The organism is Pseudomonas sp. 18175 (assembly GCF_050432925.1).
Classification (GTDB): Bacteria; Pseudomonadota; Gammaproteobacteria; order Pseudomonadales; family Pseudomonadaceae; genus Aquipseudomonas.
Genome location: NZ_JBKFTO010000003.1, coordinates 1 through 56,227, shown reverse-complemented (window position 1 = coordinate 56,227; position 56,227 = coordinate 1). Strand labels below are relative to the sequence as shown.

Here is a 56,227-nt window from a genome sequence, read left to right as displayed (position 1 = left end):
GGTGCCGTTGAAATAGGTGTCGGAGTCGGCGCGGTCGTAACGGTAGTTCAGGCCGCTGACCAGGCGCAGGCTGTCGGAGAGGCTGAGGGTGTCCTGGATCTCTACGTCGTAGCGGCTTTCGCGGGTGCTCTGGTCGATGTCACCGCACACGCTCTGGTTGGCACCGTTGCGCCATTGGTCCAGCACCTGGTTGGCCAGGGCTTGTTCGGCAGCGCTGCCAGGGGGCGCGGAGCCTTGGCTATATTTGTCCATGTGCCGGGCCAGCAGTTCAGCGTAGTTGGGGTTGAGTTGCCACAACTGGGTCAACTCCGGGCTGAACGAGACTTTAGCGTCGCAGGCCTGCCAGATTTGCCGGCGGTCCCATTGCTGGGCCGAACCCTGGATATACAAGCTGTGGTCGGGGTTGAAGTCGAAATTCCAGCGCAGGGAGGCGGCGTAGTCCTTGGCGGTGACGTCAGAATTGTTGCCACCTTCGGTAATCCCGGCGAATACCGGCGTGTAGGTATACGGGCGCTGGTTGGTACCTTCCTTCGCGTCCAGTTGCCAGTCGATGCTCTGCTGTGCGTCCAGGGTCTGGCTCACCGCCAGGCTGAAACGGTTGAGACGACGGCTGTCACGGCGGTCGGCACCGGCGGCATCGCTGTCGAAGCCATCGTCCTGTTGCCCGGAGAGCGACAGGCGCAGATCGCCGGTTTCCCAGCCCACGCCCTGGCTGGCGTAGAAGTCATTGATACCGCGCTCGCCACGCACCACCTTGACCCGTGTGCCCTGGCTGTTGGCCGGCGAGCGCGTAAGGATATTGACCACCGCCATCAACGCATTGGCGCCGTAGCTGACGGTGTTGGGGCCGCGGAATACTTCGATGCGCTCGATATCTTCCATGGCCACTGGAATGTCGCTCCAGTCCACGGTGGCCAGGCCTGCGCGATACACCGAACGCCCATCGATCAACACCTGCATGCGGCGTGCGTCGCTGGCGCTGGTGCCGTGGTAGTTCACCGCCGCCTGGTTGCCGGTGGTGTAGCCGACCATCATCCCCGGCACCAAGCGCAGTAGTTCGCTGATATCCCGTGCGCCGCTGGCCTTGATCAGTTCGCTGTCGATCACGGTCATGCTGCCAGGCACGGCAGCGGCTGATTGCTTGAGGCGCGTGGCGGTCAATACCTGGGGCAGTGGCTGGTTGTCGAGGAATAAATCATCGGCCAGCGCGGGCGCGCTGCACATCAACATCAACCACAGGGATGAACGGGGAGGAGGGCCCAAATACACGGCACGGCCTTGATAATTGCGGATAGCCGCCCATGTTAACTGAGGTGGGGCCTTTTGCCAGTCGTGGGACTTGCAATTACTTCACACAAGCGTGGCAATTTCCGACAAGCGTGTGAATTGATACGGGGGCTGGCCGCAAGCGGGTCGCTCCGTATAATGCCGCCATCGCCACTGGTATGGATTAACGGATTGCATATGACTGAACAGCGCCCTATTGCGGTCCTGGGAGGCGGAAGTTTTGGTACCGCCGTGGCAAACCTTTTGGCCGAGAACGGCCATAGCGTGCGCCAGTGGATGCGTGATCCCGAGCAAGCCGAAGCCATCCGGGTCCACCGGGAAAACCCGCGTTACCTTAAAGGCATTAAGATTCATCCGGCGGTCGAGCCCGTCACGGACCTGCTGGCGACCCTTACCGCTTGCGATCTGTGCTTTGTCGCGCTGCCGTCCAGCGCGTTGCGCTCGGTGCTGGCGCCCCATGCCGACCTGTTGGCCGGCAAGCTGCTGGTCAGCCTGACCAAGGGCATCGAGGCGCAGACCTTCAAATTGATGAGCGAAATCCTCCAGGAGATCGCCCCGCAGGCACGTATTGGCGTGTTGTCCGGGCCGAACCTCGCGCGGGAAGTCGCCGAGCACGCGTTGACCGCCACCGTGGTGGCCAGTGAAGACGAAGCGTTGTGCGAGCGCGTGCAGGCGGTGCTGCATGGCCGCACCTTCCGTGTCTATGCCAGCAGCGACCGCTTCGGCGTCGAATTGGGCGGAGCGTTGAAAAACGTCTACGCCATCATTGCCGGCATGGCGGTGGCACTGGGCATGGGTGAAAACACCAAGAGCATGCTGATTACCCGCGCCTTGGCCGAGATGACCCGCTTTGCGGTGAACCAGGGCGCCAATCCGATGACTTTCCTGGGGTTGGCGGGCGTGGGCGACCTGATCGTGACCTGCTCGTCGCCAAAAAGCCGCAACTATCAGGTGGGTTTTGCCTTGGGCCAGGGCTTGAGCCTGGAAGACGCGGTCACGCGCCTGGGCGAAGTGGCCGAAGGGGTCAATACCCTCAAGGTGCTCAAGGCCAAGGCCCAGGAAACCGGCGTGTACATGCCGCTGGTCGCCGGGTTGCACGCGATCCTGTTTGAAGGGCGCACCTTGAACCAGGTGATCGAGCTGCTGATGCGTGCCGAGCCGAAAACCGATGTCGACTTTATTTCCACCAGCGGTTTCAACTGAGGAACGCGCCATGAATGATCCGAAAGCAGCTCCCAAGTACGAATCCATTGTGTTGCGCATCCTGTGGATGCTGGTATTTGCCCTGGTGTGGCAGGTGGCGCAGTTCCTGCTCGGCGCCTTGGTGATCGTGCAACTGATCTACCGCCTGATCTACAGTGCGCCGAACCTGGGCCTGATGAACTTCGGCGACAGCCTCAGCCAGTTCCTCGCGCAGATCGGCCGCTTCGGCAGTTTCCACACCGAGCAAAAACCCTGGCCGTTCGCCGATTGGCCAACTCCGCGTGCACCCGAGGGCGAAGCCGCCCACAGCGTGCCACCGGCGCCGCATCCGGCGCGTGATGAAGAGCCGAAGCTGTGAAGCTGTGGATCCTGCGCCACGGCGAGGCCGAAGGGCATGCCCGCACCGATGCCGAGCGTAATCTCACCGAGCACGGCCGTGGCGAAGTGTTGCGCAGCGCTGCGCACCTGATCGGCCAGCCCATTAGTGCGATCATCGCCAGCCCCTATGTGCGGGCGCAGCAGACCGCGCATCTGGTGCGCGACGCGTTGGGCTTTGAGCCAGAAATCCGCACCGTGCCGTGGCTGACCCCCGAGTGCAACCCGCAACAGGTGCTGGAAAAGCTCGACACCGATGACAACGTGCTGCTGGTCAGCCATCAGCCGTTGGTGGGCAGCCTGATCAGCTTTTTGCAACATGGTCATCAACGCCAGCCGCAACCGATGCACACCGCCAGTCTGGCGGAGTTGGAGGGGGACTTCCCACTGGCGGGGCTCATGAGCCTGGTCGGCGTGAAAAATCCGTAGGCTTTATCGCCGCTTTGTGTGTGCTATATAGTCAACCAAGCAAGTGCTTGGTTGGCTATCGTCGGACCACAAAGGAGCGCGTCCCATGCCCGTCGCTTTTCGTTTGCCGTTGCAGGTGTTCTTCGAACGTGAAGCGCGACATCCGCGCCAAACCTTTCTGGTCCAGCCCGTCGGTGGTGGCGAGGTGCAACCGCTCACGTGGGGCGAAGTGGGCCACCAGGCTCGTTGTGCTGCGCACTGGCTGCGCGCTCGCGAGTTGCCCCACGGCTCGCACATTGCCCTGATTTCTAAAAATTGCGCGCACTGGATCATCGCCGACCTGGCGATCTGGATGGCCGGGCATGTCTCGGTGCCGCTGTACCCCAACCTCACCGCCGATTCCGTGGGTCATGTGCTCAGCCATTCCGAGGCCGCGTTGGTGTTTATCGGCAAGCTCGACGACTGGCCCGCCATGGCGCCCGGCGTGCCAGCGGGTGTGCCGACCATCAGCCTGCCGCTGTGCCCGGTGGGCCAGTTCGATTTCAACTGGGCCGACCTGCAGGCCTGTTCGCCGATCCAGGACGAGCCCACCCCCGCGGCCTCGGACCTCGCCACCCTCATCTACACCTCCGGCACCACCGGCCTGCCCAAGGGCGTGATGCACAGCTTCGGCGCCCTGGGTTTTGCCGCCACCCGTGGCACCGAATTGTTTGGCCTGGGGGAGGGCGACCGGCTGCTGTCGTACCTGCCGCTGTGCCATGTGGCCGAACGGATGTTTGTGGAGATGGCGTCGATCTATACCGGTCAAACCGTATTTTTCGCCGAAAGCCTGGATACGTTTCTGACGGATTTGCGTAGGGCACGGCCGACCGCGTTGTTTGGCGTGCCGCGGATCTGGACCAAATTCCAGATGGGGGTCTACGCCAAGATTGCGCAAAAACGCTTGGACACCTTGTTACGCCTGCCCTTTATCGGCAAGCGGGTGGGCCACAAGGTGCTCGAAGGGCTGGGCCTGGACGCGTTGCGTATTGCGCTGTCTGGTGCGGCGCCTGTACCCGAGGCGTTGTTGCGCTGGTATCAACGCCTGGGGCTGGATGTGCTTGAGGTGTATGGCATGACCGAGAGCTGCGGGTATTCCCATGTGTGTCGGCCTGGGCAGCAGACCCTCGGTTGGATCGGCTTGCCGTGCCCCGGCGTTGAAGTGCGCATCGACCCTTGGGGCGAAGTGCAGGTACGCAGCGGCGCAACCATGCTCGGTTACTTCAAGGACCCGCAGAAAACCGCCGAGACCATCACCGCAGACGGCTTCCTGCGTACTGGTGATAAGGGCGAACAGGACGCCGACGGCCGCCTTCGTCTCACCGGGCGGCTCAAGGAAATCTTCAAAACCAGCAAAGGCAAATATGTGGCCCCCGCGCCGATTGAAAACCGCCTGGCCGAACATGCGCGCATCGAACAGGTGTGCGTGGTGGGCGATGGCCTCAGCGCGCCCATCGGCTTGTGCGTGTTATCGGCGGCGGGTGAGGACCCAGGGTTGCGCGCCAGCCTGGAACGCTGGCTGGAGCAGGTCAACCAGGCGCTGGACAAGCATGAGCGCCTGCGCCAATTGGTGGTGGTCAAGGACAACTGGGCGGTGGAAAACGGCTTTCTGACGCCGACCTTGAAGATCAAGCGCAACGTGATCGAATCGACTTACGGTGCATATTTTCAGACTTGGAGCGAGCGTTGCGAAACGGTTCTGTGGCAGGATTAGGCTCATCATAAAACCAATAAGGACACCCCCATGGGCCTGTGGCGCACAGAACCGAATATCGAACAACTCAATGCCATCCAGAAAAACACCATCGGTGAACTACTGGACATCCGCTTCGAAAGCTTCGACGACGAGTCCCTGACCGCCAGCATGGTGGTCGACCATCGCACCCACCAGCCTTTCGGCCTGTTGCACGGCGGCGCATCGGTGGTGCTGGCGGAAAGTATCGGTTCCATGGCGGCCTACTTGTGCATCGACCCGAGCAAGTTCTATTGCGTGGGCCTGGAGGTCAACGCCAATCACCTGCGCGGTGTACGCAGCGGTCGTGTGACGGCGGTGGCGCGGGCGATCCATATCGGGCGTACCACCCAAGTGTGGGACATTCGCTTGACCAGCGATGACGGCAAGGCCAGTTGCGTGTCGCGCCTGACCATGGCGGTGGTGCCCCTGGGCGAGAACCCGCCGGTTCGATAGGCGTGGCGTGAGTGTCATCATTCCTGGCAGTTACAGTCATTGCTGTGCCGGCCAGGCGTGGTGACAATCGATGTCTGTTTTTGTAGATGGTAACGGTATGTCGCAGCACGTGTTTTTTGCCCACGCCAATGGGTTCCCTTCGGCCACCTACGGCAAGTTGTTTGCTGCCCTGGCCCCGGAATACGCAGTGGCACATTTGCCGCAGCACGGTCACGACCCCAGGTTTCCGGTGGATGATAACTGGCAGAACCTGGTGGACGAGTTGATCCACCATCTGGAGCAGCAACCGGAACCGGTGTGGGGCGTGGGGCATTCCTTGGGCGGCGTGCTGCACCTGCACGCGGCCATGCGCTGCCCGCAGTTGTATCGCGGTGTGGTGATGCTCGATTCGCCGGTGCTGACCCGCGCCGATCGCTGGGTAATCCGTGCGGCCAAGCGCTTCGGCTTCATCGACCGCTTGACGCCGGCCGGCCGCACCTTGGGCCGTCGTGAAGAGTTCAGCGACCTGGCTGCCGCGCGCAGTTACTTCGCCGGCAAGACCCTGTTTCGCGGCTTTGACCCTGAATGCTTCGACGCGTACCTGCAGCATGGTTTGCAGCAAGTGGGCGACCGCTTGCGCCTGCGTTTTGACCCGGCCACCGAAATCAGCATCTACCGTGGCGTGCCCCACACCAGCCCCGGCCAGGTGCGCCAGTTGAAAGTGCCGCTGGCGGTGGTGCGCGGCCGCCAGAGCCGGGTGGTGATGCGTCACCATGCCAGTGGTGTGGACCGCCTGCCCATGGGCGAGATGCACACCATGCCCGGCGGCCATATGTTCCCCCTTGAACGCCCCCAGGACACCGCGACCTTGATCAAGAATCTGTTCTCCCGCTGGGAAGCCCGCGAGCGCAGTTGCGCATGAACGCGCCGGTCGAGGAAGTGCGCCTGAGCCTGCCGCACATTGAATTGGCAGCCCATCTGTTCGGCCCCGAAAACGGTTTGCCCGTGATCGCCCTGCATGGTTGGCTGGACAACGCCAACAGCTTTGCGCGGCTGGCGCCCAAGCTTGAGGGACTGCGCATCGTCGCCCTAGACATGGCGGGGCATGGGCATTCGGCCCATCGTCCCATTGGCGCCGGTTATGCCTTGTGGGATTACGTTCATGATGTGCTGCAAGTCGCCGAGCAACTGGGCTGGAAACGTTTTGCATTACTTGGCCATTCCCTCGGCGCCATCGTCTCCCTGGTGCTCGCCGGTGCCTTGCCGCAACGGGTGACGCACCTGGGTTTGATCGACGGAGTGATCCCGCCCACCGCCAGCGGCGAGAACGCGGCCGAGCGATTGGGCATGGCCTTGCAGGCGCAATTGAACCTGCAGGACAAGCGCAAGCCGGTCTACAACACGTTGGACCGCGCAATTGAGGCGCGCATGAAGGGCCTGGTAGCCGTCAGCCGTGAAGCCGCCGAATTGCTGGCCCAGCGCGGTTTGATGCCGGTGCCGGGCGGTTACACCTGGCGCACAGACAGTCGGCTGACCCTGGCTTCGCCGATGCGTCTGACCGACGAACAAGCCATGGCCTTCGTGCGGCGTGTGGGCTGCCCTACGCAGTTGGTGGTGGCTGCCGACGGCATGCTGGCGAAACATCCCGAATTGCTTTCCCAGCTACCCTTTACGGTGACCACGCTGCCAGGCGGCCATCATTTGCACCTGAATGACGAGCCCGGTGCCGCTCTTGTTGCAGACTGTTTCAATCGGTTCTTCTCTACGCCTTGACTTGGCGGGGTCAACTGCCGAGGCTGGGCGGATTGAAAGGGAGTCAACCATGAACAAACTCAACATCGCTGCGACCTCCATTGGCCAGGGCTCGTTGATCTTATGAGCGTGCGTAACGGATGTATCCGTGTCCTGGGCCTCAGCCTGCTGAGCCCATTGGTGTTCGCCGCCGACGTACCGGGTAGCCAGGACCTGCCCGCCGTGGCCCGCCAGGTCGACGCGCAAATCGTCGACTACCGCCCCGCCGAAGAAAAAGAACGTATCTACCCCATGGGCGCCATCCGCAAGATCAGCGGCCAGTTGCGCTCCGAAGGCCAGGCCACCGCAAGGGGCCAAACCACTGCCATCACCTATGAACTACCTCCCGAGCACAGCTCCAGCACCGCATTCACCGCGACGCGCGAAGCGTTGCAGGCCAAAGGCGCGCAACTGCTGTTCTGGTGCCAGGCCCGTGATTGCGGGGAAAGCAGTCTGTGGGCCAATGAGGTGTTCGGCAACGCCAAGCTCGTAGGTGCCGATGGCCAGCAGGAATACCTGCTTTTGCGCCAGGCCACGCCGCAGGACAACTCCCTGGTGGCGCTTTACGGCATCACCCGTGGCAACCGCCGCGCCTATCTGCATGTGGAGCAACTGGACGCCAGCGCGCCACTGGGCGACTTGTTGCCCACATCGGCGACCTTGCTGCGCGAGCTCAAAAGTACCGGTGAGTTGGATTTCCCGGCCCTGGGCGGCGAGCCTGATGCGACGTGGTTGACCCTGATCTCTCGTGGCTTGAACCTCGACGCCACCTTGCGCGTGAGCTTGACCGGGCCTACTGCCGAAGCCTGGCGCCAAGGCCTGATCGACAGTGGTGTGCGCGCTGCGCGCATGGAAACCGGCACAGGCGATGCCAAAGGCCTGCACCTGCATCTGATACGCTAAGCGTCACCGGGCGAACGGACCCGCGCCGTTCGCCTAAGCTGTCTTCCTAAGTCTTCTTCTCGAGAACCCCCATGCTCAATAACGATCGCCTGCTGGTGCAAATCCTGCTGCTGGTGCTGTTTGGTGCCAGCTTCTGGGTGATGGCGCCGTTCTGGTCGGCGCTGTTCTGGGGGGCGGTGCTGGCGTTTGCCAGTTGGCCACTGATGCGCCTGCTCACCCGCGGGCTGGGCGGCCGAGAGTCCCTGGCGGCTGGCATCCTGACCCTGGGCTGGATGTTGCTGGTGGCGGTGCCACTGGTGTGGTTGGGCTTCAACCTGGCGGACCATGTGCGCGACGCCGTTGCGTTGATCAAGGATATCCAGGTCGATGGCTTACCCGAGGCACCCAGTTGGCTCGGCTCGATTCCGTTTGTCGGCGAGCGCCTGGTAGCGATGTGGAACAGCATCGACCAGCAGGGCGCGGCGTTGATGGTCACGCTCAAACCCTACCTGGGCCAGGTGGGCAATTGGCTGTTGGCGCGCAGTGCGCAGATCGGCGGCGGTATCCTCGAACTGACCCTGAGCCTAGTGTTCGTGTTCTTCTTCTACCGCGACGGTCCGCGCCTGGCGATGTTTGTGCATCGTTTGCTGGAGCGCTTGATCGGCGAACGTGCTGGCTATTACATCGAACTGGTGGCTGGCACCGTGCAACGGGTGGTCAACGGCGTGATCGGCACCGCCGCCGCCCAGGCCCTGCTGGCGCTGATTGGCTTCCTGATCGCCGGCGTGCCGGGCGCGCTGGTGCTGGGGATTGTGACCTTCCTGCTCAGCCTGATCCCCATGGGCCCGCCATTGGTGTGGATTCCGGCCACGGCCTGGCTGGCCTGGAAGGGCGACTACACCTACGCGGTGTTCCTGGGTGTCTGGGGCACATTCATCATCAGCGGCGTGGACAACGTGCTCAAGCCGTACCTGATCAGCCGTGGCGGCAACCTGCCGCTGGTGATCGTGCTGCTGGGGGTGTTTGGCGGGTTGATCGCGTTTGGGTTCATCGGTCTGTTTATCGGCCCGACCTTGCTGGCGGTGGCGTATAGCCTGTTGATGGATTGGAGTGCGACCCAGGCCCAGGGGCGTCGGGAAAACAACTGAAAGGTCTCGGTCAATGTGGGAGCGGGCTTGCTCGCGAAGGCGGAGTGTCAGTCAACTGATTGGGTGACTGATCCACCGCCTTCGCGAGCAAGCCCGCTCCCACATTTTTTAGGCCCTTGGTAGCCACATCACCGCGGTCAACCCACCACCTGGCGTCTCTTCCAGATTCAGGCGACCACCCAGGCGCTCCACCGCCTCCTTGGAAATCGTCATCCCCAGCCCAACCCCCCCGGAATTGCGGTTGCGCGAGCCTTCCAGCCGATAGAACGGCTCAAATACTGCCTCGCGCATATCCGCAGCAATGCCCGGGCCGTGGTCGATCACCCGAATCACCAGCGCCTCACGGCTGTCGTCCAATTCCACACGGGCCGTGCCGGCATAGCGCAGTGCATTGTCGATGAGGTTATTCAGGCACGAACGCAACGCCATCGGCTGCACCTGCAACGGCACGCAAGTGCCCGCAAATTGCACGTCGGAACCCTGGTCCTGGGCATTTTCGCTCATGGACTCCACCAACGCCTGCACGTCCAGCCAATGCCGGGTTTCGCTGGTGCGCTGTTCGTGCAAATAGCTGAGGGTGGCATCAAGCATGCCGATCATGTCGTTCAGGTCCTGGCGCATCTGGCCTTGCAACTTGGCGTCTTCGATCTGTTCCAGGCGCAGCTTGAGGCGTGACAGTGGGGTGCGCAGGTCGTGGGAGACCGCGCCCAGCATGAGTGCCCGTTGGCTGACCTGCTCACGGATACGCCGCTGCATCAGGTTGAAGGTGTACGCCGCCTGGCGCGCTTCGCGGGGGCCGGATTCATCCAGGGGCGGGCTGTCGAGGTCCAGGCTCAGGCGTTCGGCGGCGTCGCTCAGGCGCTGGATCGGCCGGCTCAACAGCTTGGCGCCGTACCAGGCGGCGATGATCAGCGAGATGAACTGGAACGTCAGCGGCACCACCGGGCCACCAAACCAGGGCCGGCGGTGCTCCTTGTCCATGAGCTTCATGCTGCCGTCAGGCTGCTCGACAAAGGTTTCCTGGGGCGGTGGCGGCGGCGGGCCGTAATAGCGGAACCAGGCGATTGCCAGTACGTGGGCGAGGATGATCGCCACCAGCAACACGCCAAACAGCCGACCAAACAGCGTGTTGAAGGGGGCGCGCATCAGCCGATGTCTCGGGCGTCGAACAGGTAGCCTTCGCCACGCACGGTCTTGATCAACTGCGGTGCCTTGGGGTCATCCCCCAGTTTTTGCCGCAGGCGCGACACCAGCAAGTCGATGCTGCGATCGAATGCCTCGATGGAGCGACCACGGGCAGCGTCCAGCAATTGTTCGCGGCTCAGCACCCGGCGCGGGCGTTCGATAAACACCCACAACAGGCGGAATTCCGCGTTGGACAACGGCACCACCAGGCCATCATCGGCCACCAGTTGGCGCAATACGCTGTTGAGGCGCCAGTTGTCGAAGCGGATATTGGCGCGTTGTTCGGTGCGGTCATCGCGCACGCGACGCAGGATAGTCTGGATTCGCGCCACCAGTTCGCGGGGTTCGAACGGCTTGGACATGTAGTCGTCGGCGCCCAATTCCAGGCCGATAATGCGGTCGGTGGGTTCGCAGCGGGCGGTGAGCATCAGGATCGGGATGTCCGATTCCGAGCGCAGCCAGCGGCACAGCGACAGGCCGTCTTCGCCCGGCAGCATCAGGTCGAGCACCACCACATCAAAGGTTTCTGCTTGCATGGCCAGGCGCATGGCAGCGCCGTCGGTCACACCGGTGGCGAGGATATTAAAGCGTGCCAGGTAGTCGATCAGCAGTTCGCGAATCGGCACATCGTCATCGACGATCAGTGCGCGGGTGTTCCAGCGCTTGTCATCGGCGATCACCGCGCCTTTTTGCTCGTCGTTCTGCGGGACGGAAGGGGTATGCATAGTGCGATCATCTGCCTGGTTGTTACGGTCAGCATAGGCGCCCAGCCCCATGGCTGGTAGTGCTGGTCGGTGGGTCGTGCGAGCGAGGCTAGCGGTGGGGCGTGTTGGGGGCATGTCGTGAATGTATCAGCTTTGAAATAATTGACCCAAATGCCCGTCCGAGGGCGCTTGGTCAGTATTTACCGATCATCGGATCCCGCAACGGCGCAGCTTGCGCTACAATCCGCGCCGATTTCGACTTGCCTGAGAGCCCATTCCAATGTCCGTCTGCCAGACTCCTATCATCGTCGCCCTGGATTACCCCACTCGTGACGCCGCACTGAAGCTGGCTGACCAGTTGGACCCCAAGCTTTGCCGGGTCAAGGTCGGCAAGGAACTGTTCACCAGCTGCGCCGCAGAAATCGTCGGCACCCTGCGTGACAAAGGCTTCGAAGTGTTCCTCGACCTGAAATTCCACGATATCCCCAATACCACGGCCATGGCCGTGAAAGCTGCCGCCGAAATGGGCGTGTGGATGGTCAACGTGCACTGCTCCGGCGGCCTGCGCATGATGACCGCTTGCCGTGAGGTGCTGGAACAGCGCAGCGGTCCCAAGCCTTTGTTGATCGGCGTGACCGTGCTGACCAGCATGGAGCGCGAAGACCTGGCCGGCATTGGCCTGGACATCGAGCCCCAGGAGCAAGTGCTGCGTCTGGCGGCCCTGGCGCAGAAAGCCGGGCTGGATGGTCTGGTGTGCTCGGCCTTGGAAGCCCAGGCGTTGAAGACCGCCCATCCGTCGTTGCAACTGGTGACGCCGGGGATTCGTCCTGCTGGCAGCGCCCAGGATGACCAGCGCCGTATCCTGACCCCGCGTCAGGCATTGGATGCGGGCTCCGATTACCTGGTGATTGGTCGTCCGATCAGCCAGGCTGCAGATCCGGCCAAGGCGTTGGCGGCGGTTGTAGCGGAAATAGCCTGACTGTCACCAATCTAAAATGTGGGAGCGGGCTTGCTCGCGAATGCGGTGTGTCAGTTATGAATGTATCAACTGACACTCCGCATTCGCGAGCAAGCCCGCTCCCACATTTAGATCTCCAACATTCAGAGCTATGGCGTTTCAGCTGACTTTGAGCACCAATTTCCCAAAATTCTCGCCGTTGAAGAGCTTCATCAACGTTTCCGGGAACGTCTCCAGGCCCTCCACAATGTCCTCCTTGCTCTTGAGCTTGCCTTGGGCCATCCAGCCGCCCATCTCCTGCCCGGCAGCGGCAAAGTTCGCCGCATGGTCCATCACCACAAAGCCTTCCATGCGCGCGCGATTGACCAGTAACGACAGGTAATTGGCCGGGCCTTTCACCGCTTCCTTATTGTTGTACTGGCTGATTGCGCCGCAAATCACCACCCGTGCCTTTAGCGCCAGGCGGCTGAGCACCGCGTCGAGAATATCGCCGCCCACGTTATCGAAATACACATCCACACCCTTGGGGCATTCGCGCTTGAGGGCCGCAGGCACATCTTCGTTTTTGTAGTCGATGGCCGCGTCAAAGCCCAATTCGTCCACCAGGAACTTGCACTTGTCGGCGCCGCCGGCGATGCCTACCACTCGGCATCCTTTGATCTTGGCGATTTGCCCGGCAATGCTGCCCACCGCACCGGCCGCGCCGGAGATCACCACGGTGTCTCCGGCTTTGGGCGCACCGGTGTCCAGCAGGGCGAAATAGGCCGTCATGCCGGTCATGCCCAAGGCAGACAGGTAGCGTGGCAACGGTGCCAGTGTTGGGTCGACCTTGTAGAAGCCCCGTGGCTCACCCAGGAAATAATCCTGCACACCCAGGGCGCCATTTACGTAGTCCCCGACCGCAAATTTGGGGTGGTTCGACGCAATCACTTTGCCTACGCCCAGCGCACGCATTACTTCACCAATACCCACCGGCGGGATGTAGGACTTGCCCTCATTCATCCAGCCGCGCATGGCCGGGTCCAGGGACAGGTATTCGTTGCGCACCAGCACCTGCCCGTCCTGAGGTGTGCCCACCGGCACTTCCTGGTAGGTGAAGGTTTCCCGCGTGGCCGCGCCGACCGGGCGTTTGGCGAGCAGGAATTGGCGGTTGGTCTGGGCGGTCATGGCAGCAACTCTTCTGGAAATGAGCCTAGAGTGATAGCCCCTCACAGCCTTTGAGGCAAGACCGGCGGCACGTGCGAATGCAGGTTGATAGGCGCTGCTAATAGTGCTGACGCGACCCTCCCGCTGTTGGCTAGACTCGATCAACGCCCACATTTCCTACAGGACATCTCTGCATGAGCATGACGTTTTCCGGCCAGGTTGCCCTGGTAACCGGCGCCGCCGCCGGTATTGGCCGCGCCACCGCGCTGGCGTTCGCCGCCGAAGGCTTGAAGGTCGTGGTTGCCGACCTGGATGTGGCGGGCGGTGAGGGCACTGTGGCGCTGATCCAACAGGCCGGTGGTCAAGCGCTGTTTGTGCGCTGCAACGTCACCCAGGACGCGGATGTGCAGCAGTTGATGGCGCAGACCCTCAACGCTTATGGCCGCCTGGACTACGCCTTCAACAACGCCGGGATCGAGATCGAGAAGGGCAAGCTGGCAGACGGCAGCGAAGACGAGTTCGACGCCATTATGGGTGTCAACGTCAAGGGCGTCTGGTTGTGCATGAAGCACCAGTTGCCACTACTGCTGGCCCAAGGTGGCGGGGCGATCGTCAACACGGCCTCGGTGGCGGGGTTGGGGGCGGCGCCCAAGATGAGTATTTACGCGGCGTCCAAACACGCGGTGATTGGCCTGACCAAGTCGGCAGCCATCGAGTACGCCAAAAAGAAAATCCGCGTCAACGCCGTGTGCCCGGCGGTCATCGATACCGATATGTTCCGGCGCGCCTATGAAGCCGACCCACGCAAGGCCGACTTCGCGGCCGCCATGCACCCGGTGGGGCGCATCGGCAAAGTCGAAGAGATCGCCAGCGCAGTGCTGTACCTGTGCAGTGATGGGGCGGCATTCACCACCGGCCAGGCCTTGGCGGTGGACGGTGGGGCCACGGCGATCTAAGACCTCGCGCCTACGCCTATTCGAAAAGGATTTTGTGGCTGTGGGGCTTTTCCTCGGCTGGCACAGTGCCTTGTCAGAATGTGTATCACTAGGTAAATAACTCAATAAAATCAATACTTTAATAAGTTTTAGCCGACGGCTATCCCAAGCTTCTGTGCTTAACTTCGCTGGGTTGAATAACAGACAGTTGAAGTGAGTGGCTCATGGATTTAGGGATCGATCGACAAGCCCTTGTACCGGTGGTGCAGCAAATCGTCAGCGCGGTGGCGCAGTGGATTCGCAAGAGCGGAGCGGGCCCTGGCACGCGCCTGCCGTCTATCCGGCAATTGGCCCTGGATAACCTGCTCAGCCAGTCCAGTGTGATCGAAGCCTATGAGCGGATGGTCGCCCAGGGTCTGCTGGCATCGAGGCAGGGCTCGGGGTTTGTGGTGGCGCAGCCGCCTGTCTCTCACGAAAGCCAATGGTATGAAGGTGCGGAGCGGGCCTGGGGGGCCTTCGTCGACAACCCGTTGGGTGAGTTGAAACTGGGGTGCGGCTGGCTGCCGGATGCCTGGCGCGAAAGCGACGACATCAGCTACGCCATCCGCGAAGTCACGCGCACCGACACCGCCGGGCTGTTCAACTACAGCACCCCGTTGGGGCTGCGTACGTTGCGTGAGCAACTGCTCAAGCGCCTGACTCAGCTTCACATCCCCGCAGGCCTGGACCGCATCCTCACCACGGGCGGTGCCAGCCATGCCCAGGACCTGCTGATTCGTACGCTGCTCAAACCGGGCGATTGCGTGGTGGTGGAGGCCCCGGGTTATGGCAACCTTTACCGGCAACTGGCCGGCCAGGGCGTGACCTTGCTGCAAGTGCCCCGTACCCGAGGGGGGCCGGACATCCCCGCGCTGGAAGCGCTGCTGCAACACCATCGGCCCAAGTGCCTGTTTATCAACAGCCTGTATCACAACCCTACCGGCACCAGCCTGTGTCGCGCGGTGGCCGAGCGCCTGCTGGAACTGGCGCAGCGGGAAAACTTCCTGATCATCGAAGAAGACGTGCTGGGCGACCTGCAACCGGCCAGTTGCACGCGGCTTTCGGCGTTGCCCCACGATGATCGGGTGATCTATGTCGCGAGCTTTTCCAAGACTCTGAGCAGTGCGTTGCGAGTGGGTTATGTCAGCGCCAGCACGGCGATCATCACCCAATTGGCCAATCTCAAGACCCTGACCGGCTTCGGCACCTCGCGGTTTGCCGAGGCGGTGGTGGCGACCTTGCTGGCCAATGGCACGTACCGCAAATGGGTGCAGCGCCTGCGCAAGCGATTGGGCACTGAGATGGCCGCCACCTTGCAGGTGCTGGAGGATGAGGAGTGGGAGGTGTTCGCCGTGCCCACTGGCGGTATGTTCGTGTGGACACGGCCGGGCACAGCGACGTCCGTGCGCTTGCAGGCCTGTGCCCGACGTCTGGGTGTATTGCTGTCGCCGGGCGCGTTGTTCAGCCCCTGTGGTGAGCACAGTGACTGGTTGCGCATCAACGTTGCGTACGCGGCAGACCCGCGCGCGCTGGCGCTGTTCCGTGAGTTGGGCCCCGCCAGATCGACCTCGACCATTCTGAAAACGACGAGCATGTAGCTTTTTGCCATTATTCCGGCGCCAACGTCTTGTGTTCAGTGCCTTGAGGTTGCCAATCTCGCTGCTGGTCAACCGGGCTTGATGGCATCTGCCATTGCAAGAGGACGCAAGTGCAATGATTTCGGCCGTGCAACGACGTTTCGCCAACCTGGGTATGGCAAAAAAACTGGCCCTGGGGTTTGCCCTGGTCCTACTGCTGACGGCGCTGGTGGCGGCTATTGGCGTGTGGTCCCTGCAAACCGTTGGGCAGCGATTTGAAGGCCTTAACGCCATGTCGTCGCTCAACAGTGGCTTGCTCAAGGTGCGCTTGATCGAGCAGGACTATGCACTGCACGCCGATCCCAAGGCCGTCGATGCCTTGCATGAAAGTGTCGATGCCTTGGCGGCCCTGGCGGCGAGCCTTAAGGCGCAATCGGCGGCCAATGAGCCGGTGATGGCCGATGTCGAACAGGCCCTGGCGGCTTATCGCAAGGCCTTCGATGAGTTTGTCGAACTGACCCAGACCAAGGACTTGGCGCTGGAAATGGCCAGTTGGTCGGTGTCCAGCGTGGCCAATAACCTCGATGTTTTGCAGGCTGGCCTGGCCGACGACGGTGCCTATGGCCTCAAGGAAAGCCAGGGCAAGGAGGGCGCTGAGTTTATCGAGCAGGCGGGGCAGGTCAGCCAGGTTTCGCGCTTGATGCTGCAGGCCATGAACGAAGCTCGGGTGCGCCTGGATCAGAGCCGCAAGGTGGGCGAAGACGACACCGAGCAAGGCAAGATCGAACAGGCTGACCAGGCCCTGGCCCAGGTTGAGCAGTTGAAAACCTCGGTCAAAGACTCCGGCTATCAGACGGTGCTCAATGAAGTCTCCGGGCATATCGCCGCGTTCAGCGAAAAACTGGGGGAATACACTGGCCTGCTGGCCCAGGAAAAAGTGGTCTACAAACAACTCAATGACCGGGCGGCCCAGGTGGTCAGCCGGGTCAACCAGGCCTACGACGCCGAAGATCAGTCGATGCAGGCCCAGTTGAAGAAAAGCACATTGTTGATCATCGGTTCATCGGCCTTGGCCCTGTTGGTGGGGCTGATTGCGGCGTGGGTGATCACCCGGCTGATCGTCGCGCCGCTGCGCAGTGTGATCGCGGTAGCTCAGCAAATTGCGGCCGGGGATTTGAGTGGGCGCATGGAGGTCAGCCGCCGCGATGAGATCGGCCAGCTAATGCAGGCCATGCAACAGATGGGTAATGGCCTGAGCCAGATGGTCAGCGGGCTACAGGCAGGTATTGAGCAACTGGCCAGCTCGGCGCATTCGCTGTCGAGCGTGACCGAACAAACCAATGTCGAGGTCAGCAGCCAGAAGGAAGAAACCGAGCAGGTGGCCACGGCGATGAATCAGATGACCGCCACCGTGCATGACGTGGCACGCAATGCCGAAGAGGCAGCGCAAGCCGCGCAAACGGCCGACGACAAGGTCGACAGCGGCCAGCAGGTGGTGCGCCAGAGCTTGCAGCGTATCGAATTGCTCGCGACATCGAGCACCAGCGCCAGCGCCAGCATCGAAAGCCTGAGTGCGGAAATCCAGAACATCGGCACCGTGCTGGGGGTGATCAAGAGCGTGGCCGAACAGACCAACCTGCTGGCCCTCAACGCCGCCATCGAAGCCGCTCGCGCCGGCGAGCAAGGCCGTGGTTTTGCGGTGGTGGCTGATGAAGTGCGGGCACTGGCCAAGCGTACCCAACAGTCCACCGAGGAAATCGAGCGGCTGGTCAGCACCTTGCGCAGTGCGGCGCAGTCATCGGTGCAGCAGATTCAGCAAAGTGGCGAGCTGGTCAAGCTGGCGGTCAGCGATGCGCTGGAGACCGAAAGCGCCCTGGGCAGCATTGCGGTGGCGGTGTCGTTGATCCAGCAGATGAACCAGCAAATTGCCGCCGCAGCCGAACAGCAGAGTTCGGTGGCCGAAGAGATCAATCGCAGTGTCACCAGCATTCGCGCCAGCGCCGATCAGTCGGCGTTGAGCATGCAGGGCAATGCTGCGTCGAGCATCCAGTTGGCGCAGTTGGGCACGGAGCTCAAGGGCATGGTGGGACACTTCCGCCTTTGACCGCCGCCCATGTGCAGCAGTCAACGGGCAGGGCGCTCACGCGTTGTTGGCGAGGAAGGTCAGCAGCGCTTCGTTGACGTACTCCGGGTTTTCCCTGGCACTGATATGGCCCGCTTCCGGGATCGAGATCAGGCTGCAGCCGATCAGTCCGGCCATTTCCTGTGCTTCGGTCGGTGGGCGGGGCTTGTCGAACTCGCCACACATCACCTGGGTGGTGTCGGCGTCCAGGCGCGGCAGCTGCTGCAACACATCTTCACGGCTGAAGATTAACCGACCCAGGGGCACGATACTGTCCAGCAGGCGCTCGCGGGAATACGCTTGCAGCGACGTGCGAAAGTCCTGATACAGCGCGGACTCCCGGTCGATGCCTGGGCGAAAGAAAATCGGTGCGATCACATCCAGCAGCGGCTCGGGGATGGCGCCGCCGTCTTCGATCATCTTGAACAGCGAAAAATAGTACTGGCGCGTGGCGTCGGGCTCGGCGCCGAGGTAGGTGTCCATCAGCACCAGGCTGTTGATGCGCTGCGGTGCCAGCAGCGCCAGGCGTGCGCCCCACATGCCGCCTACCGACAGCCCCACCAGGTTGATTTGCTCGATGTCCAGGTGATCCAGCAGTGCGAGGGCCTGGCGCGCCAGATCGTCGAGGGACAGGGTGGTTGCAGGCAGTGGGCCCGATTCGCCATGCCCCCACAGTTCGGGGACGATCACACGGTATTGGTGTGACAGGGCTTCGATCTGCGGCGCCCACATTTCAGCGCCCCACAGGTAGCTTGAACCCAACAGGACGACGGGGCCGGTGCCCTGGTCGATGTAGTGCAGCGGTTGTCCATCAATGACGGCGACAGGCATAGCAGGCCTCTGACTTCACGAAGTGAGGGGCACTTTTTTACGCTACTCGGGGGCGGGGGGATAGGTGCAAAGTGATGGCATGTGGCGAACAGGGTCCGCCACATGGGAGGGGCAATCAGTCGTAGATGACTCTCTTTTTCCACTCGGCGTCGGTGTCGGCCACTTTCAGGCCTTCGGTCAATTCGTTGACCTCATCTTCAGCGGGCTTGCTGTTGGTCAGTACCGTGGAGTTGGCGCGGGCCAGTTGCCCTTCCAGGTGTTGCAGCTGAGTGCTGTAGGTCACCGGCTCCGGCTGTTTGCGCAGGTACTGCACACCGCGTTCGAACGCCAGGCGCGCCTGGCCCGGCTGGCCTTGTTGCAGGGCATGCTGGCCGAGGTTGTTGAAGAATTCGATGTGCAGCAGCACCAGGATATGGCGGATTTCCTTGATCCAGTGCTTGGCCTCGTTGGCCGGCAGGAAACCATCCTGGGCGGCGCGGGTGACCTGGCCGTGCAGGGCTTCGAGCAGGAAGCGCACGTCCTTGGCCTTGGCTTCGGTCTGGATCGGGGCGGGCGGGTTGTTCACCGGGATCGATTCGCCTTGGGCCACCAATGCGTTGAGTTCGGTGATACGCGCCTTGGCCGTTGCGCTGGTCTTGTTGAGGTTGAGCAGGCGCTGGTTGACGTTGAGCTCCAGGCGCGTCAGCAGCAGCTTGAGGGCCGGGGTCATCAATTGGCCAGGGAAGGTCTCGGTGATTTCACCGCAGCGGCGCAGGCGATCGTTAAGCTCGATCTCGGTACGCTTCTTCTCCAGCTTGTTGTTTTCCACCACGTGGTTCATGTAGCCAATGGCGATCAGTATTACGATCCCGGCTATTACCAGCAGGGTGATCATGAGTGGTGTCACCGGTGTGACCTCTTTATAGGGTTTGCTGTGGAGTGTAGTGACTGGACCATCCGGCGGATAGGACTGATCGACCAGTTGCCCAGGTAGATGCTTCTATATAGGTAATCGTTCCATGAGTGGATGCACATTGCCATCATTTGCTGGCACGAACTATAGCGTCTTGTCGAGCGTCAGAATATAGGCGCCAAGGCCCAGACAGGCAGAATGATCGCATAGGCCCGCAAAGCAGGGCGAAGTCATTGATTTTAATAAATTTATCCTTGGGGGTTGACGACCTTTCAATCCATCCATAGAATGCGCGCCACTTAAAGCGGAAAGCACACAGCGAAACGCGATAAGTAGTGAATGTTGTACGTGTGTCCCCTTCGTCTAGTGGCCTAGGACACCGCCCTTTCACGGCGGTAACAGGGGTTCGAGTCCCCTAGGGGACGCCAATATGCGGGAATAGCTCAGTTGGTAGAGCACGACCTTGCCAAGGTCGGGGTCGCGAGTTCGAGTCTCGTTTCCCGCTCCAAGTTTAAGCAGTGTGGCTCTCGGGCGGCACTGAGTGAAACCAGGGCATAATCTTCGGATTTAACCTCTGGACACTGAAATACACACCATGTGTTTCAGTTGTGTGTCCCCTTCGTCTAGTGGCCTAGGACACCGCCCTTTCACGGCGGTAACAGGGGTTCGAGTCCCCTAGGGGACGCCATTTGCGGGAATAGCTCAGTTGGTAGAGCACGACCTTGCCAAGGTCGGGGTCGCGAGTTCGAGTCTCGTTTCCCGCTCCAATTTAAGCAGTGTGGCCCTCGGGCGGCACTGAGTGAAACCAGGGCAAAATCTTCGGATTTAACCTCTGGGCACTGGAATACACACCATGTGTTTCAGTAGCGTGTCCCCTTCGTCTAGTGGCCTAGGACACCGCCCTTTCACGGCGGTAACAGGGGTTCGAGTCCCCTAGGGGACGCCATTTGCGGGAATAGCTCAGTTGGTAGAGCACGACCTTGCCAAGGTCGGGGTCGCGAGTTCGAGTCTCGTTTCCCGCTCCAATTTAAGCAGTGTGGCCCTCGGGCGGCACTGAGTGAAACCAGGGCAAAATCTTCGGATTTAACCTCTGGGCACTGGAATACACACCATGTGTTTCAGTAGCGTGTCCCCTTCGTCTAGTGGCCTAGGACACCGCCCTTTCACGGCGGTAACAGGGGTTCGAGTCCCCTAGGGGACGCCATTTGCGGGAATAGCTCAGTTGGTAGAGCACGACCTTGCCAAGGTCGGGGTCGCGAGTTCGAGTCTCGTTTCCCGCTCCAATTTAAGCAGTGTGGCCCTCGGGCGGCACTGAGTGAAACCAGGGCAAAATCTTCGGATTTAACCTCTGGGCACTGGAATACACACCATGTGTTTCAGTAGCGTGTCCCCTTCGTCTAGTGGCCTAGGACACCGCCCTTTCACGGCGGTAACAGGGGTTCGAGTCCCCTAGGGGACGCCATTTGCGGGAATAGCTCAGTTGGTAGAGCACGACCTTGCCAAGGTCGGGGTCGCGAGTTCGAGTCTCGTTTCCCGCTCCATATTCAATGAAAACGCCGATCAGAGATGATCGGCGTTTTTGTTTGTGCGTGATTTATGCCTGACGGATGTGCTCGTTCCCATGCTCTACGTGGGAACGATCTAGCCCATCAGGATCAGAGCTTCGGCAGTTGGCCGATACGAATCATCATTTCGGTGACGATCTGCAGGTCCAGTAAGAACTGATCAACCGTCTTAAACTCGTAGTTGGTGTGGCCTGTGTACTTCATGTCGAGCCTGGCCAGGCCGAACTGCACGCCGTTGGGTAGGTCATGCACTGAGGTTGAGCCGGCAGAGGAGCCGAATTTGCGTTCCATGCCAAGGTTTTCACTGGCTACGTCCAGTAAAGCCTTGACCCATTCTCCTTCAGGGTCGCGGTGCATCGGTTCGGTCATGAAGTATTCCAGCCCTATCGCAATACCAGTCTTCTGGCTCCAGGTACCTAACTTGTGGGCAATATCGGCTTTCAGCGCGGTTAGGGGTTTTCCCTTCGGTACTCGCAGGTTTACCGTCAAGGTGAAGGTCTTCTCGTCCATCCCGATAAAGGTCAGTGAGGTGGTCAGCGGGCCCATGAACGCATCGGAAAAACCAATGCCCAGTTTGCTACCCAAGTAATCCAGCCCCCAGTTGTCGGCGGCGTAGCGCGCCGCATCCGTAATATGGTTTTGCTTAAGGGCGATTTTCCCGTCCAGGCTGTGGATGAAGCCAAGCATCCTGGCCACCGGGTTTACACCGGATGCGGGCTCTGAAGAGTGCGCGGATACGCCGGTCACGGTCAGACTGACCTTGTCGTCAATGACCTGGGCGCTCACGTGGAAGTTACCGCCATTGCGGCTCGCATATTCATTACCTGTGGTTTGCAGGCGTGCGGCCAACTCAACGGGGTTCTCATCTAAGAGTATCGCAACCGATGTGAGCGGGATCTGATTGGCTGCAAGGCCTCCTGTCATGGAGAGGATTTCGGCACCGTCACCTCGGGCGTTCCGGCGGGCGAAACTTGCCGTGACCGTGCCATAGCCTTTTTCCGCTATCACCACTGGATAACCTCCATCCAGTGCCAGGTTATAGCTGGGCGTTGGGTTGCGTTCAAAGTAGTAGGCGATTGCATTCCCGGCGATTTCCTCAGTGGTATCGATCAGCAGCTTGAAGTTTCTCGCCAACGGCAGCCGCTCCTCCTGGATGACTCGCATCGCGTAAAGCGCAACCACGATGCCGTTCTTGTCATCCTCCGTGCCTCGGCCATACAAGCGGTTGCCGATTTGGGTGACTTTGAACGGGTCGAGTTGGGTGCCGTCATCTAATTCCCAGTTTTTCGGGTTGGCGGGCACTACGTCTGCATGCGCGTGTAGGCCCACGACTTCATCACCGACGCCGTTGAGGGATATCTCGTAAACGCGGTTGTCGATGTTGCGAAAGGTCAAGTTGAATGATTCGGCCAAGTCGCTGAGTGCGTTGCCGATCCTGATGAATTCGGGGTTTTCGTGCTGGGCAACACCCTCCACGCGAAAGGTCGGGATGGCGACCAGTTCGCTCAGGGTTTGGAGGGCGGCGTTGCCGTACTTCAATCGGGCATAGAGGCCAAGCAGGCGGTGAATCTGGTTTTGCTGCTCGCTGGAAAGAGCTTTGCCGTCAAGGAAGCCGCTGATTGTCGGGCCGAGGTCGTTGCCCAACGCTGGGTTTTTTATGCCCACTTGCCTTAAGAACTCACGAAAGTCCGTGGGCGATGTCTCGCTGAGGTTGGTGAGGATGGCGGTGCTTTGCAGCGGGGAAATATTTGCCTGTACGGGCAGTGTGAGCAGTACAGCGGGGGCGACCAGAACAACGGCAAGCAGGTACTTGAGTGATGCTTTCATTGTTGTAGTACTCCTATCTTCGTAGGCAGTTGGAAGTGCCCGTCGAAATTACCATCGCGAAGCGGAGGTCAAGGTGTTCAAAACAAAATCAGGCATTTCCTACGTGTATCTTCTCAATGCAAAACGCCGCTTAATCATAAGCGGCGTTTCTGTTGGTACGGGTGGGTCAGAGCTTGGGCAGTTGCCCAATACGCCCCATCATTTCGGTCACGATCTGCAGGTCCAGCAAGAACTGGTCGACGGTTTTGAACTCATTGTCAGTGTGCCCGGTGTATTTAACCTCCGGGCGCGCCAGGCCGAACTGCACGCCATTGGGCAGTTCATGCACCGAGGTCGCGCCGGCCGAAGTGCCAAACGTGTGCGCCATGCCCAGGTTTTCGCTGGCCACCGCCAATAGCGCCTTCACCCATTCACCTTCCGGGTTGCGGTACATCGGCTCAGCCACCGAATACGTAAAGTCCACCTTCACTTTAGTGTTCTTGTCCCAGGCGTTCAGCTTGTCGGCGATCTCAGCTTTCAATTTTTCCGGCGATTTGCCCTTCGGCACCCGCAGGTTCACCGCCAGCTTGAAGGCCTTGTCATCCAGCCCCACGAACGTCAGCGAAGTGGTCAGCGGCCCCATGAACTCATCCGAGAAACCCACCCCCAACTTGCCACCCAGGTAATCCAGGCCCCAGTTGTCGGACGCATAACGTGCGGCATCGGTGATGTGGTTGTGCTTGAGCGCGACCTTGCCATCGATGCTGTGGATCAGCTCCAGCATGCGCGATACCGGGTTGATGCCCGACTCAGGCTCGGAGGAGTGCGCCGAAACGCCCGTCACCGTCAACTTGACCTCTTTGCCGACCACCTTGGCCGCCACGTCGAAATCAGCGCCGTTGTCCATGGCGTACTGTGCGCCGGCTTTTTGCAGGTTGGCAGCCAACTCGGCGGGCTTGTCAGTGACAAAGGTAGCCACCGACGCCGACGGAATCTGGTTGGTGGCCATGCCGCCGGTCATCGAAATGATTTCTGCGCCTTTGCCATCACCCTTGCGGCGCGGGAAGGTGGCCATGACGGTGCCGTAGCCTTTCTCGGCAATCACCACCGGGTAACCGCCATCCAGCGCCAGGTTGTACTGCGGCGTCGGGTTGTGTTCGAAATAGTAGGGGATGGCGTCGCCGGAGGTTTCCTCAGTGGTGTCCACCAGCAGTTTGAAATTACGCGCCAGCGGCAGCTTTTCTTCCTTGATCACCTTCATGGCATACATCGCTACCACGATGCCGTTCTTGTCGTCCTCGGTGCCGCGGCCATACATACGGTCGCCAATCAGTGTGACCTTGAACGGGTCGAGCTTGGTGCCATCTTTGAGGACCCAGTTTTCCGGCGTCACCGGCACCACATCGGCGTGGGCGTGGATGCCCACCACTTCATCGCCGCTGCCTTCCAGGGAAATTTCGTACACGCGGTTATCAATATTGCGGAAATTCAGGTTGAAGGCCTTGGCCAGGTCCTGGATCTTGCCGGCGATCTTGAGGAACTCCGGGTTTTTATACTGAGGCACGCCGTCTACGTTGAATGTCGGGATCTCCACCAGTTCACGCAGGGTTTCGGTGGCGGCCTTGCCGTACTTCACGCGTGTGTAAATGCCCAGCAGGCGGTGAATTTCGTTCTGCTGATCGGCGGTCAGGGGCTTGTTTTCGAGGAAAGCATTGATCGAAGGTGCAAGGTCACCCTTGGCCAAGGCGCCGAGGAAACCACGGAAATCAGTGACGGATTTTTCGTTGAAATCTTTGAGAATCGCCGCGCTTTGATCCGGGGTGATATTGGCAAAAGCAGGCGCAGTGAAGGCTGAAAGGCTTGCCGCGAACAAGGTGGCAGCCGCCAAGTGCTTGAGGGGAAAGTGCATTGCTGGAGCATTCCTTTGCAGGTCGTGAGTAAGAAGTTTCTGACCAAACTGTCAGAAACATTTTCACACACTACCATCAGTCGGGTGCGCAACGTCAATGCTGGCCCCGTTCACCCTAGGGTGTGCTCAGCTGATTTCGTAGCGCACCGACAGTGCGCCTTTTTTCTCCGACAGGGCCACGATAGTCACCTGGCCCAGTTCGCCCAATGCCTGCACATGGGTACCGCCGCATGCGTACGCGGGTAGCTCGCCAAAGCCCACTTCACGCGTGCCATCTTCCAGGGCCATATGGCGCGGGTAGTCGGCGGCGATCCACTGGTTGATCTGTTGCTGCAGCATCTGAGCGTCGATGGCTTGCGCCGCTTCACCTCGAATAAAGGTGATCTTGCCTTCGCCTGGCCAGTGATGGGCCTTGATCGGCATCCAACCCAGCGTTTCGCCGGCATTGCCGATCAAGTGCCCGGCGGAATGCAGTCGGGTGTGCAGGGCGCGCCGTTGTTCATCGACCCGCGCTGTTATTGGGCCGGGCTGCACGGGTTGACTGACATAGTGCACCACCCGGTCGGCTTCCTGGGTGACCCGTACCACCGGGCTGTCGCCGAGCCAGCCGGTGTCGAACGGCTGGCCGCCACCTTGGGGGTGGAAGATTGTTGACTGGAGGGTGACGGCAAACAGAGCGTCGTGAGGTGTGCAACTGAGCACTTCCAGTTCGGCGGTCAGGTGGTCATGGGTGAAAAACAGGCGCTCGGTCATCGTCTACATCCGCATCAGGGTTCTGCGGGCAGTATAAATAGTGCGCAGATGGGTGATAATCCGCTCAATTATCAATGGACCTGTGCGTCATGAGCATCAATCTTCCCTTGCCGCTGTTGGGTGAAATGGCGACGTTCGTCAAAGTGGTGGAAACCGGTAGTTTCTCCGAAGCCGCGCGGCAGATGGGTGCTTCGCCTTCCTCGGTGAGCCGTAGCATCTCGCGCCTGGAAAAGGCCTTGGCCACGCGTTTGTTGCAACGCACCACGCGCAAATTGCGCCTGAGCGAAGGTGGTGAGGAGGTGTTCAAGCGTTGCCAGGAGATGGTCAATGCGGCGCGCTCGGTGATGGAGATCAGCGGCCAGTTCACCCACGAGGCCGAAGGCCTGGTGCGGGTCAGCGTGCCCAAGGCGGTGGGGCGGTTTGTGATACATCCCCATATGCCCGAGTTTCTGCGGCGTTATCCCAAGGTGGATGTGCAGTTGATCCTTGAGGATCGGCCGGTGGACTTGATCGACGATAACCTCGATCTGATCCTGCGCATTTCTGACAGCCCGCCGCCAGGTCTGGTGGGGCGCCCCTTGTTTCCCATCGAGCATTTGCTGTGTGCCACGCCACAGTACCTGGCCGAGCACGGCACGCCGGAGCATCCCCATGACTTGTTGGAGCACAGCTGTATTTACCTGGGGGAAACCCCGGCGGATGCACGCTGGAAGTTTCGCCAGGCGGGTAAGACGGTGACCGTCGGCGTGCGTGGGCGGTATGCGGCGAATCACACCGGCGTGCGCATGGACGCGGTGTTGCAGCATGTAGGGATTGGCAGCTTGCCGTACTTTACGGCGCGCCATGCGCTGGAGGCGGGGACGGTAGTGCAGGTGTTGGCGCAGTGGGACTTTATTGCGTCGTACCATGGCGAGGTGTGGTTGCTGCATTCGCCGACGCGGTATTTACCGCCGAAGTTGCGGGTGTTTATTGACTACCTGGTGGAGTGCATGACCAAGGAGCCGACCCTTCGCCACCGGTAGAAACGCGGTGCAAATGTGGGAGCGGGCTTGCTCGCGAATGCGCAGTGTCAGTCACCCGATGTGATGACTGATCCACCGCATTCGCGAGCAAGCCCGCTCCCACAATTTAGTTCAGCAGTGTCTGGAAGAATCAGTGCTTGCTTAGGTCGTCCGGCATGGCCAGCAGTTGCTTTTCCTGGTTCCAGTCGAACGGTTCGTCGTTCTGTTCGGCCTCAAAGCGACGTTCTTCCAGGGCTTGGTACATGTCCAGTTCTTCATCGGGCATGAAGTGCAGGCAGTCACCGCCAAAGAACCACAGCAGGTCGCGGGGGACCAGGTGGGCAATTTGCGGGTAGCGTAGGATGACCTGGCTCATCAGGTCTTGGCCCAGGTACTGGCTTTCGATCGGATCGATAGGCAGCAGGGCGCGCAATTCGTCGAAACGCTCCAGGAACAGCGAATGGCTTTCCTCGGGAACCTGTTCGGCTTCGCCGACGGCAACCAGGATGCTGCGCAGGTGGTCGAGCAAGACGAGATGATCGGCAACGACGTTGGACACGAGATAAGTCCTCTAAAGCAAAAACGGGCGCGAGAGTATATAGCTCACGCGCCCGTTTTTATATGACCGCCTGGATCAGCGGATTTTACCCTCGGTGTGCGCCAGCTCTTCCTTACTGAAATCATCCACATCGATCACCTTGCGTCGCGCTGCTTCAGCGTCACGCAGGGTTTGCGCTTCGCCCGGTTGCAGCACGCCGGCTTCCAGTGCAGCGTCAATCGCGTGCTCGCCGGCTGCAGGTTTGACCTGGCCGCTCTTGAGCGCGGAGTGCAGTTTTTTCTGCAGCGGGTGGCTGGCGCTGAGCAGGTCGTAGGCGTGTTGCAAGGCGCCGACAGGATCGTCCGCCGATTGCGGGCGGTAGCAGCCGGCCAGCAGTTCTTCCAGGGTCGGGTCGCCCTTGGCGCGGCCGATCACCGCGGCCACTTCGGCATCCAATGCGTCGGACGGCCCGGTATGACGGCGACCAAGTGGGAACACGATCACCCGCAGCAGGCAGCCCAGCACCTTGTTCGGGAAGTTGCTCAGCAGTTCATCCAGCGCACGCTCCGACTGGCCGAGGCTTTCTTCCATGGCCCAGGCGAACAGCGGCTCAAGGTGGTCGGGCGAATCCAGGTCGTGGTATCGCTTGAGTGCGGCCGAGGCCAGGTACATGTGGCTCAGCACATCGCCCAGGCGTGCCGATAGGCGTTCGCGGCGTTTAAGTTCGCCGCCTAGCAGCATCATGCTCAGGTCGGCGAGCAGGGCGAACGCCGCAGCCTGGCGATTCAGCGCACGGAAATACCCCTGGCTCAAGCGGTTGCCGGGGGCTTTCTCGAAGTGACCGACGCCCAGGTTCAATACCAGAGTGCTGGCGGCGTTGCTCACGGCAAAACCGATGTGTTGCATCAGCAGGCCGTCGAACTCCTTCAGCGCCTGGTCATGGTCTTCTCGACCGGCCAGGGCCATTTCCTTGAGCACGAACGGATGGCAGCGGATCGCGCCCTGGCCAAAGATCATCAGGTTGCGCGACAGGATATTCGCGCCTTCCACGGTGATGAAGATTGGCGCCCCTTGCCAACTGCGGCCCAGGTAATTGTTCGGGCCCATGATGATGCCCTTGCCGCCGTGCACGTCCATGGCGTGGCTGATGCACTCGCGACCGCGCTCGGTAAGGTGATACTTGAGGATCGCCGACAGCACCGAGGGCTTCTCCCCCAGGTCCACCGCGTTGGCGGTGAGCATGCGCGCACTGTCCATCAGCCAGGCGTTGCCGCCGATGCGCGCCAGGGCTTCCTGGATACCTTCGAAAGCCGACAGCGGTACGTTGAATTGTTCACGCACCTGGGCGTACTGGCCAGTCACGAGGCTGGTGAACTTGGCCGCGCCGGTGCCCACCGCTGGCAGGGAGATCGAACGCCCTACCGACAGGCAGTTCATCAGCATCATCCAGCCTTTGCCGAGCATTTCCTGGCCGCCGATGAGAAATTCCAGCGGGATGAAAACGTCCTTGCCGGAGTTGGGGCCGTTCATGAAGGCGGCGCCCAGGGGCAAATGGCGACGGCCGATCTCAACGCCGGGGGTATCGGTAGGAATCAACGCCAGGCTGATGCCCAGGTCTTCCACATCGCCCAGCAGGTGGTCCGGGTCATGGGCCTTGAAGGCCAGGCCCAGCAGGGTCGCGACCGGGCCGAGGGTGATGTAGCGTTTTTCCCAGTTCAGGCGCAGGCCGAGTGTTTCCTTGCCTTCCCATTCACCTTTGCAGATCACCCCGGTGTCGGGCATCGCGCCTGCATCGGAGCCCGCCAGCGGGCCGGTGAGGGCGAAGCACGGGATGTCATCGCCGCGGGCCAGGCGTGGCAGGTAGTGGTTGCGTTGCTCATCAGTGCCGTAATGCAGCAGCAGTTCGGCTGGGCCAAGGGAGTTGGGCACCATTACGGTGGAAGCCAGGTCGCCGCTACGGGTGGCAAGTTTCATCGCGACCTGGGAGTGGGCGTAGGCGGAGAAGCCCTTGCCGCCATATTCCTTGGGAATGATCAGGGCGAAGAAGCCGTGGGTCTTGATGTGCTCCCAGGCGGCGGGCGGCAGGTCCATGGCCTGGCCGATTTCCCAGTCGCTGACCATGGCGCAGAGTTCTTCGGTAGGGCCGTCGATGAAGGCCTGTTCTTCCTCGGTCAGTTGGGCCTTGGGGTAGGCCAGCAACTTGTCCCAATCCGGGCGGCCGCTGAACAACTCGCCGTCCCACCATACGGTGCCGGCATCGATGGCATCGCGCTCGGTCTCGGACATCGGCGGCAGGACTTTCTGGAACCAACTGAACAGCGGCTTGGTGAAGTACTGGCGGCGCAGGTCCGGCAGCAGCAAGGGCGCGGCGATGGCGGCCAGCAGCACCCAGAAGATCAGCAGCAGCCAACCCGGCGCATGACTCCATGCCCCCATCGCCAGCAAGTACACGGCGACCACACCCAGGGCGGGTAGGGGCGCGGTACGGCGGTGTGCCAGGTAGGCAATGCCGACCACCAGAACCAGTATCCACAACAACAGCATATTCAATCCTCCGTGAAACCAGGGGCGAAACCACCAAGCAGCTTAGTCGGCATCCGAGCAAGCGGGTGATCAGGGTGTAACGAGATTTGGCCGATTCGTCGTTATCTCCAAGGCTGGCCTGTGGTTAGACTCCAGGCTTCTTTCGGAGATAACGCTCATGGATACGTACCTGAGTCCCAGCCGCTTCATCGATAGTGACCACCCTGCGGTGGTGGAGTTCGCCGAAAAACATCGCGGTTCCAGTAGGGATTTGCGTGACCAGGCAGTCAGTCTCTATTACGCCGTGCGTGAGGCGATTCGCTACAACCCCTACACCTTCAGCCGCGACCCCGGCACCTTGAACGCCAGCTTTGCCTTGGCCGCCGGCGAAAGTTACTGCGTGCCCAAGGCCACGCTGCTCGCAGCCTGCGCCCGGCATTGCGGTATTGCGGCGCGCATCGGCCTGGCGGATGTACGCAATCATCTGTCGACGCCGCGCCTGATCGCGTTGCTCAAGAGCGACGTGTTTGCCATGCACGGCTATACCGAGCTGTATCTGGACGGGCGTTGGGTCAAGGCCACGCCGGCGTTCAACCAGCAACTGTGTGAGCTGTTCGATGTACCGCCGCTGGAATTCGATGGCATCAATGACAGCGTCTTCCACGCCTTCAACCGCCAGGGTCAGCGCTCGATGGAGTACGTGGTGGACCACGGGCAATTTCCTGACGTGCCGGAGGTATTTTTCTTCGAGCATATCCGCCAGTGTTACCCGCACCTGTTTGCCGAAGACATGCCGAACCTGCTGGGGGACATGCACACCGATTTAAGCCGCGCGTGAACCGGCGTATGCTGCTGCGCTCACCAAACAATAAGGCACGGTCATGCTGAAAATCTGGGGTCGTAAAAATTCGTCAAACGTCAGGAAAGCACTGTGGTGCGCCGAGGAACTCGGCCTGGACTATGAAGCAATTGATGCGGGCGGGGCTTTTGGTGTGGTCGACACGCCGCAATACCGAGCGCTGAATCCGAATGGCCGGGTGCCGATGATCGAGGACGGCGACTTTGTGTTGTGGGAATCCAACACCATCGTGCGCTACCTGTGCGCCAAGCAAGGCTCCAGCTGGTACCCAACCGACCTGAAAGCCCGGGCCAGCGCGGAAAAATGGATGGACTGGACCACCTCCACCCTGGCCGACCCGTTCAAGGCGGTGTTCTGGGGCGTCGTGCGCACCCCCGCCGAAAAACAGAACTGGGACAGCATCAACGCGGGCCGCCAAGCCTGCATCGATGCGCTCGCCACCGTGGACAAGGCCCTCGCCGAACAGCCGTATCTGTCGGGCGACGAGTTCGGTATAGGCGATATTCCCCTGGGCTGCTTTGCCTACGCCTGGTTTGAAATGCCCATCGAACGCCCTGCAATGCCCCATCTGGAGGCGTGGTACCAGCGCCTGCAACAACGCCCGGCCTACCGCAAAGCGGTCATGACCGCGTTGACCTGATAAAGACTATTAACACGGGTGACTGTACTTGTGCGGCGCAGGCAAGCACCATGCCTGTCATGCGCCGCCGTTGAACTACCTGGGCTGCGCCCTCATCTATTCTTTCTGTTCCCTTCTTTGGTGCGTATTCCGATATGAGTTCCGCTCTGTCCATCCGGCAGCTAACCAAAACCTACGGCAACGGTTTCCAGGCCCTGAGTGGTATCGATCTGGACGTTGCCGAAGGTGACTTCTTCGCCTTGCTCGGCCCCAACGGTGCCGGCAAATCCACCACCATCGGTATCCTTTCCACCCTGGTCAACAAGACCAGCGGTACGGTGAATATCTTCGGCCATGACCTGGACAAATCCCCGGCGGCGCTCAAGCGTTCCATCGGCGTGGTGCCCCAGGAATTCAACTTCAACCAGTTCGAAAAAACCTTCGACATCGTCGTGACCCAGGCCGGTTACTACGGCATCCCGGCGAAAATCGCCAAGGAACGCGCCGAGCAGTACCTGACCCAGCTGGGCCTGTGGGACAAGCGCGACGTGCCTTCGCGCTCGTTGTCTGGCGGCATGAAGCGTCGCCTGATGATCGCCCGCGCACTGGTGCATGAGCCGCGCCTGCTGATCCTCGATGAGCCCACTGCTGGCGTGGACATCGAGCTGCGTCGCTCGATGTGGACCTTTCTCACTGAGCTGAACGAGAAGGGCATCACCATCATCCTCACCACCCACTACCTGGAAGAGGCTGAGCAGCTGTGCCGCAACATCGGCATCATCGACCACGGCACCATCGTCGAGAACACCAGCATGCGTAACCTGCTGGGCCAGTTGCATGTGGAAACGTTCCTGCTGGACTTGAAGAACAACCTGTCAGTGCCGCCGCAATTGCTCGGTTACCCGAGCCGCCTGGTGGACAGCCATACCCTGGAAGTCCAGGTGGACAAGGCCATGGGCATCACCGCGCTGTTCACGCAGTTGGCGACCCAGAACATCGAGGTGCTGAGCCTGCGTAATAAAACCAATCGCCTTGAGGAGTTGTTCGTGTCCCTGGTGGAGAAAAACTTGGCGAAGGTGGCGTTATGAGTTCCGAACTGCAACCCAACCTCGTCGCGCTGCAAACCATCGTCTATCGCGAAGTGAAGCGCTTTACCCGGATCTGGCCGCAGACCCTGCTGCCGCCGGCGATCACCATGGTCCTGTACTTCGTAATCTTCGGTAACCTCATTGGCCGCCAGATCGGCGACATGGGTGGCTTTACCTATATGGAGTACATCGTGCCGGGGCTGATCATGATGTCGGTGATCACCAACTCCTACGGCAACGTGGTGTCGAGTTTCTTCGGCAGCAAGTTCCAGCGTTCCATCGAAGAGTTGATGGTGTCGCCGGTGTCGCCCCACACCATTCTGATCGGCTACACCTTAGGTGGCGTGCTGCGCGGGTTGATGGTGGGGGTGATCGTGACCTTGTTGTCGCTGTTCTTCACCCACCTGCAGGTGCATCACCTTGGGGTCACCATTTTGGTGGTGGTACTGACGGCGACGATCTTTTCGCTGCTGGGGTTTATCAACGCGGTATTTGCACGCAACTTCGATGATATTTCGATCATCCCGACGTTTGTGCTGACGCCGTTGACCTACCTGGGCGGGGTGTTCTACTCCATCTCGTTGCTGCCGCCGTTCTGGCAGACCGTGTCGCTGGCCAACCCGGTGCTGCATATGGTCAACGCCTTCCGCTACGGCATCCTGGGGGTGTCGGATATCAAGATCAGCGTGGCGATCACGTTCATGTTGGTGGCGACAGTGGTGCTATATATCGGCTGTGCGAAGCTGCTGGTGAGTGGGCGCGGGATGCGTACCTAACTTACTGAATGCATGCAGTAAAAAATGTGGGAGCGGGCTTGCTCGCGAATGCGGTGGATCAGTCACCTTATCTGTTGACTGACACTCCGTATTCGCGAGCAAGCCCGCTCCCACATTTGTTCTGTGTATAGGCTTTAAGTTTTCAGCGCCAATTCGATCAGTTCGTGCAGCTCTTCAACCTGCAACGGCTCACTCCCAAACAAAATCCTGAACACCGTCGGCGCCGCGAGTAGGTTGATCAACCGATCCACGCTGGGCGCGGTGCTTTCTGGATAGCGATCCACAATCACCTGCAACTGCCCGCCTATCAACGCCACGCAATACCCCGGCGTCTGGCTGCATTGCACATCGCGCATCATGTTGCGCCCAGGCTCTGAACTCATCTCATCCAGATACTGCTCGGCCCAGGCTTGCAGGTCGCCACGCAGGCTGCCGGTGTTGGCGGGCTCGCTGTCCGGGCGCATGCGCTCCAGGGCCACATCGGCGAGCAGCACCGAGAGGTCACCCCAGCGTCGGTAAATAGTGGAGGGCGTGACGCCTGCGCGCGCTGCAATCATCGGCACGGTGACGCTGGAACGCTCATGGGCTTCCAGCAGTTCGCGCACCGCACGATGGACGGATTCTTGGACCCGGGCACTACGGCCCCCCGGGCGGAGCCCTTCTTTTATCGCCATGTTTGCGACCTTAACACAAAGAATTTGCTTTAAGCGCCGACCAGTAGCACACTCCGCAAAAGCAAAATATTAGCTTTAGCGGAGCGTGCCCATGTCCAGCATCAGTTCTAATCGTTCCAGCCTGGTGTTCCTGGCGATCACTTTGCTGACCTTCTTGGCCGCGTCCAGCGCGCCGACGCCGTTGTATCACCTGTATCAAGAGGGTCTGCACTTTTCGGCAGGCATGCTCACGTTGATCTTTGGTGTCTACGCCATCAGCCTGTTGGCGGCATTGCTGACGGTGGGGTCGTTGTCGGATCACTTGGGGCGCAAGTCGGTGATTTTTGCCGCGTTGGTCCTGGATATGGCGGCGATGCTGCTGTTTATCAATGAAAGCAGTGTGGCTTGGCTGATTGCTGCGCGCACCCTGCAAGGCTTCGCCACTGGCATGGCCACGGCGGTGCTCGGTGCGGCCTTGCTCGACACCGACCGCCAGCAGGGCCCACTGGTCAACAGCGTGGCGCCGTTGTTGGGCATGGCGTGCGGCGCGATGGGCAGCAGTCTGCTGGTGGAGTTCGCGCCGCTGCCAACCCAGTTGATCTATTGGGCGCTGTTCGGGCTGATGCTGTTGCAGGCGCTATACGTATGGCGCCTGCCGGAAACCGTTAGCCGCATTCCCGGTGCGCTGGCCTCACTGCGCCCTACCTTGCACGTGCCGCACCAGGCTCGCCGGGCGTTGTGGTTGTCGTTGCCGGTGGATATCGCGGTGTGGGCGATGGGTGGGTTTTATCTATCGCTGGCGCCTTCGCTGGTGCGGGCGGCGACGGGGTCCACGTCAAACCTGATCGGAGGCGGGCTGGTGGCGGTGCTGACGTTGAGCGGTGCGCTGATGATCTTCAGCCTGCGTAATTATCCTGCCGACAAAGTCCTGCGCTTGGGCGCAAGCCTGCTGGCGGTGGGCGTTGCGTTGATCCTTGCGGCGGTGCACAGCGCCAGCTTGCCGCTGTTTTTCATCGCCACGTTGATCGCCGGCAGTGGTTTTGGCGCTGGGTTCCTTGGCGCCTTGCGCAGTGTTGTGCCACTGGCCTTGCCCCACGAGCGGGCAGGGTTGATGTCGGCGTTTTATGTGCTCAGTTACCTGGCGTTCTGCCTGCCCGCGTTGCTGGCGGGCAATCTGATCCGCAGTTTCGGCCTGATCCCTACCACCGACGGTTATGGTGTTGTGCTGATTCTGCTGGCCCTCGGCGCCTTGGCCGGTTTGCTGATGCAGGGTTCGGCGCGCTGTGCATATAGGTAAAATAGATAACAGTTAGAGAAATTACCCGTTATATAGATATTCGATAAGGTTCTACCATGATCTCAACCTCATGCGAGGAAGAGGAATACCCACATGACCTGCTCGAATAGCATCAGCTACAAACCGTTCAGTCACCTAACCCGTCCACGGGAAGTGATTCGCCAGTTCACCCCCAACTGGTTCGCCGCCACCATGGGCACCGGCGTACTGGCGCTGGCCCTGGCCCAACTGCCGGTCAGCCTGCCCGGTGTACATGCCATCGCCGAAGGGCTGTGGTTGTTTACCATTGGCCTGTTTGTGGTGTTCAGCCTTTTGTACGCCGCCCGTTGGGTGATGTTTTTCCATGAGGCGCGGCGGATCTTCGGGCATTCCACCGTTTCGATGTTTTTTGGCACCATTCCCATGGGGCTGGCCACCATTCTCAATGGCCTGCTGCTGTTCGGCCTGCCACGCTGGGGCAGCGATGTGATACCGCTGGCCGAAGCCCTGTGGTGGCTGGACGTGGCCATGGCCCTGGCGTGTGGGGTGTTGATCCCGTTCATGATGTTCACCCGCCAGGAGCACAGCATCGACCAGATGACCGCCGTGTGGCTGTTGCCGGTGGTGGCTGCCGAGGTCGCCGCCGCCAGCGGTGGCCTGCTGGCTCCGCACCTGGTCGATGCCCATGCGCAGTTGGTGATGCTGGTGACCAGCTACGTGCTGTGGGCGTTTTCCCTGCCGGTGGCGTTCAGCATCCTGACCATCCTGATGCTGCGCATGGCCCTGCATAAACTGCCCCACGCCAATATGGCGGCGTCGAGTTGGCTGGCCCTTGGCCCCATCGGTACCGGTGCCCTGGGCATGTTGTTACTCGGCGGCGATGCGCCAGCGATCTTCGCGGCCAATGGTTTGCCGGGGGTCGGTGAAATAGCCAACGGGCTCGGCCTGGTGGCCGGCATTACCCTGTGGGGCTTCGGGTTGTGGTGGATGTTGATCGCCGTGCTGATCACCCTGCGTTACCTGCGCGCCGGCATTCCGTTCAACCTCGGTTGGTGGGGGTTTACCTTCCCGTTGGGGGTGTACGCCCTGGCTACGTTGAAACTGGCCAACCTGCTGCACCTGGGGTTCTTCCATGTCTTCGGCAGCGCGTTGGTGGTGGCATTGGCGCTGATGTGGCTGATCGTCGCCAAGCGCACCGTGCAGGGGGCCTATAAAGGTGAGCTTTTTGTTTCACCCTGTATTGCGGGACTAGCGAATAAGTAAGCCGGATTAGGTAAAGTCGTGGCCTGAATGCTTTTACAAAAAAACAGGCCACGCAGGAACACGGACGATGAGCCACCCCTCGCAATTCACCTTGCTGCGCACACGGCGCTTCCTGCCGTTTTTCATCACCCAGTTGCTGGGTGCCTTCAACGACAACATCTTCAAGCAATCGCTGATCCTCGCCATTCTCTACAAGCTGACCATCGACGGCGATCGCTCGATCTGGGTCAACCTGTGCGCATTGCTGTTTATCCTGCCGTTCTTCCTGTTCTCGGCGTTGGCCGGGCAGTTTGGCGAGAAATTCAACAAGGACGCGCTGATCCGTGCGATCAAGATCGGCGAAATCGTGATCATGGCCGTGGGCGCCACCGGCTTCCTGACCAACCACCTGGAGTTGATGCTGCTGGCGCTGTTCGCCATGGGCACCCACTCGGCACTGTTCGGCCCAGTGAAGTACTCGATCATGCCCCAGGCCTTGCACGAAGATGAGCTGGTGGGCGGCAACGGCCTGGTGGAAATGGGCACGTTCCTGGCGATCCTGGCGGGCACCATTGGCGCCGGCATCATGATGTCGTCCACCCATTACGCACCGGTGGTGTCGGTGGCGATTGTGGGCGTGGCGGTGCTGGGTTACTTGGCCAGCCGCAGCATTCCACGGGCGGCGGCGTCTACCCCGGGGCTGCGCCTGAACTGGAATATTTTCAGCGAATCCTGGGCCACCTTGCGCCTGGGCCTGGGGCAGACGCCAGCAGTGTCGCGCTCCATTGTCGGTAACTCGTGGTTCTGGTTTGTCGGCGCGATTTACCTCACGCAGATCCCGGCCTATGCCAAGGAATGGTTGTACGGCGACGAAACCGTGGTAACGCTGATCCTCACGGTGTTCTCGGTGGGTATCGCATTGGGTTCGATGCTCTGTGAAAAGCTCTCCGGGCGTAAGGTAGAAATCGGTCTGGTACCGTTTGGCTCGTTTGGCCTGACGGTGTTTGGCCTGCTGCTGTGGTGGCACTCCGGCGGCTTCCCGCAAAACGTGCAGGCCAATGACTGGCTGGCGGTGCTCAGCTATGGCCAGGCCTGGTGGGTGTTGCTGGATATCCTCGGCCTGGGCGTGTTTGGCGGCTTCTATATCGTGCCGCTGTACGCGCTGATCCAGTCGCGCACCGCCGAAAACGAGCGGGCGCGGGTGATCGCGGCCAACAATATTCTCAACGCCTTGTTCATGGTGGTGTCGGCCGTTGTGTCGATCCTGCTGCTCAGCGTGGCCAAGCTGTCGATCCCCGAGCTGTTCCTGGTGGTGTCGCTGCTCAACATCGCGGTGAACACCTACATCTTCAAGATCGTGCCCGAGTTCACCATGCGTTTCATGATCTGGCTGCTCAGCCATTCCATGTACCGCGTGGAGCATCGCAACCTGGAAGCTATCCCGGACGAAGGCCCGGCGTTGCTGGTGTGCAACCATGTGTCGTTTGTCGATGCGCTGTTGATTGGCGGCGCGGTGCGTCGGCCGATTCGCTTTGTCATGTACTACAAGATCTACCGTTTGCCGGTGCTGAATTTTATCTTCCGTACCGCCGGGGCGATTCCGATTGCGGGGCGTAACGAAGATATCCAGATCTACGAAAAGGCCTTCACCCGGATCGCCCAGTATCTGAACGAAGGGGAGTTGGTGTGCATCTTCCCGGAGGGCAAGCTGACCGCTGATGGCGAGATGAATGAGTTTCGCGGTGGCGTGACGCGGATTCTGGAGGAGACGCCGGTGCCGGTGATTCCGCTGGCGTTGCAGGGGTTGTGGGGGAGCTTTTTCAGTCGCGATCCGAACAAGGGGTTGTTTCACCGGATCTGGTCGCGGGTGGTGTTGGTGGCGGGGGAGCCGGTGTCAGAGCCGACGCCTGCAAGATTGCAGGAGGTTGTGGGTGGGTTGCGGGGGAGTGTCAGGTAGGTTTGTGTTGGATGTGCTGGCCTCTTCGCGAGCAAGCCCGCTCCCACATTTGGAATGCATTTCAAATGTGGGAGCGGGCTTGCTCGCGAAAGCGGTAGTGGCCTAAGCGCTGATCTTGAGCCCAATCAGCCCACAGATAATCAACGCCACACTCGCCAACCGAAACAACGCCATGGACTCCCCAAACAGGATAATCCCGGCAATCACGGTGCCCACGGCACCCACTCCGGTCCAGATGGCGTAGGCGGTGCCGAGCGGCAACTCCTTCATCGCCAGCCCCAGCAGGCCAAGGCTGACAGCCATGGCAGCAATCGTCAGGGCGGTGGGCAGCGGCTTGCTGAAACCGTCGGTGTACTTCAGGCCGACGGCCCAGCCAACTTCAAACAGCCCGGCAAAAAACAGAATGATCCAGGACATGATGACCCTCTCGACAGACGTGGGGTCGTCCCCGGATTAGGCGCTTGAGAGCGTCGCGAGGTCGTCCCCGCGAAGCTCGGTAGAGTGCCGAATAGTGATCGGGCGATCAAGTTTGCGGGGTGTTTTCCAGGATGCGGCGGTCTTCCTTTTCGCTCATGCGGCGGAAGTAAGTCGACAGCAATGCCCCGGAAATATTGTGCCAAACGCTGAACAACGCACTCGGCACCGCCGCCAGTGGTGAGAAGTGCGCACTGGCCAATGCGGCCCCCAGCCCGGAATTCTGCATGCCCACTTCCAGCGCCAGCGACTTGCGTTGCGCCAGTGGCAGCTTGAACACGCGGCCAGTGAAGTAGCCCAGCAAGTAGCCAAAGCTGTTGTGCAGCATCACCACGGCCATGATCAACAGGCCCGACTCGGCGATCTTCGCCTGGCTCGCTGCAACTACCGCGGCAACGATGATCACGATGCTCACCACCGACACCAGTGGCAACACGTCTACCGCATGGCGCACCCGCTCACCGAGTACACGCTGCGCGACCACGCCAAGGATGATCGGCAACAGCACCACTTGCAGGATCGACCAGAACAACTCCATGAACGATACCGGCAGCCACGCCGAAGCTAGCAGCCAGATCAGCGCTGGTGTGAGCAGCGGGGCGAGGAGGGTGGTGACGGCGGCGATGGCCACCGACAGCGCCAGGTCGCCACGGGCCAGCCAGGTCATGACGTTGGACGAGGTGCCGCTTGGGCAGCAACCGACCAGGATCACGCCGACGGCAATTTCCGGCGGCAGGTGGAAGGCCTGGCACAGCAACCAGGCCACGCCCGGCATAATCACAAAGTGCGCAACCACGCCCAGGGCCACGCGCCATGGGTGGCGGGCGACCTCGGCGAAATCATCAATCTTGAGGGTCAGTCCCATGCCGAACATCACCAGGCCCAGCAACGGCACGATGGCGGTTTTCAGGCCGATGAACCAGCTGGGTTCGAGGAACGCGAGCACCGCGAAAATCAGCACCCAGTAGGCGAAGGTGTTGCCGACGAAGCGGCTGAGTGCGGCGAGTGCGCGCATGGGATGTCCTTGTTATTAATTTCTAGAAGTGGAATGCAACCAAATGTGGGAGCGGGCTTGCTCGCGAATATGGTGTGTCAGTCGCCAGATGCACTGGCTGATATACCGCATTCGCGAGCAAGCCCGCTCCCACATTTTGATCCTCACATGGCTTAAATACCTTGTGGGGTCTCTTCACCGCCCAACGCTTCAACTAACGCCGGGATGAAATCGCCGAAGGTCAACATCATCAGGGTAAAGCTCGCATCCAACTGGCCCAGGGCTTCGTCGCCGCCGTCCTGTTCAGCCTGGTCTTGCAGCAGGTCTTCGAACTTCAGGCGCTTGACGGTCATCTTGTCGTCGAGCATGAAGGACAGCTTGTCCTGCCAGGCCAGGGACAATTGGGTCACGACTTTCCCGGTGGTCAGGTGCAGTTGGATCTCTTCGCCGGTCAGGTCCTGGCGCTTGCAACGCACGATGCCGCCGTCTTCGTGGGTGTCGCGCAGTTCGCATTCATCGAGCACGAAGAAGTCATCGGCCGGCTTCTGGGTAGTAACCCAATCGGTCATGATTGCAGTCGGTGCGGTTTTTACTGTGAGTGGGCGAACCGGCAGGGTGCCGATCACTTCACGCAGGGTGGACAGCAGGTCTTCGGCGCGTTTCGGGCTGGCCGAGTTCACCAGGATCAGACCTTGTTTCGGCGCGATGGCGGCAAAGGTCGACGAGCGACGGATAAAGGCGCGGGGCAGGAAGGCCTGGATGATTTCATCCTTGATCTGGTCGCGTTCCTTCTTATAGACCTTGCGCATTTGCTCGGCCTCGATTTCCTCGACTTTCTCTTTAAGCGCATCGCGCACCACGCTGCCCGGCAGGATGCGTTCTTCCTTGCGCGCGGCGATCAGCAGGAAGTCACCGCTGACGTGAACCAGGGGAGCGTCCTCACCTTTACCAAAAGGTGCGACGAAACCGTAAGTGGTCAACTCCTGGCTTGCACAAGGGCGCGCCAGTTTGGTGGCCATGGCCGCTTCCAACGCCTCGGCATCAACAGGCAGATCTTGGGTCAGGCGATAGATAAGCAGGTTCTTGAACCACATGGGGTGAGTCTCTCCTTTATACAAAGGGGGGCATTATTGTCTTGATAGCGTCCGAGGCCAACCCTGCCTAAGCCATTGGAAGGCCTCAAAAAAAAGATTTAAGAAAGTGCTTGCCAGACCTTGGGTCGCTCCGTAGAATGCGCGCCACACCGAGACGAAGGGTGATTAGCTCAGCTGGGAGAGCATCTGCCTTACAAGCAGAGGGTCGGCGGTTCGATCCCGTCATCACCCACCATTCGCCTCATGTGTTACGCGCAGCGGTAGTTCAGTCGGTTAGAATACCGGCCTGTCACGCCGGGGGTCGCGGGTTCGAGTCCCGTCCGCTGCGCCATATTCGGTAACCTGGAATGCTGAACGCCAGGTCACCACAGGAAGCCCGCTCATTGAGCGGGCTTTTTTTCGTCTGCAATTTTTGCAGGAACACGCTTGTTGTGGCGAGGGAGCTTGCTCCCGCTGGGTTTCGTAGCGGCCCCAAAATCTGGGGAGCGCTGCGCACTCCAGCGGGAGCAAGCTCCCTCGCCACAAGTTCTGTATGTTTAGAAATCCCAGCGTGTAGTGACCATAAAGTTGCGTGGCTCACCGTAGGCCGCGGAATTATAGAAGCCGATGTTGGTGTAGTAGGACTTATCGAAGAGGTTATTGACGTTCAACGTTGCCGACAGGTTTTTGCTGATCTGGTATTTGCTCATCAGGTCCACCAGCCAATAGGCCTCCTGGGAAAACTCCTCATAGCCGCCGCGCGGAGAGTTGTAGATGTCCTGCCAGCCCACGCTCTGCCAGCGCACGCCGCCGCCGACGGTCAACTTGTCCAGGTCGCCCTTGAGTTTGTAAGTGGTGTAGAGCTTGACCTGGTCTTCGGGTTCAAACGTGGAGATCTTCACGCCCTGGTCGTCGCGCACAATTTTGTGGGTGTAGCCGGCTTGCAGCTGCCAGCCCGGGGCGATCTCGCCGGACATCTCCAGCTCATAACCCTTGGTCACTGCCTTGCTACTTTTATAGGCGTAGTTGTTCGGTGTGGGTTTGAGGTTGTTGTACTCGTCGTCGGACAGTGCGCGATTGGACTCATGAATCTCAAAGTACGCCGCACTGGCGTTCACCCGGCCGTCGAGGAAGTCAGCCTTGAGCCCCACTTCCCAGTTCTGGCCTTCGTCCGGTTCAAGCAGTTTGTTGTCGCGGTCGCGGTTGTAGTTTTCCTGGGGCATAAATATGTCGGTGTAGCTGGCGTAGACCGCGTAGGTGTCGTTCAGGTCATAGACCGCACCGACGTAGGGCACAAAGCGCCCGGACTCCCGATAGTTGGGGTTGTAGCCGGTGACCTGGTAGTTGACCACGCGCCCGCCCAGTAACACTTTCAGGTCGTCGGCAAGGTTCAGTCGGGTGGTCAGGTAGGCGCCGGTCTGGCGTACGGTGTCGTCGATCAGCGATTGCGCCTTGCCCCAATCCGGCATCGAGGCGTGACCGTGCCAGTTATTGAAGTCGACGAGGTTGGGGTCCAGATTCCAGTAGCCTTTGCCGTTCCATTGCGACGCGCTGATCGAGCCGCCCAGCACCAACTCATGTTCGCGACCACCGAGGGTGTAGGGGCCGCTGACATACAGGTCGGCCGAATCGCTGACGGTTTCCCCGGTGTACTTGCCTGAGGTCAGTTGCGCGGTGCCATCCGGCTGCGGCTGGTCGCCCTGGATCGAGCCCATCACGGCGTGATAGCCATTGATCTTGTGGTCCAATTGCAGCTTGCCTACCCAGCCATTGCCCAGGTCATGTTCGAGCATGGCGAAGACGGTGCGGGTGTATTGCTCCCAGCTGCTCCATTCGGCAGCGTCGTTGAACGAGCGTTTTACGCTGTTGCGATTGCCCTGGGAGTTGATCAGCGGGAAGCTGCCCGACCAGGACGAGCCTTTAGGCAGGGTGTCCTGGTAATCGCCACCGACGGTGAGCAGCGTATCGGGCGACAGGTCGAATTCCATGATGCCGTAATACACCGGGCTCTGGCGCGAGTAGTGGTCCATGAACGAGTGCTTGTCCTGGTACGCCGCGACCGCCCGGCCGCGCACGTTGCCGCTGTCGGTCATTGGCCCGCTGACGTCCAGTTCGCTGCGGTAGTTGTCCCAGGAGCCGGCGCCGAGGGAGGCGTGGCCCTGGAAGTCCGCCGTGGGTTTCTTGCGCACCAGGTTGATGGTCGCACCCAGTGAGCCGGCGCCGGTGAGCAGGCCGGTAGCACCCTTGAGCACTTCGACGCGGTCATAGATCGCCATGTCGCTCAGGGTGTTGCCGGCCGAGTAGGCGACGTTGCGCGCCGTGGACGGGATACCGTCGTACTGGAAGTTGTTGATCGAGAAACCCCGGGCGTAATAGTTGCTGCGCTCGGTGTCGAAGGCCGAAACGGTGATGCCGGGCGTATGGCGCATCACGTCGTCGACGTTGTTCAGGCCGAAATCGTCCATGTGCTGGCGAGTCACTACCGACACGGATTGCGGCGTTTCCTTGGGCGTCAGCACCAAGCGCGTGGAAGTCGCGAGGGTGCCGGGCGTATAGGAACCGGTGCCTTCGGTGACATTACCCAATTGGTTGGCGCTGACTTGGGTCGGGCTCAGTTCCAGGGTGTCGCCGGTGGCGGCGGGGGCCGGTTGCAACGCATACACTTGGTCGCCTTTGACCGCGCGGTAGCCGCTGCCTTGCAGCAGTCTGTCGAAGCCGTCCTGGATGGCATAGTTGCCTTTCAGGCCTGGGCCCTTGAGGCCTTCGAGCTCGCGGGATTCAAACACGATTGCCACGCCTGCTTGCTGGGCAAACCGATTGAGCGAACTGCCCAGCGGCCCGGCGGGAATGTCGTACGTGTGGGCCGCGACACTGGCGGTATCTGCCTGGGCCAGTTGGGCTGCAAGCGTGGTGGCGGTCAGGATGGCCAGGGACAGCGGCGCGCTTTTCAGCAGGCGAAAGCGCCCGCGTGGCAAGGAAGGGGAGTGCATGGTGAAGGCGGTCCTTTATGTGTCGAATTATCTTCCTTGACGGGCAGCTCCGAAAAAACCGGAAGCAAATGCGAATAATTATTCATTGGGTGCCGAGGCGGGGTCTACAACGATCAGCCAAGGCGTAAACGTGCGCACTTTGATAGGCAGTGTTCGCGCCAGTAATTGCAGGGCATGATCGCTGTCATCCAGCGGGATCACCGCCGACACCCGAAGCTTTTGCAGCGCAGCCCGGTCGAAATGCAGCATGCCGGTGCGGTGCCGTGAGAGTTCATCCAGCACCTCGGACAGCGGCCGGTTATCCACCACCAGTTGGTGACGGCGCCAAGCTTCGTCGATGCTGGCCGGGTCGATACTGCCGGCCAAGTGCACGTCGTGCTCGCTGAGTACGGCGCGGGAGCCCGCAGCCACTTCCAGCGCCTGCCCGGCGTTTACGCTTTGCGCCGCCACGCGGGATTCAAGCATGGTCAGCACGGTGACATCGCCCTCACGCTTGACCACAAACCGCGTGCCCAATGCGCGCAAGGTGCCTTGAGGCGTCTGCACGATAAATGGCCGCGCGCTATCGTGGGCCACCTCCACCAGAATCTCCCCTTGCAGCAGTTCGATGCGGCGTTGTTGGCCATCGAAATGCAGGTTCGCTGCGCTGATACCGTTGAGGGTCAGCGTCGAGCCGTCCGCCAGGCGCAGGGTTTGCCATTGGCCAGGGCCGTTGCGCACATCCGCCATCCATTGTTGCGGATACGGGCTTACCAGCAACGCCGCCGCCGGAATCGCCAGGCTGCAAGCCAGTACCAGGGCGCGCACTGCGTTTTTGCGGCGGTGGGATTTCTGATGGGCAAACGCGGCGTTCAAGGCGGCCCGCGCCGGCGATTTTTTGCCGCGCAGGGCCTGCATCCGCGAAATCACGTCTTCCATGCGTGCGGCAGCGGCGGCGTAGTGCGGGCCTTGCTGCTTCCAGCACTCGAATGCCAGGCGTTGGGCTTCGCTTAGCTCTCCTTCGTGCAGGCGTAGCATCCATTCGGCGGCTTGTTCTTCGATGTCGGACACGGAGAGTCAGGTATCCACACTGTGGCCGCAGTGCATGAGCGCCTGGATCAAGTACTTGCGCACGGTGCGTTCCGACAGTTTGAGTTGCCTGGCGATTTGCAATTGAGTCATGTCTTCGAGGTAGTACAGCACGAACGCCTGGCGCGCATACTCATGCATGCCTTCGAGGATAAAGGCGATCTGCTCAAGGGCTTCGAGGGTGGTGTGGATCTGCTCCGGGGACTGGAAGCCTTCAAGTGCATCCACCGTCAGCGCCAATTCTTGCAGATAGGCCTGTTCGATGTGTTTGCGCCGGGCCTGGTCGATCAGCAGGCGTCGGGCCGTGGTGCTCAAGTACGCCCGGGGTTCGCGGATGGTCGCGACCGATTCGCGGGCATTGAGGATACGCGCGAAGGTGTCCTGCGCCAGGTCCGCAGCGTTCTGCCGACAGCCCAGCTTGCGCCGCAGCCAAGTCAGCAGCCAACTGTGATGCTCGCTATAGAGCAGGGCAATTTCGCGCTGGAAAGGAGGTTCACCCACAGACATTGGCGTGGCTCAGGCGTTATTGAGAATAGTTTTTAATTGTGGGGCCAAGCGTTGGATAAACGCAATAGACTCGCGTTTACGCAGGCCAAAGCCCGTATTTACGGGGCGTACACGCTCTTCGAGAAATTATTTTAAATAAATTGCATTTAAATCAAGACATTGCGGATTTTTGGTGTATGATGCCGCCCACACCGAAACGAAGGGTGATTAGCTCAGCTGGGAGAGCATCTGCCTTACAAGCAGAGGGTCGGCGGTTCGATCCCGTCATCACCCACCATTCGCTTCAAGTGTTACGCGCAGCGGTAGTTCAGTCGGTTAGAATACCGGCCTGTCACGCCGGGGGTCGCGGGTTCGAGTCCCGTCCGCTGCGCCATATTCGGTAACCTGGAATGCTGAACGCCAGGTCATCAAAGGAAGCCCGCTCATTGAGCGGGCTTTTTTTTGCCTGCGATTTGACCTCTCAACGCCTTGCCCTTGTGCACCGTATGTTCGCCCTGAGCTGTGCTGGTGCGTCATGCCGTGGCGGAATACCCCCATGCCCATTGGTCGATTGCGCCCCTTGCCGCTTAAACGGTTATCTATAGCCACGCGAAGACTTCCAGGCGGGCAATCGGCAGCAGGACGCTGCGTTGCCCCCTTTCTAACAATGGCCTTACGAGGCGATAAAAATAGTCTGCAAGGGGAACGGCTCTACATGAAATATCCATTGCGTCCGTTGGTGTTCTGGCCAACCTTTCTGATTCTGTTGGCGGCGGTGATCGCCAGTTACGTCGACCTCAATGCATTCCTTGCGGTCAGCAAACAGCTCAATAACCTGATCCTGAAAAACTTCTCCTGGCTGTTCAGCGCTGGTTCGTTTGCCATGGTGGTGCTGACCGCTATCGTCTACTTCTCGGCTTTGGGCAAGGTGCGTATCGGCGGCGAAGATGCCCAGCCGTTGCTGAGCAAATGGCGCTGGTTCATGGTGGCGCTGTGTACCACGCTGGCGGTGGGTGTGTTGTTCTGGACCACCGCCGAACCGCTCTATCACCTGTACGGCCCGCCCACCAGCCTGCCGATTGAAGCGGGCAGTTCGGCGGCCAAAAGCTTTGCGATGTCGACGATGTTCCTGCACTGGACCATCACCCCCTACGCGATCTACCTGGTGCCCTCCCTGGTCTTTGCGCTGGTGTTCTACAACCGCCGCAGTAACTTCTCCATCGGCGCCATGCTCGAACCGTTACTGGGTACGGCCAGAGTCAAGCGCTACGCCGGGCTGATCGACACCCTGGCGATGTTCGCCCTGGTGGCGGGCATGGCTTCGTCCCTGGGGACTGGTGCATTGACCTTGTCCGGTGGCCTGAGCCAGTACATCGGCGGTGAGACCACGCCGTTTCGCCTGGCCATCATCATCGCGATTATCGTCATCACCTTTGTCGCCTCGGCTGCCAGTGGCTTGCAGCGGGGCATTGTGATGCTGTCGTCGTTCAACACCTGGATCATGCTGGCCTTGGGGCTGTTCGTGCTGCTGTGCGGGCCGACCCTCTATATGTTCAGCCTGGGTGTCGAATCCCTCGGCGTGTACCTCGACACCTTCTTCAGCCGCAGCTTGTTCACCGGTGCTGCCAGTGGAGACACCTGGCCCCAGAGTTGGACAGTGTTCTACTGGTCTGTGTGGTTTGCCTGGGCGCCGGTAAGCGCGCTGTTCCTCGGCAAGATCGGCCGTGGCTACACCGTGCGTGAGTTCATCCACATCAACATGCTCTACCCGGCGCTGTTCACGGCGGTGTGGATCTGCATCTTCTCCGGCACCAGCCTGTACTTCGATGCGCTGGGGGATGGCAGCCTCAACCGCGTGCTGAACGAGCAGGGCGTGGAACACGTGCTGTACCAGATGTTCCAGCAACTGCCGGCCAGTGGCCTGATGATTGCGTTCCTGTTGTTTGTGGCGTTCATCTCGTTTGTCACGGCCGCCGACTCCAGTACCGACGTCATCGCCAACCTGTGCAGCAAAGGCGTGACCGCCGATTCCGACCTCGATGGCAACCCGCTGTTGAAGATCGTGTGGGGCGTGATCATCGGTACGGTGTCGTGGGTGATGGTGTCGTTTATCGGCATCGACGGGGTGAAGATGCTCTCCAACCTCGGTGGTTTGCCGGGAATGATCCTGGTGTTGCTGGCCAGTACCTCGCTGATCTTCTGGCTGAAAAATCCGGGCCTGCTGGAGGTGAAAAACCGTCAGCCAGCGACTGACCCGGACCTGGATACTGCCAGCCCCGTCGCGCAATACGCACGCTGAATCATTAAATCTGTGTGTCTCCTCACGCGCTCCCCACCGGGGCGCGGGGGAGTCGTTTGTTCGCAATAAATGTGTGGAGTTACCGATGGAAATCGTTACCGAGTTTGCCTACAAGGTCCGTGAAATCGAACACTGCCTGATCCCCCTCAAAGACGGTACCCAACTGGCCGCGCGCATCTGGCTGCCGGAAGTCGCCGGTTTGCAGGCTTTCCCGGCGATCCTGGAATACCTGCCGTACCGCAAGCGCGACGGTACTGCCGTGCGTGACGCGTTGACCCACCCGTGGATGGCAGGGCAGGGCTATGTGTGCGTGCGAGTGGACATGCGTGGCAACGGTGAATCCCAGGGGCTGATGGCCGATGAATACCTGTTGCAGGAGCAGGACGATGCTCTCGAAGTGATCGATTGGCTGTGCCAGCAACCCTGGTGCGACGGCAACGTCGGCATGATGGGCATCTCCTGGGGCGGCTTCAACGGCCTGCAAGTCGCAGCGCGCCAGCCCGAGGCGCTGAAGGCGATCATCACCCTGTGCTCCACCGACGACCGCTTTGCCGACGACATCCATTACAAAGGCGGCAACCTGCTGATGGAGAACTTTGGCTGGGCCGCGACCATGCTCAACTTCAGCGCTGCCGTGCCCGACCCGTTGTTGGTGGGTGACAGCTGGAAAGACCTGTGGCACCAACGCCTGGACGCCATGCCGCTGCTCGCCGAAACCTGGCTGCAACACCAGACCCGCGATGGCTACTGGCGTCACGGCTCGGTGTGCGAGGACTATTCGCAGATCAAGGCGGCGGTTTACGCGGTGGGCGGCTGGGGTGATGCCTACCGCAACACCGTCTCGCGGCTGATGGAAAACCTGCCGGGGCCGAAGAAGGCCATGATCGGCCCGTGGATTCACAAGTACCCGCACTTCGCTGTGCCCAATCCGGCCATCGGCTTTCTGCAAGAAGCTAAGCGCTGGTGGGATCACTGGCTTAAAGGCATCGATAACGGGGTGATGGACGACGCAGCCTGCACTTTTTACCTACAGGATGTTCTGCCGCCCAAAGGCAGTTACGCCGAGCGGCCAGGCATCTGGGTACAGACGGCGGGGTGGCCTGACCCGCAGGTGCAGTGGACCGATTTCAGCCTCGACGCGCACGGCCTGAACCCAGGTACAGAACCCCTGAACGCACCGCGCAGCATTTGCTCGCCACTGACCACCGGCCTGCACCAGGGTGAATACTGCGCTATCTGGTTCGGCCCCGACGGCCCGACGGACCAACGTCGTGATGACGCCAATTCGCTGTGCTTCGACTCTCAGCCACTGACCGAACCTCTCGCGCTGTTGGGCGATGCACGTCTTAAGTTGCGGTTGGCCAGCGACACCGCCTGCGGGCAATTGGTCGCGCGGCTGAATGCGATTGCGCCGGACGGCCAAGTTACGCAGATCAGTTACGGCGTGCTCAATCTCGCGCTTCGCGAAGACTTTTCCCGCGTAACACCCGTAGTCCCAGGTGAAGCAATGGACGTGCAGTTAAACCTCGACCACATTGGCATGCGCCTGCCGGCAGGCTACCGTTTACGCTTGGCCCTGAGCACGGCCAGTTTCCCGCTGTTGTGGCCGAGCCGCGAGTTGACCACCCTGACCCTGCTGCCGAGCCTGCAAAGCCTGCAACTGCCTGTGTTTACCGGTGAGGCGGTGGATTGCCCATTTGAAGCGCCGCAATCGGCGCCCCCAGTGAACCTGGAAGTGCTGCGCGCCGCCGCGCCGAAACGCACCTTGATCGAAGATGTGGGCAGTGGCGAAGTCTGCGTGAAGATCGAAGACGACCTGGGCTCGGTGCGTTTTACCGATCATGGCCTTGAGGTAGACCAGCGTTGTACCGAGCAATATCGCACCTTGCCTTGGGATCCGTTGTCGACCCGCGCCGACATCCAGTGGAACTACCACGTGTCCCGTGGCGTGTGGGTAGTCGAGGTGGAAAGCTGCCTGAGTGTGTATGCCGACGCTGAGTGGTTCTATGTCGAAGCCGAGCAAACCGCCTGGGAAAATGGCCAGCTGGAACGCCGCCGCCAGTGGAGCAAACGCGTGGCCAGGGTCGCGCTATGAGTGAGCAACTGGCAGGATGCCTGCCAAGGTGATCTCTGCGGGCCTGGGGCAACCTGGGCCTGTATCTGCTATTGGAATATTTCATGTCGCGCCGAAACGTCGATCTGCCACCGCTCAACTGCCTGCAAACCTTTGAAGCGGCGGCCCGCCATTTGAGCTTTACCCAGGCCGCCCATGAACTGAACCTGACCCAAAGCGCGGTCAGCCGCCAGGTCAAGCGCCTGGAAGAAGACTTGGCGCGCCCGCTGTTTTATCGGCTGGCCCAGGGCCTGAGCCTCACGCCGGCCGGGGTGCGTTACTTTCGCACCATCCAGCGCCTGCTGCGTGAACTCGACCGCGAGTCTGCCGAGTTGCGCCGTCGCGGAGCCGATCGCCAATTGACCCTGGCCAGCACGCCCACCATCAGTTCTATCTGGCTGGCTGGGCTGCTGCCGGATTTCCAGCGCGAACACCCGGACCTGGACATTCGCATCCTGTGCAGCGAAAGCCCCCGCCACCTGGATGTGAGCGAATATGACTTGGGCCTGTTCTACCACCTCGACGAACTGCCCCCGCCCCATGGCCTGGAGTTGTCGCCGGTGTTCGACAGCGAGCAGGTCATTACCGTGTGCAGCCCAAGCTACATCGAGCGTCACGGCCCGATTCACGACGTGCAACACCTGTTGCATGGCCACACGTTGTTGATCGTGGAAGACCACTACCACGACTGGCTGACCTGGACCGACTGGTTCGCCGACGCCGACGCGCATTACCACAGCCCGCGTCATGCGCTGCGTACCAACAGCTATCAACTGCTGATGCAGTCGGCGGTCATGGGCCACGGTGTTGCACTCGGCTGGAAGAGTTTGCTGCAGGGCGAACTGGATGCCGGGCGCCTGCAAATGGCCTTGCCCCACACCATGCACAGCCGAGGCCGCCTGCACCTGATGCAACCCCTTCACCGCAACCCGCCCTCGGCGGCACGCAGTTTTCGCCACTGGCTGCTGGCCCATGCCGGCCGCATGAACAACCCTCTTTGAGCCACCATGAACCTGACTTTCCTGACCTTTCCCGCGCTGTACAGCGCGACCATTCTGATGCTCACCGGCAACGGCTTGTTTTTCAGTTTTATCGGCCTGCGCCTGAGCAGCCAGGGCATCAATGAGCTGTGGATCGGCGCGCTGACGGCGGCGTACTACGGTGGCATGGTCTGTGGCGCCAAGTTCGGCCATCGCATGATCGCCGGGGTGGGGCATGTGCGCTCGTATGTGGCCTGTGCTGGCGCGGCCACTATCATCGTGTTGCTGCATGTGCTGTTCGAGCAGTTGGAGTTCTGGTTGGCGCTGCGTTTTGTGATGGGGTTGGTGATGATGAACCAGTACATGGTCATCGAAAGCTGGCTCAACGAGCAGGCGGAAAACAACCAGCGTGGCGCGGTGTTTGCCGGTTACATGGTGGCGGTGTCCTTGGGCTTGATGCTGGGGCAGGGCGTGTTGATCTGGCGCCCGGAGCTGGACTTCAAACCGCTGATTATCGTTGCAATCTGCTTCGCCGCCTGCCTGCTGCCGGTGACCATGACCAAGCGTCTGCACCCGGCCAAACTGGTGGCGGCACCCCTGGAGATCGGATTCTTTTGGCAGCGCGTGCCCCAGGCGTTGACCACGGTATTTGTCACCGGCCTGATGATTGGCGCGTTCTACGCGTTGGCCCCGGTATTCGCCACGCGCAATGGCTTGAGCACCGCCCAGGCCAGTACTTTTGTTGCGGTGTCGATCTTCGCCGGGCTGTGTGGCCAGTGGCCGATTGGTTGGTTGTCTGACCGCATCGACCGCTCCCGCCTGATTCGCGGCTGTGCCTTGGCCTTGGGGCTGTTGGTGATTCCGTTGTGGGGGCTGGTGCAACTGCCGTACGTGTTGTTGCTGGTGTTCGGCTTTCTCAGCGGCGCGCTGCTGTTCACCCTGTATCCGTTGGCGGTGGCGCTGGCCAATGACAACGTTGAACAACCCCGGCGTGTGCCGTTGAGCGCGATGATGCTCGCCACCCATGGCATCGGCGCGAGCCTGGGGCCGATGCTCAGCGGCGCGTTGATGAACAGCTACGGCCACGGCGCCTTCTACATGCTGTTTTCAGCTTGCGCGTTGCTGCTGATCTGGCGTGTGCAGCCCAAGCATGTCACCGGCGAATACCTGGTCGACGGCGCGCCATTGCACCACGTGGCCATGCCAGAGCACCCGATGGGTGCCATGGCCGCGGTACTTGACCCACGGGTGGACGAAATCCCCGAGGAGCTGGTGATCACCGACCCGGCGCCCGAGCCGAAGGTGTGATCACCGGCTAAGGCGCGTTGCGGCTGTGACGGTAATCACTGACCGCTTCGTACACCGCCTTGCGCAAGCGGTTGATGCCGCCGATGGGGCGGTGCTCCGCTACGCCGAACCACGGGTTGAACGATTGGTTGTCACACGCCAGGTTCTGCTGCGGGGTGTCAAAATCCTGCGCGGGGATTTTCACCTTGGCCACGGTTTCAAACGGCGCGTCGTTCTCTTTCCATTCGATGCTGGTGTCTTCGATCGGCATGAATTTCTGCGGGTTCTGCCGCTGGATCTGCAGCACAAAACACGCCGGCACGCGGTCGGTGGACAACTGCTGGTTCAGGGCGCTGCGCAGGAAGTTCGGCAGGTCCTGGTTCTGTTTGGGCAGTGCGTATTCCGGGCAGCTTTGTGGGTCGGGGGCCACACGGAACTTGGCATTGGCCGCGCCGAACTTGTAGGGCGATACCGAAAAGTATGTGGTCTGCGTCGGGCTGGCTGGTGCGGGCGCCAGGGTCGCCAGGGCGATAAACAAGTGACGCACTTGCCAGCTGCGTGGGTCGACCTTGGGGAAGAACGCCAGCACCTTCTTGCCGTCCGCTTGTGCGCCGATGTTCTGCGCGTATTCCGCTACATCGCTGACAAAGAAGTTCGGGTGGCTGAACATCACAAAGTCCTGCTCCGTGCGCGCCTGCTGGTCAGCCAGCAGTTGCTTGCCGGGCACGTCCAGCAGCTTGAGCGCCATGCCCCGGGCATCGCGGATGCTGTCGAACTGCGGGTAGGCGTTGCCGTTGGACAGCCGCATCATCGCCTGCCAGGTCTTGCCCGGCTCGGCGAACACACCCTGGCGCAATGCCGGGTCTAGATCGGCCAGCACGCTGACTTCGGCTTTAACGCAGCCATGGGCCTTGGCATGGGCATCACGCAGGTAGCGGGTACCTTCGCGGTGCTGGTCAACAATGCGCACCGCCGTCTGGATGATGCCTTGGGTCATTGCTGCTTCGCCCGGCGGGATCTGTTCATTGGGCGACACCGGGCCGCTGTGCTGCCAGGCGTACCAGGCCGTAGCGGCCAGCCAACCGAGCAGGCCCAGGCCCACCAGCCACAGCAGGGTCTTGCCGATAAATGCACCGATGCGCAGCCATAGGCGCGCGAGCAGGGAAGGTCGGTCGTAAGGGGATCGAATCATCATGGCAGTTGTTGCTCCAGCGGGCCGCCCAGCACTTTGAGGTATTCCAGCAGCGCCCAGCGTTCCTGCGGCAGCAGGCCACGGCCGATCACGCCGTTGCCACGACTGCCTGCACGAAATTCGTGACCGCTGTTGTGGTTGCCGGTGATTGTGGTGTCGAACAGGAAGGCATTCTTGAACGCGCCGGTTTCGAAGCCCAGGTGGCGCGGGTCGTAGTTGAAGGTGCCTTTATAGAAGGTGGTGCTGCGCTCGTCCTGGGGCGAGAGCAATTGGTAGATCGTCGGCACCGAGCCGTTATGCAAGAACGGCGGGGTGGCCCATACGCCAGCCAGGGGCCGTGCCTTGTAGGCGCGCAATTCGCGCACGCCGATGGGCAGGCCGTAGCCGTCCAGGCGCGGGCGCTCGGCCGGGGTGACGCCAGCGGCGCGGTAGGCGTGGTCTTCGACGAAGGCGGTGACGTAGGCGAGGCCCTTGGCCACCGACATTTTCTTCAGGTCCAACGGCTCGGTGGGTGTGGGGTGCAGTTCGACGTTGAGCTTGGCCAGTTCCGCCGGGTCCCATTGCAGGGCGCTGAGGTCGTAGCGTTGGTCGGCGATGTTGCTGGCGGTGCCAGGGTCGGTGCCGATGGAGTCCACCGGCAGCATTTTCAGCTGTTGCACCGGGCGGCCGTTTTCCAGGGTGACCGTGGGCACATGGCAGCCGGCGCAGTTTTCAGCGAACAGCGCACGGCCCTGGGCGGCAAGGGGTTTGTCGATGGCGCCGAACAGGTCCTCCGGCCAGGTAGGCGGCTTGAGGCGTTGCAGGGTTTCTTCGATCAAGTTGAGGTCGCGCACCCGCACGCTGGAGGGGTAGCGTGCGTCGCCCTGCAGGGGCTGGCCGGCGCTGTCGAAGAAGGTCAGTGTGGCGCCTACACCCAGGGCTTCGCCGATATTGCGGGCCATGGGCTGCTGGGCCGAGCCGTTCCATTGCACCCAGTCGAAAGTCCAGATATCCCACAGCTGCGGGTAGTCCACTGGCGCATTGGCCACGCGATAGTTGTCCGGGGAAATGGCGTCGCCAAAGCTGGCGTTGGCAATCCGCCCGAACGCGTCGGTGCGGCCAGGGCCTTCCTCGGTGGGGTAGAGGCCGCGGTGGGTGTCGTTCCACGCGACCTTGAGGAAGGTGTTCAGCGACTGCTTGAAGTCCTGGCGCAGTTGGCTGTGCTGGGCGTCGTACTGATCACCCAATACCTGGCGGGCGAAGCGTTCGAATTTCCACGGGTTGTAATAGGTGGCCGCGAGACTGGCGACGAGGGCCTGGCCAAAGCTACCGCCACGCAAGGTGGGTACGCTGGACGGCAGCACGTGCTGGGCCGAGCCGCCGTCGATGCGCAGGGCCTGGCCTTTGAAGTGCAACTCACCGGTGTGGCAGGCTGCGCAGGTGATATCCAGGTACTCGACGTTGCTGTCGGCGTTCTTGTGGCGGGCGAAGCCCACGGGCAGGTTGCCGGGGTTTTGCGCGGTGGGTACTTGCTTGGGGTCCACCAGGAAACCAAAGCGTGCCAGGTACTCCGGTGTGGCAAAGCGTTGCTCGGAAAACGGCAGTTCCAGGGCGGTGAACCAGTCGTAGTGCAGGCCTTTTACCTGGGTGCCCTGGGGCGTGAAGTAGTAGGTCTGGCGGTCGGCGGCACTCCATTGGTCTTGGTAGTGCACCTGGTCCACGGGCAGGTAGTCCGGCAGCTTGGGGTTAAGAATGTAATAGATCACCACGGCCAGGGCGATGCCTGCCAGCGTGATTATCAGGAGCAATACACGGGAAAAAATGCGCAAGATAACTATCCTTGTCGAGTTGTAGCGCTGTTATGCCACCACGCCACGGGTGCGGCAAGTGGCCATGAGCGCTGTCAGGGGCTGTCCCACGATCCATCGTGGGCCCTCATCATGAATGAAAATGCTTTTAAACACGTGAACTTATCAGAAGTTTCCTGCTCAGATGCCGGTAGCCATTGGTCGTGGCCGCCTGATAAGCTCGCGACTTTATTCGATTGCCCTTTTGGCGCATGAACAAGGAAATAGCATGAAACAGCATCGGTTGGCGGCGGCGGTGGCCCTGGTTAGCCTGGTACTTGCGGGTTGTGATTCGCAGACCAGCGTAGAGCTGAAAACCCCGGCGCAAAAAGCTTCCTACGGCATCGGCCTGAACATGGGCAAGAGCCTTGCCCAAGAAGGCATGGATGACCTGGATTCCAAAGCAGTAGCCCAAGGCATCGAAGATGCCGTCGGCAAAAAAGAGCAGAAGCTCAAAGACGACGAACTGGTTGAAGCGTTTGCCGCACTGCAAAAACGTGCTGAAGAACGCATGACCAAAATGAGCGAAGAGTCGGCAACTGCCGGCAAGAAATTCCTCGAAGACAACGCCAAGAAAGACGGCGTCGTCACCACCGCTTCCGGTCTGCAGTACAAGATCACCAAGAAAGCCGATGGCGCCCAGCCTAAGCCGACTGACGTGGTGACTGTGCACTACACCGGCAAGCTCACCAACGGTACTACCTTTGACAGCTCCGTGGATCGCGGTAGCCCGATTGACCTGCCGGTCAGCGGTGTGATCCCAGGTTGGGTCGAAGGCCTGCAACTGATGCACGTCGGCGAGAAGGTCGAGCTGTACATTCCTTCCGACCTGGCCTACGGCGCACAGAGCCCGAGCCCGGCGATTCCAGCCAACTCCGTACTGGTCTTCGACCTGGAGTTGCTGGCCATCAAGGACCCAGCCAAGGCTGACGCTCCTGATGCACCGGAAGCACCTGCCAAGAAGTAAGCAGCACTTGTACACACAACGCCCCGTCTCGACGGGGCGTTGTTGTTTCTGCCTTTTGCTGACTGCTTTGAATGTGGGAGGGAGGGCGTGTCAGTTGGCAAGTTTGTCGCTGACCCACCGCAATCGGGGGCAAGCTGAACTGGCCTAATGAATTTGGACACATCAATAGGGCGCTATGATGGCGCCCAAACCCGAGGTGTGCAGATGATGCGAAAGTCCTATTC

At 60.7% G+C, this 56,227-nt stretch carries 46 protein-coding genes, 14 tRNA genes and 1 pseudogene (1 of these 61 cut by a window edge); 41 read left to right on the top strand and 20 right to left on the bottom strand.

The features are described 5' to 3' along the window. Window positions 1-1,269, bottom strand: the 5' portion of a protein-coding gene (locus ACLD1Y_RS05235) for a TonB-dependent receptor plug domain-containing protein (protein ID WP_429476081.1). The gene continues 852 nt to the left of window position 1, outside the view; the window shows 1,269 of its 2,121 coding nt (coding positions 1-1,269); it begins with the start codon at window positions 1,267-1,269; its stop codon lies off the left edge, out of view. A gap of 195 nt (window positions 1,270-1,464) precedes the next feature. Here ACLD1Y_RS05235 and ACLD1Y_RS05230 point away from each other — a divergent pair, with 195 nt between their 5' ends. The 9 genes from ACLD1Y_RS05230 (at window position 1,465) to ACLD1Y_RS05190 (ending at window position 9,300) form a co-directional block, all read left to right on the top strand. Further along, the gene (locus ACLD1Y_RS05230) at window positions 1,465-2,490 is read left to right on the top strand and encodes an NAD(P)H-dependent glycerol-3-phosphate dehydrogenase (RefSeq protein ID WP_429476079.1); all 1,026 of its coding nucleotides are present in this window, start codon (window positions 1,465-1,467) and stop codon (window positions 2,488-2,490) included. A 10-nt stretch (window positions 2,491-2,500) separates the two neighbouring features. Next, window positions 2,501-2,848 carry a DUF4389 domain-containing protein gene (locus tag ACLD1Y_RS05225; RefSeq protein ID WP_429476077.1) on the top strand — a complete coding sequence of 116 codons (348 nt, stop codon included), beginning with the start codon at window positions 2,501-2,503 and terminating at the stop codon, window positions 2,846-2,848. After that, window positions 2,845-3,294, top strand: coding sequence for a phosphohistidine phosphatase SixA (gene sixA / locus ACLD1Y_RS05220; RefSeq protein ID WP_429476075.1), 450 nt, complete (start codon window positions 2,845-2,847; stop codon window positions 3,292-3,294). Before ACLD1Y_RS05225 ends, sixA begins: the two co-directional genes overlap by 4 nt. An 85-nt stretch (window positions 3,295-3,379) precedes the next feature. Further along, entirely contained in the window at window positions 3,380-5,026 is a 1,647-nt protein-coding gene (locus ACLD1Y_RS05215; RefSeq protein ID WP_429476073.1) for an AMP-binding protein, read from the top strand. Between the two features lie 30 nt (window positions 5,027-5,056). Then, entirely contained in the window at window positions 5,057-5,500 is a 444-nt protein-coding gene (locus ACLD1Y_RS05210) for a hotdog fold thioesterase (protein ID WP_429476071.1), read from the top strand. Window positions 5,501-5,597: 97 nt separating this feature from the next. Then, a complete protein-coding gene (locus ACLD1Y_RS05205) occupies window positions 5,598-6,401 on the top strand; it encodes an alpha/beta fold hydrolase (protein ID WP_429476566.1) in 804 nt (267 codons plus the stop codon). Next, window positions 6,398-7,252, top strand: coding sequence for an alpha/beta hydrolase (locus ACLD1Y_RS05200; protein ID WP_429476069.1), 855 nt, complete (start codon window positions 6,398-6,400; stop codon window positions 7,250-7,252). The genes ACLD1Y_RS05205 and ACLD1Y_RS05200 overlap by 4 nt, the downstream gene beginning before the upstream one ends. Before the next feature lie 102 nt (window positions 7,253-7,354). Next, window positions 7,355-8,173 (top strand): DUF4892 domain-containing protein, encoded by an 819-nt coding sequence (locus ACLD1Y_RS05195; RefSeq protein ID WP_429476067.1) that lies wholly within the window; start codon window positions 7,355-7,357, stop codon window positions 8,171-8,173. Between the two features lie 71 nt (window positions 8,174-8,244). Beyond that, window positions 8,245-9,300 (top strand): AI-2E family transporter, encoded by a 1,056-nt coding sequence (locus ACLD1Y_RS05190; RefSeq protein WP_429476065.1) that lies wholly within the window; start codon window positions 8,245-8,247, stop codon window positions 9,298-9,300. A 108-nt stretch (window positions 9,301-9,408) separates the two neighbouring features. Here ACLD1Y_RS05190 and ACLD1Y_RS05185 read toward each other — a convergent pair whose 3' ends face one another. Both ACLD1Y_RS05185 and ACLD1Y_RS05180 read right to left on the bottom strand, forming a co-directional pair. Continuing rightward, the gene (locus tag ACLD1Y_RS05185) at window positions 9,409-10,446 is read right to left on the bottom strand and encodes a sensor histidine kinase (protein ID WP_429476063.1); all 1,038 of its coding nucleotides are present in this window, start codon (window positions 10,444-10,446) and stop codon (window positions 9,409-9,411) included. Then, complete coding sequence (locus ACLD1Y_RS05180) at window positions 10,446-11,210, bottom strand: response regulator (protein ID WP_135287918.1); 765 nt, start codon at window positions 11,208-11,210, stop codon at window positions 10,446-10,448. The genes ACLD1Y_RS05185 and ACLD1Y_RS05180 overlap by 1 nt, the downstream gene beginning before the upstream one ends. A 259-nt stretch (window positions 11,211-11,469) precedes the next feature. Here ACLD1Y_RS05180 and pyrF point away from each other — a divergent pair, with 259 nt between their 5' ends. Then, window positions 11,470-12,168 (top strand): orotidine-5'-phosphate decarboxylase, encoded by a 699-nt coding sequence (pyrF, locus tag ACLD1Y_RS05175; RefSeq protein WP_017734306.1) that lies wholly within the window; start codon window positions 11,470-11,472, stop codon window positions 12,166-12,168. Between the two features lie 138 nt (window positions 12,169-12,306). On the opposite strand, the gene ACLD1Y_RS05170 is transcribed toward pyrF, so the two are convergent. Then, the gene (locus tag ACLD1Y_RS05170; RefSeq protein WP_429476060.1) at window positions 12,307-13,314 is read right to left on the bottom strand and encodes an NADP-dependent oxidoreductase; all 1,008 of its coding nucleotides are present in this window, start codon (window positions 13,312-13,314) and stop codon (window positions 12,307-12,309) included. 173 nt (window positions 13,315-13,487) lie between these two features. Between ACLD1Y_RS05170 and ACLD1Y_RS05165 the strand changes: the two genes are divergently transcribed. From ACLD1Y_RS05165 to ACLD1Y_RS05150, 4 genes and pseudogenes are all read left to right on the top strand, one after another. Further along, window positions 13,488-14,249, top strand: coding sequence for an SDR family oxidoreductase (locus tag ACLD1Y_RS05165; protein ID WP_429476059.1), 762 nt, complete (start codon window positions 13,488-13,490; stop codon window positions 14,247-14,249). 203 nt (window positions 14,250-14,452) lie between these two features. Further along, entirely contained in the window at window positions 14,453-15,865 is a 1,413-nt protein-coding gene (locus tag ACLD1Y_RS05160; RefSeq protein WP_429476057.1) for a PLP-dependent aminotransferase family protein, read from the top strand. A gap of 115 nt (window positions 15,866-15,980) precedes the next feature. Next, window positions 15,981-17,042, top strand: a pseudogene (locus tag ACLD1Y_RS05155) (HAMP domain-containing protein); the annotation flags it as partial. Continuing rightward, a complete protein-coding gene (locus ACLD1Y_RS05150; RefSeq protein WP_429476563.1) occupies window positions 17,031-17,948 on the top strand; it encodes a methyl-accepting chemotaxis protein in 918 nt (305 codons plus the stop codon). The pseudogene ACLD1Y_RS05155 and the gene ACLD1Y_RS05150, both read left to right, overlap by 12 nt. 36 nt (window positions 17,949-17,984) lie before the next feature. On the opposite strand, the gene ACLD1Y_RS05145 is transcribed toward ACLD1Y_RS05150, so the two are convergent. Both ACLD1Y_RS05145 and ACLD1Y_RS05140 read right to left on the bottom strand, forming a co-directional pair. Continuing rightward, window positions 17,985-18,797: an alpha/beta fold hydrolase gene (locus ACLD1Y_RS05145; RefSeq protein ID WP_429476055.1), complete on the bottom strand. Its 813-nt coding sequence runs from the start codon at window positions 18,795-18,797 to the stop codon at window positions 17,985-17,987. Window positions 18,798-18,912: 115 nt separating this feature from the next. After that, window positions 18,913-19,683 carry a hypothetical protein gene (locus tag ACLD1Y_RS05140; RefSeq protein WP_429476054.1) on the bottom strand — a complete coding sequence of 257 codons (771 nt, stop codon included), beginning with the start codon at window positions 19,681-19,683 and terminating at the stop codon, window positions 18,913-18,915. Window positions 19,684-20,041: 358 nt separating this feature from the next. Between ACLD1Y_RS05140 and ACLD1Y_RS05135 the strand changes: the two genes are divergently transcribed. From ACLD1Y_RS05135 to ACLD1Y_RS05090, 10 genes are all read left to right on the top strand, one after another. Continuing rightward, window positions 20,042-20,117: transfer RNA gene (locus tag ACLD1Y_RS05135), tRNA-Glu, on the top strand. 4 nt (window positions 20,118-20,121) lie between these two features. Then, window positions 20,122-20,197: transfer RNA gene (locus tag ACLD1Y_RS05130), tRNA-Gly, on the top strand. Window positions 20,198-20,301: 104 nt separating this feature from the next. Then, a tRNA-Glu gene (locus ACLD1Y_RS05125) sits at window positions 20,302-20,377 on the top strand. 3 nt (window positions 20,378-20,380) lie between these two features. Further along, a tRNA-Gly gene (locus tag ACLD1Y_RS05120) sits at window positions 20,381-20,456 on the top strand. Between the two features lie 103 nt (window positions 20,457-20,559). Beyond that, window positions 20,560-20,635: transfer RNA gene (locus ACLD1Y_RS05115), tRNA-Glu, on the top strand. Window positions 20,636-20,638: 3 nt separating this feature from the next. Beyond that, window positions 20,639-20,714 (top strand) — tRNA-Gly (locus tag ACLD1Y_RS05110). Window positions 20,715-20,817: 103 nt separating this feature from the next. Beyond that, window positions 20,818-20,893: transfer RNA gene (locus tag ACLD1Y_RS05105), tRNA-Glu, on the top strand. Window positions 20,894-20,896: 3 nt separating this feature from the next. After that, window positions 20,897-20,972: transfer RNA gene (locus ACLD1Y_RS05100), tRNA-Gly, on the top strand. Window positions 20,973-21,075: 103 nt separating this feature from the next. Then, window positions 21,076-21,151: transfer RNA gene (locus tag ACLD1Y_RS05095), tRNA-Glu, on the top strand. Between the two features lie 3 nt (window positions 21,152-21,154). Then, a tRNA-Gly gene (locus ACLD1Y_RS05090) sits at window positions 21,155-21,230 on the top strand. Window positions 21,231-21,344: 114 nt separating this feature from the next. Here the strand turns inward: ACLD1Y_RS05090 and ACLD1Y_RS05085 are convergent. The 3 genes from ACLD1Y_RS05085 to ACLD1Y_RS05075 all read right to left on the bottom strand — a co-directional run bounded on the left by ACLD1Y_RS05085 (window position 21,345) and on the right by ACLD1Y_RS05075 (window position 25,722). Next, on the bottom strand, window positions 21,345-23,081 hold the full coding sequence (locus ACLD1Y_RS05085) for a dipeptidase (protein ID WP_429476052.1): 1,737 nt from the start codon (window positions 23,079-23,081) through the stop codon (window positions 21,345-21,347). Between the two features lie 166 nt (window positions 23,082-23,247). Then, a complete protein-coding gene (locus tag ACLD1Y_RS05080) occupies window positions 23,248-24,969 on the bottom strand; it encodes a dipeptidase (protein WP_429476050.1) in 1,722 nt (573 codons plus the stop codon). 126 nt (window positions 24,970-25,095) lie between these two features. Further along, window positions 25,096-25,722 carry an alanyl-tRNA editing protein gene (locus ACLD1Y_RS05075; RefSeq protein WP_429476048.1) on the bottom strand — a complete coding sequence of 209 codons (627 nt, stop codon included), beginning with the start codon at window positions 25,720-25,722 and terminating at the stop codon, window positions 25,096-25,098. An 89-nt stretch (window positions 25,723-25,811) separates the two neighbouring features. Between ACLD1Y_RS05075 and ACLD1Y_RS05070 the strand changes: the two genes are divergently transcribed. After that, window positions 25,812-26,744, top strand: a complete 933-nt coding sequence (locus tag ACLD1Y_RS05070; RefSeq protein ID WP_429476046.1) for a LysR substrate-binding domain-containing protein — start codon at window positions 25,812-25,814, stop codon at window positions 26,742-26,744. 130 nt (window positions 26,745-26,874) lie between these two features. Here the strand turns inward: ACLD1Y_RS05070 and ACLD1Y_RS05065 are convergent, their stop codons facing one another. Together ACLD1Y_RS05065 and ACLD1Y_RS05060 are read right to left on the bottom strand one after the other, a co-directional pair. Further along, entirely contained in the window at window positions 26,875-27,282 is a 408-nt protein-coding gene (locus ACLD1Y_RS05065; RefSeq protein ID WP_429476045.1) for a PA2817 family protein, read from the bottom strand. Window positions 27,283-27,357: 75 nt separating this feature from the next. Further along, window positions 27,358-29,805: an acyl-CoA dehydrogenase gene (locus tag ACLD1Y_RS05060; protein ID WP_429476043.1), complete on the bottom strand. Its 2,448-nt coding sequence runs from the start codon at window positions 29,803-29,805 to the stop codon at window positions 27,358-27,360. Between the two features lie 157 nt (window positions 29,806-29,962). On the opposite strand from ACLD1Y_RS05060, the gene ACLD1Y_RS05055 reads away from it, so the two are divergent. From ACLD1Y_RS05055 to ACLD1Y_RS05040, 4 genes are all read left to right on the top strand, one after another. Then, the gene (locus tag ACLD1Y_RS05055) at window positions 29,963-30,622 is read left to right on the top strand and encodes a transglutaminase-like domain-containing protein (protein WP_429476041.1); all 660 of its coding nucleotides are present in this window, start codon (window positions 29,963-29,965) and stop codon (window positions 30,620-30,622) included. Between the two features lie 43 nt (window positions 30,623-30,665). Continuing rightward, window positions 30,666-31,283, top strand: a complete 618-nt coding sequence (locus tag ACLD1Y_RS05050) for a glutathione S-transferase family protein (protein WP_429476039.1) — start codon at window positions 30,666-30,668, stop codon at window positions 31,281-31,283. 134 nt (window positions 31,284-31,417) lie between these two features. After that, window positions 31,418-32,350, top strand: a complete 933-nt coding sequence (locus ACLD1Y_RS05045) for an ABC transporter ATP-binding protein (RefSeq protein ID WP_429476037.1) — start codon at window positions 31,418-31,420, stop codon at window positions 32,348-32,350. After that, window positions 32,347-33,126, top strand: a complete 780-nt coding sequence (locus tag ACLD1Y_RS05040; protein ID WP_010211648.1) for an ABC transporter permease — start codon at window positions 32,347-32,349, stop codon at window positions 33,124-33,126. The genes ACLD1Y_RS05045 and ACLD1Y_RS05040 overlap by 4 nt, the downstream gene beginning before the upstream one ends. Before the next feature lie 134 nt (window positions 33,127-33,260). On the opposite strand, the gene ACLD1Y_RS05035 is transcribed toward ACLD1Y_RS05040, so the two are convergent. Further along, on the bottom strand, window positions 33,261-33,800 hold the full coding sequence (locus tag ACLD1Y_RS05035) for a TetR/AcrR family transcriptional regulator (RefSeq protein WP_429476034.1): 540 nt from the start codon (window positions 33,798-33,800) through the stop codon (window positions 33,261-33,263). Between the two features lie 91 nt (window positions 33,801-33,891). Here ACLD1Y_RS05035 and ACLD1Y_RS05030 point away from each other — a divergent pair, with 91 nt between their 5' ends. The 3 genes from ACLD1Y_RS05030 to ACLD1Y_RS05020 all read left to right on the top strand — a co-directional run bounded on the left by ACLD1Y_RS05030 (window position 33,892) and on the right by ACLD1Y_RS05020 (window position 38,254). Continuing rightward, window positions 33,892-35,076, top strand: coding sequence for an MFS transporter (locus ACLD1Y_RS05030; RefSeq protein ID WP_429476032.1), 1,185 nt, complete (start codon window positions 33,892-33,894; stop codon window positions 35,074-35,076). A gap of 93 nt (window positions 35,077-35,169) precedes the next feature. Then, window positions 35,170-36,318 carry a TDT family transporter gene (locus ACLD1Y_RS05025; RefSeq protein WP_429476030.1) on the top strand — a complete coding sequence of 383 codons (1,149 nt, stop codon included), beginning with the start codon at window positions 35,170-35,172 and terminating at the stop codon, window positions 36,316-36,318. A 67-nt stretch (window positions 36,319-36,385) separates the two neighbouring features. Further along, window positions 36,386-38,254: an MFS transporter gene (locus ACLD1Y_RS05020; RefSeq protein WP_429476028.1), complete on the top strand. Its 1,869-nt coding sequence runs from the start codon at window positions 36,386-36,388 to the stop codon at window positions 38,252-38,254. Window positions 38,255-38,356: 102 nt separating this feature from the next. On the opposite strand, the gene sugE is transcribed toward ACLD1Y_RS05020, so the two are convergent. The 3 genes from sugE to rdgC form a co-directional block, all read right to left on the bottom strand. Further along, a complete protein-coding gene (gene sugE / locus ACLD1Y_RS05015; protein WP_003190128.1) occupies window positions 38,357-38,671 on the bottom strand; it encodes a quaternary ammonium compound efflux SMR transporter SugE in 315 nt (104 codons plus the stop codon). A gap of 106 nt (window positions 38,672-38,777) precedes the next feature. Then, window positions 38,778-39,743, bottom strand: a complete 966-nt coding sequence (locus ACLD1Y_RS05010; protein ID WP_429476025.1) for a bile acid:sodium symporter family protein — start codon at window positions 39,741-39,743, stop codon at window positions 38,778-38,780. Window positions 39,744-39,895: 152 nt separating this feature from the next. Continuing rightward, on the bottom strand, window positions 39,896-40,816 hold the full coding sequence (gene rdgC / locus ACLD1Y_RS05005; protein WP_010211632.1) for a recombination-associated protein RdgC: 921 nt from the start codon (window positions 40,814-40,816) through the stop codon (window positions 39,896-39,898). Window positions 40,817-40,975: 159 nt separating this feature from the next. Here rdgC and ACLD1Y_RS05000 point away from each other — a divergent pair. Next, window positions 40,976-41,051: transfer RNA gene (locus ACLD1Y_RS05000), tRNA-Val, on the top strand. Window positions 41,052-41,070: 19 nt separating this feature from the next. Then, window positions 41,071-41,147: transfer RNA gene (locus ACLD1Y_RS04995), tRNA-Asp, on the top strand. Window positions 41,148-41,352: 205 nt separating this feature from the next. On the opposite strand, the gene ACLD1Y_RS04990 is transcribed toward ACLD1Y_RS04995, so the two are convergent. The 3 genes from ACLD1Y_RS04990 to ACLD1Y_RS04980 form a co-directional block, all read right to left on the bottom strand. Beyond that, window positions 41,353-43,785 carry a TonB-dependent siderophore receptor gene (locus ACLD1Y_RS04990; RefSeq protein WP_429476023.1) on the bottom strand — a complete coding sequence of 811 codons (2,433 nt, stop codon included), beginning with the start codon at window positions 43,783-43,785 and terminating at the stop codon, window positions 41,353-41,355. Window positions 43,786-43,863: 78 nt separating this feature from the next. Next, window positions 43,864-44,835, bottom strand: coding sequence for a FecR family protein (locus ACLD1Y_RS04985; protein WP_429476022.1), 972 nt, complete (start codon window positions 44,833-44,835; stop codon window positions 43,864-43,866). 6 nt (window positions 44,836-44,841) lie between these two features. Next, entirely contained in the window at window positions 44,842-45,360 is a 519-nt protein-coding gene (locus tag ACLD1Y_RS04980; protein ID WP_429476020.1) for a sigma-70 family RNA polymerase sigma factor, read from the bottom strand. Window positions 45,361-45,561: 201 nt separating this feature from the next. Between ACLD1Y_RS04980 and ACLD1Y_RS04975 the strand changes: the two genes are divergently transcribed. The 6 genes from ACLD1Y_RS04975 to ACLD1Y_RS04950 all read left to right on the top strand — a co-directional run bounded on the left by ACLD1Y_RS04975 (window position 45,562) and on the right by ACLD1Y_RS04950 (window position 52,039). Next, window positions 45,562-45,637, top strand: a tRNA-Val gene (locus tag ACLD1Y_RS04975). Between the two features lie 19 nt (window positions 45,638-45,656). Continuing rightward, window positions 45,657-45,733 (top strand) — tRNA-Asp (locus ACLD1Y_RS04970). A gap of 321 nt (window positions 45,734-46,054) precedes the next feature. Continuing rightward, window positions 46,055-47,638 (top strand): BCCT family transporter, encoded by a 1,584-nt coding sequence (locus ACLD1Y_RS04965; RefSeq protein WP_429476018.1) that lies wholly within the window; start codon window positions 46,055-46,057, stop codon window positions 47,636-47,638. 85 nt (window positions 47,639-47,723) lie between these two features. Continuing rightward, window positions 47,724-49,733 (top strand): CocE/NonD family hydrolase, encoded by a 2,010-nt coding sequence (locus ACLD1Y_RS04960; RefSeq protein WP_429476016.1) that lies wholly within the window; start codon window positions 47,724-47,726, stop codon window positions 49,731-49,733. A gap of 83 nt (window positions 49,734-49,816) precedes the next feature. Next, the gene (locus ACLD1Y_RS04955; protein ID WP_429476014.1) at window positions 49,817-50,752 is read left to right on the top strand and encodes a LysR substrate-binding domain-containing protein; all 936 of its coding nucleotides are present in this window, start codon (window positions 49,817-49,819) and stop codon (window positions 50,750-50,752) included. A gap of 6 nt (window positions 50,753-50,758) precedes the next feature. Continuing rightward, window positions 50,759-52,039 (top strand): MFS transporter, encoded by a 1,281-nt coding sequence (locus tag ACLD1Y_RS04950; RefSeq protein WP_429476012.1) that lies wholly within the window; start codon window positions 50,759-50,761, stop codon window positions 52,037-52,039. A 7-nt stretch (window positions 52,040-52,046) separates the two neighbouring features. Here ACLD1Y_RS04950 and ACLD1Y_RS04945 read toward each other — a convergent pair whose 3' ends face one another. After that, a complete protein-coding gene (locus tag ACLD1Y_RS04945) occupies window positions 52,047-53,213 on the bottom strand; it encodes a catalase family protein (RefSeq protein WP_429476010.1) in 1,167 nt (388 codons plus the stop codon). Next, a complete protein-coding gene (locus ACLD1Y_RS04940; RefSeq protein ID WP_429476008.1) occupies window positions 53,210-55,018 on the bottom strand; it encodes a di-heme-cytochrome C peroxidase in 1,809 nt (602 codons plus the stop codon). The genes ACLD1Y_RS04945 and ACLD1Y_RS04940 overlap by 4 nt, the downstream gene beginning before the upstream one ends. 247 nt (window positions 55,019-55,265) lie before the next feature. Between ACLD1Y_RS04940 and ACLD1Y_RS04935 the strand changes: the two genes are divergently transcribed. After that, window positions 55,266-56,003, top strand: a complete 738-nt coding sequence (locus tag ACLD1Y_RS04935; RefSeq protein WP_429476006.1) for an FKBP-type peptidyl-prolyl cis-trans isomerase — start codon at window positions 55,266-55,268, stop codon at window positions 56,001-56,003. The last annotated feature ends 224 nt before the right edge of the window (window positions 56,004-56,227 follow it).

Bases quoted from the DNA above. Each gene is read 5' to 3' on its own strand.
- ACLD1Y_RS04945 (WP_429476010.1), bottom strand. From the start codon at position 53,213: ATGATGATTCGATCCCCTTACGACCGACCTTCCCTGCTCGCGCGCCTA.
- ACLD1Y_RS04955 (WP_429476014.1), top strand. From the start codon at position 49,817: ATGTCGCGCCGAAACGTCGATCTGCCACCGCTCAACTGCCTGCAAACC.
- ACLD1Y_RS05160 (WP_429476057.1), top strand. From the start codon at position 14,453: ATGGATTTAGGGATCGATCGACAAGCCCTTGTACCGGTGGTGCAGCAA.
- ACLD1Y_RS05025 (WP_429476030.1), top strand. From the start codon at position 35,170: ATGACCTGCTCGAATAGCATCAGCTACAAACCGTTCAGTCACCTAACC.
- ACLD1Y_RS05045 (WP_429476037.1), top strand. From the start codon at position 31,418: ATGAGTTCCGCTCTGTCCATCCGGCAGCTAACCAAAACCTACGGCAAC.
- ACLD1Y_RS04950 (WP_429476012.1), top strand. From the start codon at position 50,759: ATGAACCTGACTTTCCTGACCTTTCCCGCGCTGTACAGCGCGACCATT.
- ACLD1Y_RS05080 (WP_429476050.1), bottom strand. From the start codon at position 24,969: ATGCACTTTCCCCTCAAGCACTTGGCGGCTGCCACCTTGTTCGCGGCA.
- ACLD1Y_RS05010 (WP_429476025.1), bottom strand. From the start codon at position 39,743: ATGCGCGCACTCGCCGCACTCAGCCGCTTCGTCGGCAACACCTTCGCC.
- ACLD1Y_RS05205 (WP_429476566.1), top strand. From the start codon at position 5,598: ATGTCGCAGCACGTGTTTTTTGCCCACGCCAATGGGTTCCCTTCGGCC.
- ACLD1Y_RS05040 (WP_010211648.1), top strand. From the start codon at position 32,347: ATGAGTTCCGAACTGCAACCCAACCTCGTCGCGCTGCAAACCATCGTC.
- pyrF (WP_017734306.1), top strand. From the start codon at position 11,470: ATGTCCGTCTGCCAGACTCCTATCATCGTCGCCCTGGATTACCCCACT.
- ACLD1Y_RS05020 (WP_429476028.1), top strand. From the start codon at position 36,386: ATGAGCCACCCCTCGCAATTCACCTTGCTGCGCACACGGCGCTTCCTG.
- ACLD1Y_RS05165 (WP_429476059.1), top strand. From the start codon at position 13,488: ATGAGCATGACGTTTTCCGGCCAGGTTGCCCTGGTAACCGGCGCCGCC.
- ACLD1Y_RS05210 (WP_429476071.1), top strand. From the start codon at position 5,057: ATGGGCCTGTGGCGCACAGAACCGAATATCGAACAACTCAATGCCATC.
- ACLD1Y_RS05075 (WP_429476048.1), bottom strand. From the start codon at position 25,722: ATGACCGAGCGCCTGTTTTTCACCCATGACCACCTGACCGCCGAACTG.
- ACLD1Y_RS05070 (WP_429476046.1), top strand. From the start codon at position 25,812: ATGAGCATCAATCTTCCCTTGCCGCTGTTGGGTGAAATGGCGACGTTC.
- ACLD1Y_RS05215 (WP_429476073.1), top strand. From the start codon at position 3,380: ATGCCCGTCGCTTTTCGTTTGCCGTTGCAGGTGTTCTTCGAACGTGAA.
- sugE (WP_003190128.1), bottom strand. From the start codon at position 38,671: ATGTCCTGGATCATTCTGTTTTTTGCCGGGCTGTTTGAAGTTGGCTGG.
- ACLD1Y_RS05190 (WP_429476065.1), top strand. From the start codon at position 8,245: ATGCTCAATAACGATCGCCTGCTGGTGCAAATCCTGCTGCTGGTGCTG.
- ACLD1Y_RS04965 (WP_429476018.1), top strand. From the start codon at position 46,055: ATGAAATATCCATTGCGTCCGTTGGTGTTCTGGCCAACCTTTCTGATT.
- ACLD1Y_RS05060 (WP_429476043.1), bottom strand. From the start codon at position 29,805: ATGCTGTTGTTGTGGATACTGGTTCTGGTGGTCGGCATTGCCTACCTG.
- ACLD1Y_RS05225 (WP_429476077.1), top strand. From the start codon at position 2,501: ATGAATGATCCGAAAGCAGCTCCCAAGTACGAATCCATTGTGTTGCGC.
- ACLD1Y_RS04935 (WP_429476006.1), top strand. From the start codon at position 55,266: ATGAAACAGCATCGGTTGGCGGCGGCGGTGGCCCTGGTTAGCCTGGTA.
- ACLD1Y_RS05050 (WP_429476039.1), top strand. From the start codon at position 30,666: ATGCTGAAAATCTGGGGTCGTAAAAATTCGTCAAACGTCAGGAAAGCA.
- ACLD1Y_RS05030 (WP_429476032.1), top strand. From the start codon at position 33,892: ATGTCCAGCATCAGTTCTAATCGTTCCAGCCTGGTGTTCCTGGCGATC.
- ACLD1Y_RS04960 (WP_429476016.1), top strand. From the start codon at position 47,724: ATGGAAATCGTTACCGAGTTTGCCTACAAGGTCCGTGAAATCGAACAC.
- ACLD1Y_RS05085 (WP_429476052.1), bottom strand. From the start codon at position 23,081: ATGAAAGCATCACTCAAGTACCTGCTTGCCGTTGTTCTGGTCGCCCCC.
- ACLD1Y_RS05200 (WP_429476069.1), top strand. From the start codon at position 6,398: ATGAACGCGCCGGTCGAGGAAGTGCGCCTGAGCCTGCCGCACATTGAA.
- ACLD1Y_RS05055 (WP_429476041.1), top strand. From the start codon at position 29,963: ATGGATACGTACCTGAGTCCCAGCCGCTTCATCGATAGTGACCACCCT.
- ACLD1Y_RS05145 (WP_429476055.1), bottom strand. From the start codon at position 18,797: ATGCCTGTCGCCGTCATTGATGGACAACCGCTGCACTACATCGACCAG.
- ACLD1Y_RS05035 (WP_429476034.1), bottom strand. From the start codon at position 33,800: ATGGCGATAAAAGAAGGGCTCCGCCCGGGGGGCCGTAGTGCCCGGGTC.
- ACLD1Y_RS05195 (WP_429476067.1), top strand. From the start codon at position 7,355: ATGAGCGTGCGTAACGGATGTATCCGTGTCCTGGGCCTCAGCCTGCTG.
- ACLD1Y_RS05185 (WP_429476063.1), bottom strand. From the start codon at position 10,446: ATGCGCGCCCCCTTCAACACGCTGTTTGGTCGGCTGTTTGGCGTGTTG.
- rdgC (WP_010211632.1), bottom strand. From the start codon at position 40,816: ATGTGGTTCAAGAACCTGCTTATCTATCGCCTGACCCAAGATCTGCCT.
- ACLD1Y_RS05170 (WP_429476060.1), bottom strand. From the start codon at position 13,314: ATGACCGCCCAGACCAACCGCCAATTCCTGCTCGCCAAACGCCCGGTC.
- ACLD1Y_RS05230 (WP_429476079.1), top strand. From the start codon at position 1,465: ATGACTGAACAGCGCCCTATTGCGGTCCTGGGAGGCGGAAGTTTTGGT.
- ACLD1Y_RS04990 (WP_429476023.1), bottom strand. From the start codon at position 43,785: ATGCACTCCCCTTCCTTGCCACGCGGGCGCTTTCGCCTGCTGAAAAGC.
- ACLD1Y_RS05150 (WP_429476563.1), top strand. From the start codon at position 17,031: ATGGAGGTCAGCCGCCGCGATGAGATCGGCCAGCTAATGCAGGCCATG.
- ACLD1Y_RS04980 (WP_429476020.1), bottom strand. From the start codon at position 45,360: ATGTCTGTGGGTGAACCTCCTTTCCAGCGCGAAATTGCCCTGCTCTAT.
- ACLD1Y_RS05180 (WP_135287918.1), bottom strand. From the start codon at position 11,210: ATGCATACCCCTTCCGTCCCGCAGAACGACGAGCAAAAAGGCGCGGTG.